Here is a 56123-nt window from a genome sequence, read left to right on the forward strand (position 1 = left end):
AACGTGCGAACGCGGTTTCGGTCACGCGGATACGTGCATGCGGGGGACACCGCCCCGGGGAATGCGCTCCCCGCGCGCGGGGTTCCATCACGAGAGCCGAGTGAAAAGGGGAGCCTCATGGCGTCCACCGACAGCACGCGTGGCCACACCGTCACGGCGGTGCCCGGTACGCAGCACGTGACGGTCGAGATCGACGGACAGGTGGTGGCCGACACCCGGCGTCCGCTGCTCGTCCACGAGACCGGCCTGCCGGTCCGCTACTACATTCCGCCGGAGGACGTCGACCTGGCGCGGTTCCGGCCGACCGACACCCACACCACCTGCCCGTTCAAGGGCCTGGCCTCGTACTGGTCGTTCGGCGACCACACCGACGTGGCCTGGGCCTACCCGGAGCCGATCGCCACGGTGCCGGAGATCAAGGACCACCTGTCCTTCTACGACACGATCGCCGAGATCAAGGTCGCGGACGGCGTCTGACCGCCCGGCCACCGGCGCCCTCCGACGGGGCGGCGCCGGCCCGCGGCCGGCGCGGGCAGTGGCCGTGGCGGTGCGTGACTGCGCGCCACGGACCGTGATGCATCGCCCCACCAGGCACGAGTGTTCGTTTTGGGGCGCGCGGCGGGCTCCGGGGAGCAATGATGGTCACATGGCGAATCCGACCATCCTCACCGTCGACGACGACCCGGCAGTCTCCCGGGCGGTGGCCCGCGACATTCGCCGCCGGTACGGGGACCGGTACCGTGTGGTGCGCGCGACCTCCGGCGACGAGGCGCTGAGCGCGCTGCGCGAGATCAAGCTGCGCGGCGAGCAGCTGGCCGTCATGCTGGCGGACTACCGCATGCCGCAGATGAACGGCGTCGAGTTCCTCGAGGCCGCGATGGACCTGTTCCCGCTGGCGCGGCGCGTACTGCTGACCGCCTACGCGGACACCGCGGCGGCCATCGACGCGATCAACATCATCGATCTGGACCACTACTTGCTCAAGCCGTGGAGCCCGCCGGAGGAGAACCTCTATCCGGTGATCGACACGCTGCTCGAATCCTGGCTCTCCACCCCCGACCCGACCGCCAGCGAGACCCGGGTCGTCGGGCACCGCTGGTCCGCGCCGTCGTTCAAGGTGCGCGACTTCCTCACCCGCAACCTGGTGCCCTACCGCTGGCTGCCCTCGGAGGACCCGGAAGCCGTCCAGCTGCTCACCGCCGCGGGACTCACCCCGGACGACGTGCCGCTGGTGGTCACCGACGACGGTTCGACGCTGGTGCGGCCGAGCGAGGCCGAACTCGCCGCGCACGTCGGCCTCAGCACCACACCGTCCGCCGACTTCTACGACCTGGTGGTGGTCGGCGGCGGCCCGGCCGGCCTCGGTGCCGCCGTGTACGGCGCCTCCGAGGGCCTGCGCACGGTGCTCGTGGAGCGCAGGGCGACGGGCGGGCAGGCCGGCCAGAGCAGCCGGATCGAGAACTACCTGGGCTTCCCGGACGGTGTCTCCGGCGCCCAGCTCACCGACCGGGCGCGCCGGCAGGCGCTGAAGTTCGGCGCGGAGATCCTGAGCACCCGCGAGGTGACGGGACTGGAGGCGGCGGGTGCCGGACGGGTGCTGTCCTTCGGGGACGGCTCGGCGATCACGGCGCACACCGTGGTGCTCGCCACCGGCGTGGCGTACCGCAGGCTGGACGCGCCGGGGCTCGCCGAGTTCACCGGCGCCGGCGTCTTCTACGGCTCGGCCATGACCGAGGCCATGAACTGCGCCGGCCAGGACGTCTACATCGTGGGCGGCGCCAACTCGGCGGGGCAGGCCGCCGTGTACTTCTCGCGCAACGCCCACCGTGTGCACCTGCTGATCCGCGGTGCCGACCTGGGCCGTTCGATGTCGCGCTACCTGATCGACCAGATCGCCGCGATCGACACCATCGACGTGCACCCCTGCACCGAGGTGGTCGGCGGCAAGGGCGGCGACCACCTGGAGCAGCTGCTGCTGCGGGACGCGAAGACGGGCGCGGTGACGACCGTGGACGCGGAGTGGCTGTTCGTCTTCATCGGCGCGGAGCCGCGCACGGACTGGCTTGAAGGTGTCGTGGAGCGCGACGCACGCGGCTTTGTCCTGACCGGCCCCGATCTGCTCACCGGCGGGCGGCGGCCGGGCCGCTGGCCGCTCCCCCGCGACCCGTACCACCTGGAGGCCAGCGTGCCCGGGGTCTTCGCGGCGGGCGACGTCCGCGCGGAGTCCGTCAAGCGGGTGGCGTCGGCCGTGGGCGAGGGCGCGATGGCCGTATCGCTCGTGCACCGTTACCTGGAGGCGCAGTGACCACCACGCCGGACCGGCTCGGACCGGAGCAGCTGAAGACCCTGTTCCTTTTCGAGGCGCTCGGGGACAAGCAACTGGCCTGGCTCGCCGAACAGGGCTGTGTGGAGCGGACACCCGGCGGCAGCGACGTCTACTGCGAGGGCGAGCCCGCCACCTGCTTCTACATCCTGCTGAGCGGCACCGTGGCGATGACCAGGCTGCTCCACGGCGACCAGGTGGAGGTCAACCGCACCGACCAGCGCGGGGTGTACGCGGGCGCGACGCAGGCGTACCTCGGCGACCGGGTGGAGCAGGTCTACCCCAACTCCCTGCGGGCGATCACCGACTGCGAGTTCTTCGTGGTCCCGGCGGGCGAGTTCGCCGGGGCGATGCACCGGTGGTTCCCGATGGCGGTGCACCTGCTGGAGGGGCTGTTCTTCGGCGTACGCCAGCAGAACACGATCATGGGCGAACGCGAGCGGCTGCTGGCGCTCGGCTCCCTCTCCGCGGGCCTGACGCACGAGCTGAACAACCCGGCCGCGGCCGCGGTACGGGCGACCTCCGCACTGCGCGACCGGGTCGCCGGCATGCGGCACAAGCTCGCCCTCATCGCGGACGGCCGGCTCGACACCCGGCAGCTGCACGAACTGGTCGAGCTCCAGGACGCCGCGATCAAGCGCCTCGCCTCAGCACCGGAACTGTCGGCGCTGCAGGCCTCGGACGCGGAGGACGAGCTGACGGACTGGCTCGAGGACCACGGCGTCAACGGCTCCTGGGAGCTCGCGCCGACGCTGATCGCGGGCGGCGTGGACGTGGAGTGGCTCGGCACCGTGGTGGAGACCGTCGGCGAGGACCGCCTGGAGGCGTCCGTGCGCTGGCTGTCGTACACCCTCGACACCGAACTGCTCATGGGCGAGATCGACGACGCCGTCACCCGGATCTCCGGGCTGGTCGGCGCCGCGAAGCAGTACTCGCAGCTGGACCGCGCGCCGCAGCAGACCGTGGACGTGCACGCGCTGCTGGACGCGACGCTGACGATGCTCCACGCGAAGATCCCCGGCGGGGTGCAGGTGGTCAAGGAGTACGACCGCACGCTGCCGCAGATCCAGGCCTACGGCGCGGAGCTCAACCAGGTGTGGACCAACCTGATCGTCAACTCCCTGGACGCGATGGCCGGTTCGGGCACCCTCAGCATCCGCACCCAGTGGGACGGCACGGAACGGCTGCTGGTCGAGATCGGCGACACCGGAGCGGGCATCCCCGACGAGATCCGGCCACGGATCTTCGAGCCGTTCTTCACCACGAAGCCGGTCGGCGAGGGCACGGGGCTCGGCCTCGACATCTCCTACCGCATCGTGGTCAACAAGCACCACGGCGACATCCGCGTCGAGTCCACCCCGGGCGACACACGCTTCACCGTGTGCCTGCCGGTCGCCCTGAGCCACCCGGGCGACGCCTCGGTCCCGGACTGAACCGGCAAACCGTCAGCCGAGCGACTTCCGCGACTTCCCGAAGCCGGCGGTGGGCAGCTGCTGGTCCGCGGCGCTCTTGAGCGACCGCAGGGCCAGCAGCAGCACCCCGATGTCGTCGATGAGGATCGGGTCGGGCAGCAGGTCCACCGGGCACACCAGGTAGATCAGCGCCGCCCAGAAGGCCAGCTTGCCCGAGCGCGGGACGTCGGCGCTGCGCAGCAGGTGCCTGACCCGTGCCATCTTCACCACCAGCACCACGGCGACCGCGAGCATGATCGCGACCGCCACCCCCGCGATGACCAGCACTGTCGTGGACCAATCACCCATGGCTGCCTCCCTCGTTCGCGTCTACCCCTGACGGGTGCGCAGAAACGGTACCCGACCCGGCACGAAAGGCCGTCCACCGCATGATCGCTTCACACCGGATCGCCGCCACCACCGATATCCGCGACCGCCGGCTCGCCGGCCTCGCGCTCAATCCCGCGGCCCCCGAGGACGTGCTGCTGCGTCTGCTGTCCGACGGGCCGACGGTGGCGCGCCTGACACTGAGTGAAGGCCGGCCGCTGCCGGACGCCGTCGTCGAGGCGGTGATCACGCACCCGGACCGATCGGTGCGCGGCCGCTTCGCCTGCAATCCCCATGTCGACCCGGGACTGCGCCTGCGGCTGATCGACGACCCGGAGTGGACGGTACGGGCCCTGCTCAGCGACGGACCCGCACTGCCCTTGCACATTGCCCCCGCGCCGCTGCCGGACTGGGCCGTCCTCCACATGATCCGCACCTACGGGGACGAGCTCCAGGGCGGGTTGGGGTTCACCCGCCAGGTGTCCACCGGCTTCATGTGGTCGGCGCTCTCCCACCCGGACCCCAAGGTGCGGCTCATGGGCATCAGCTGGCGCGGCGTACCGGACGACGTGAGGGAGGCGCTGTTCGCGGATCCCGACGAGAAGGTCCGGAAGCGGGCCCGCGACTGGGTGCGCGACGAGGACCCGCAGTGGGTGGAGCAGCAGTTGCCGGCACACAGCTGCCACGGCCGCACCGACGGACTCCTGAACGGCGCCCTCAGCCGGAAAGTCATCGAGAACGTGCTCACCGCGCCGGCCGCCGAGGACGAACGCGCCATGATCGCGAGCAACCCCACCCTTCCCGCGGACGTGGTGGCGCTGCTCTCCGCCGATCCGGACGCCGAGGTCCGCCGGGAGATCGCCGGGCACCCCCGGCTCTCGCAGGAGGGTCGCCGGGCGCTCGGAGCGGATCCCGACCCGCTGGTGCGGCGGTGCACCGCCCACCGCCGCGACCTGGAACCCGACGAACTGCGGGCGCTGGCTGCCGACCCCGATCCCCGCGTGCGGCTCGCCGCGTCCATGCACCCCGCGCTGACCGACGCCGAACGGGCCGCCATCGACTACGAGGTCCCCATGGACGAGCCGTTCGTCCCGGGGATCCCGTCACGGGTGCCCGGTGACCCGGGCGAGTTGCGGCGCGACGCCCTGTCCGGCCATCCGATGCTGCGCCGCCGGGCCGCCCGGGACCGCTTCCTGCCGCCCGACCTGGTCGCGCGCCTCGCCGCCGACGCCGACCTCGGCGTCCGTGTCCTGCTCGCGCAGAACCACCCGGAGGCACCGGCGGCGCTGCTGCTGCGCAGCTTCCTGGAGTACACCGGTCGTAAGCGCGAACACCTGCTGCTCCGGGCGGACTTCCCCTCCGCCGGGCTGGCCCGGTACGCCGGCGACGAGGACCCGGCGGTGCGGGCGCTGGCCTGCCGGGACCCGGAGACCGCCGCGGAGACCGTGGACAAACTCACCCGCGACCCCGATCCGCGGGTCCGGGCCGCCGCGGCGGCCCACCCGAAGCTGCCTCCCGCCCGGCTGGCGGAGCTCCTCGACGACGAGGAACTGGCCCATCACGCCGCGGCGAACCCGGCGCTGGACCCCGTCGTCATGCGTCGACTCGTGGCGTCCGCTGCCGGATGAAGGGGGTCAGCCGGTCGTAGGCGGCGCGCAGTTCGGCGCGGGTGTACGCGTCCCGGACGGCGATGAGGGCGCCGTGGGAGGCGGAGTGGTCGACCGTGAAGCGGTCGTGCCAGCCGCCGCCCGAGGCGATGATCACGGGGGCGTCGACGCCGTCGAACTGGTCGGCGGTGATGTCGACACGCAGGCCGTTCTTCTCGATCCACGCATGGGAGGCGCCGTTCTCCCAGGCGCTGACGTACCTCCACACGCCCATCCCGTTCTGGTGGAGGTACTCGCCGAGAAGGACCGACGCGTCACCGCAGGAGCCGTGGGGGAAGCGCTCCAGGGAGACCAGGCCGGGGTCGGGGCAGTCCAGGATCGCCTGACGGAGCCCCAGGGCGAGTGTGCGGAGTTCGGACACGCGCGGAGTGTAACGCGTGAAGATCATTAGTACGAGAGGTGGCGCGGGGGCATCCGCCGCCGGAGACCGGCCGGTTGGCCGGGGCCGCAGTCAACTCAGCGGGCCCCGGGTCGTCAAGAGTTCACGGCAGGATTGGTACGCGGACGTTCCGGCGGGCCGGGAGGCCCCCTTCGTGTTCAACAAACGAAGGAAACGAACTCCTCGCAGGTCACGGACCGTTCCGAGCTCTCAACCCTTGAACGACTGTTGACCCGCCGGAAACAGTTCCTGTCGGAGCTCTTGACCGCGACTTCTCTCACGTCTTAACTCACGCCCTGAATTAAGTTGTGCGGCCGAGACAGGAGTTCCGATGAGACCCCACGTCAATGACGCCCACCGCAGACACTTAGGGCTGATAGCCCTGCTGTCCGTCCTGCTGGCCCTGATCGCCGTCCCCGCCGGACCGCTCGCCAAGGCCCACGCCGCGGCCTGCGGAACCGCCAACGTCGCCCAGGGCAGGACCGCCACCGCCTCCTCCACCGAGAACGCCGGCACGGCCGCGTCCAACGCGGTCGACGGAAATGCCGGCACCCGCTGGTCCAGCGCCTTCAGCGACCCGCAGTGGCTCCAGGTCGACCTCGGCAGTTCGCAGACGCTCTGCGAGGTCGTGCTCACCTGGGAGGCCGCCTACGCCAGCGCCTACCAGATCCAGATCTCGTCCAACGGCACCGACTGGAGCACCGTCGCCTCCACCACGACCGGCGCCGGCGGCACCGAGACCCGCGCCGTCAGCGGCACCGGCCGCTACGTGCGCATGAACGGCACGGCCCGGCACACCCAGTACGGCTACTCGCTCTGGGAGTTCGCCGTGCACACCACCGACGGCGGCACCGGCCCGATCCAGGGCGGCGGCGACCTCGGCCCCAACGTCCTGGTCTTCAGCCCCTCGACCACGGGCATCCAGGCCAAGCTGGACCAGATCTTCCAGCAGCAGGAGGCGGCGCAGTTCGGCACCGGCCGCTACGCGCTGCTGTTCAAGCCCGGCACGTACAACAACATCAACGCCAACATCGGCTTCTACACCTCGATCGCCGGGCTCGGCCTCTCCCCCGACGACACGACCTTCAACGGCGACGTGACCGTGGACGCCGGCTGGTTCAACGGCAACGCCACCCAGAACTTCTGGCGCTCGGCGGAGAACCTCGCCCTCAACCCCGTGAACGGCACCGACCGCTGGGCCGTCGCCCAGGCCGCGCCCTTCCGCCGCATGCACGTCAAGGGCGGCCTCAACCTCGCGCCCAACGGCTACGGCTGGGCCAGCGGCGGCTACATCGCCGACAGCAAGATCGACGGCACCGTGGGCCCGTACTCGCAGCAGCAGTGGTACACCCGCGACAGCTCGGTCGGCGGCTGGACCAACGGCGTGTGGAACATGGTCTTCTCCGGCGTCCAGGGCGCTCCCGCGCAGAGCTTCCCCAACCCGCCGTACACCACGCTCGACACCACCCCTGTCTCCCGTGAGAAGCCCTTCCTCTACCTCGACGGCAACGACTACAAGGTCTTCGTCCCGGCCAAGCGCACCAACGCGCGCGGCACGACCTGGGGCGCCGGCGCGCCGCAGGGCTCCTCGATCCCGCTGAGCCAGTTCTACGTCGTCAAGCCCGGCGCCACGGCCGCGACCATCAACGCCGCGCTCGCCCAGGGCCTCAACCTGCTGTTCACGCCCGGCATCTACCACGTCGACCAGACCATCAACGTCAACCGTGCCGACACCGTCGTGTTCGGCCTCGGCCTCGCGACGATCGTCCCGGACAACGGCGTCACCGCGATGAAGGTCGCCGACGTCGACGGGGTGAAGCTGGCCGGCTTCCTCATCGACGCGGGCACGGTCAACTCGCCGGTGCTGCTCCAGGTCGGCCCGCAGGGCGCGGCCGCCGACCACTCCGCCAACCCGACCACCGTGCAGGACGTCTTCATCCGGATCGGCGGCGCCGGCCCGGGCAAGGCGACCACCAGCATGGAGGTCAACAGCGACGACACCATCATCGACCACACCTGGATCTGGCGCGCCGACCACGGGGCCGGCGTGGGCTGGGACACCAACGCCGCCGACTACGGCCTGCGCGTGAACGGCGACGACGTGCTCGCCACCGGCCTGTTCGTCGAGCACTTCAAGAAGTACGACGTCCAGTGGAGCGGCCAGAACGGCAGGACGATCTTCTACCAGAACGAGATCGCCTACGACGCCCCCAACCAGGCCGCCATCCAGAACGGCGCCACAAAGGGCTGGGCCGCCTACAAGGTGGACGACTCCGTCACCACGCACGAGGCCTGGGGCGTGGGCAGCTACTGCAACTTCACCACCGATCCGACGATCCGCATGGACCACGGCTTCGAGGTCCCGGTGAAGCCGGGGGTCAAGATGCACGACGTCCTGGTGGTGTCGCTCGGCGGCATGGGCCAGTACGACCATGTCATCAACAGCACCGGCAGCGCGACATCGGGGACCTCGACCGTCCCGTCGAATGTGGTCTCGTTCCCCTGACCCGCACATGAGGCACGCCTGAGCCACACGAAGGGGTGCCCCGCCCGCCGGCGGGGCACCCCGTCCGTCTCAGTTGGCCGGCCGGGGCCGGGAGTGCAGGACCTCCCCCGCGGCGACCGCCGCCGCCATCGCCAGCCCGGCCGCCGGCACCGCCCAGGTACCGCAGAACGTGGCGGCCAGCACCAGCACGGCGCAGACCGGGAGCACCGCGTGCTCGGCGACGCCGCGCTTGGCCCGCCGGGAATGGATGAGCCAGACCATCAGCAGGAAGAGCGCGGTCGGCAGCGTCACCGCGGACGCGGCGGCCGTCTGCGAGATGTGCGCCTTGTGCACGGCCTGCTCGACCACCACCTCGATCCCCGCTCCGATGGCGGCGGCCGACCCGAAGACGACGTAGTGGCCGTAGCCCCACACGAACGACTGGACGCCGGTGGTCAGGTGCTGGTGGACGGGTACGGCGAAGTAGAGCCAGTAGGCGGTGAAGACGATGAGCAGTCCGCCGAAGGCGATGGGCAGCAGCTCGCCGAGCGCGGAGGTCTCGTCCAGTGCGGACTGCACGGCCACCGTGGCGGCGGCGACGGACTCGCCGAGCACGATGATGGTGAACAGCCCGTAGCGCTCGGCGATGTGGTGCGGGTGCCACGTGGTGCGCTCCGACCGCTCCGCCAGGACGGGCACCGCCAGTTCCGCGGCGGCAAGGATCACGAAACCCCAGGTGAACACGGTCCCGGGCACCAGCAGCAGCGCGACCCAGCCCACCTGGACGGCCACCAGACCGGCGACGTAGCGCAGCGCCGTCTGCCGCGCGGTCCCGGTCTGGTTGCGCGCCGCGCGCAGCCACTGGAAGGCGAGTGCGACACGCATGATGACGTAGCCGGCCACGGCGACGGTGAAGTCGTTGGCGTCGAAGGCGCGGGGGACCCCGGCCGCCAGCACGAGGACGCCGGTGATCTGGACGAATGTGGCGATGCGGTAGGGCACGTCGTCGGTGTCGAACGCCGAGGCGAACCAGGTGAAGTTCAGCCACGCCAGCCAGATCGCGAAGAAGACCAGGCAGTAGCCGAGGACCCCGTGCCCGGGACGGCCCTCGGCGACCGCGTGCACCAGCCGTACCCCGGCCTGGGCGACCGCCACCACGAAGCAGAGGTCGAACAGCAACTCCAGCGGGGTGGCGACCCGGTGCGGCTCGCGCGGGTCGCGGGCCGTCATCCGCACCAGCGGACGGAATCGGCGGTTCGGCGGCGCGTGATCGTGATCGGTCATCCGCGCATCGTAGGACGCCCGCCGCGGCCCGCGCACGGCCGTGCCCGCGCCCCGGCGGGGGCGCGGGCACCGAGGGGGGACGGCGTCAGCGGGCGGAACCCTCCTGGAGCATTCCGGCGCGCAGTCGCGCGATGGTCCGGGACAGCAGGCGGGAGACGTGCATCTGGGTGCAGCCCATGATCTCGCCGATCTGGGCCTGCGTCAGCTCCTCCACGTACCTCAGGTGGAGCAGTCGCCGGTCGCGTTCGCTCAGCTCGGTCATCAGCGGGGCCAGGGAGCGCAGATCCTCTATCAGTTCCATGCCCGGATCGGGCGCGCCGATGAAGTCGGCGAGCACGGTCTCGCCGTCGCCGTCGTCGTCCGTGGTCAGCGCCGCGTCGAGGGAGGAGGCGGTGTAGCCGTTGGACGCGACCTGCGCCTCGACGACCTCCTGCTCGCTGAGGTCCATCAGCGCGGCGAGTTCGGCCACCTTCGGGGCCCGGCCGAGGCGGGAGGACAGCTCGTCCCGGGCGCGCGCCAGTTCGACCCGGCGCTCCTGCAGCCGGCGCGGCACGTGCACGGCCCACGTCGTGTCGCGGAAGAAGCGCTTGATCTCCCCGACGATGTAGGGCACGGCGAAGGTGGTGAACTCGACCTCGCGCGAGATGTCGAAGCGGTCGATGGCCTTGATCAGGCCGATGGTGCCGACCTGCACGATGTCGTCCATGTCGTCGCCGCGGTCGCGGAAGCGCCTCGCCGCGAACCGGACCAGCGACATGTTCATCTCAATGAGGGTGTTCCGCGCGTACTGGTGGTCGGGCGTGCCCTCCTCGAGAACCGTCAGCCGGTCGAGGAAGAGCTTCGACATGGCCCGTGCGTCCGAGGGTGCGACACTGCTCGGGTCGCTGATCCGCGGGAGTCCGACCTCGACGGCCTGCTCCACTCCCGACCGGACCACCGTCCTGCTGACGTCCGCGATCACGATGCCTCCTCAACCCCTCGAACGGCGTGTACCCGTGTGCTGCGGTTCGGGTACCCGGTCCGGCGCCGGGCATGCCTCCGGATTTCGGGGTGACGTAAATCTGTGGGCCGGGTCGCGTAGGACCGGCACGTCCGGGCAGACACACAGGGACCAGTGAGGCCTACGGGGTGATCGTACGTGTACAGCCTTCAAACGGATGACGAAGGACAGGTGCCCATCGCCGCACACGGCGGCGGGACCCTTCCCGCGTCCATCGGCGAGGCGCGTGACATGGCCCGTGCCCGCCTGACCGGACTCGATCCCGAACGGGTCGAGGACTGCCTGCTGGTGGTATCCGAACTCGTCACCAACGCGTTCCGCTACGGCGAGGGCGTCGCCGGCTTCGAGGTCCTGCCCGAACCGGACGGCATCCGCGTGTCGGTGGCCGACCACAGTTCGCGGCTGCCCGTCCCGCCGCAGACGGACGGCGGCTTCCTGCCCGGTGGCTACGGCTGGCGCCTGGTGCGCCGGCTGGCACGGGACATCCGCGTGACCCTGCTCGCCCGGGGCGGCAAGGTCATCCAGGTCGTACTGCCGCGCTGAACGCGCGCGCCGCTCCTTCCCGTCCATCCCGCCTCCCCTCCTGAGTGGCTCGCCCGGGACACGTGTGCGTGGACCCACGGATCGCGGATACACGCACCGTAGACACGACAAGGGACCCGAAACAAGGTCAGATCCCCATTCCAGGACCCCCATGGGTCCCCAGGAGGCACACCATGACCACGGGCATCATCATCGGGGCGGTCGTCCTCGTACTCCTGATCGCCGCCGCGGCGCTGTACCTGACGCGCCGCGGGCAGGGGTCCGGACATCTGAGGCGCCGTTTCGGCCCTGAGTACGAACGGGCGCTCGCCCGTCACGACGGCGACACGGCCGCCGCCGACAAGGAGCTGCAAGAACGCGTCGACCGCCACGGGCACCTGACGCAGCGCCCGCTGGAGGCCCGCAGGACCGAGGAGTACCGGGCCGAGTGGGCGGCCCTCCAGGAGCGGTTCGTGGACTCCCCCGCCCAGTCCGTGCGCGAGGCCGCCGGGCTGCTCGACCGGCTGGCCCGGGAGCGCGGCTTCCCGGCGGCCGACTCCGGCGAGCAGATCGACGCGCTGTCGGTGCACCGCCCGCGCCATCTGCAGGCGTACCGCGACCTGCGCGGTGCCGCCGGTCCGGGGCGGCAGGACGGCGAGCGCCCCACGACCGACACCGAGAACCTGCGCGCCCGGCTGCTGGAGGCCCGCGCGCTCTTCGACGACCTCGTCGCGGAGGGCAAGGGGCCCCGGCACACCGCGCGGGCCGACACCCCCGCCGCCGGCGCCGAGTCGGAGACCGAGACCGAGACCGGGAGCAGCGCCTCCCACCGTTCGCATCTGCCCTCCGGGAGTGCCCGATGAAACCCATGAACGAGACCGGTCACGACGACACCACCGAGCCCAGGACCGTCGAGAAGATCGACGTCAAGAGCAATGACGTCACCCCCGGCACGGAACGGACCGGCCGGCGGCCCGAACAGACCTCGCAGACCTCACAGCCCTCACGACCCTCGCAGTCCGGACGGACGAGCGAATCCGGTGCCGCGCGCGGTCCCGTGACACCTGATCGGACCGCCGACCCGCGCGAGTCCGCCGAGCCGGAGCGTGCGGCGCGGGCCCCGCACACCCCGCGGGAGCCGGGTGCCCCCGGGGCGACGGCCGAGGACACCGACAAGCTGCGGCGCCGGCTCCAGCAGGCGGTCGGCGGCTTCGTCGACGAGCCGCGGCACGCGGTGGAGGAGGCCGACCACGTCCTGGAGGAGGCCACCGAACGGCTCGTCCGGGAACTGGAGGCCAAGCGCCACGAACTGCGCACGGGCTGGGACGGCGGCCAGAGCCGCACCGGCACCGACACCGAGAAGCTGCGGCTGGCCCTGCAGGGCTACCGCGAACTGGTGGACCGGGTCCTGCACGTCTGACCCCGCGTCACCCGTCCGGAGGAAAGCCGCCGCGCATCGCGGCGGCTTTCCCCGTGCCCGCGTCCTCCCACACCGTCAGTCGCCCTTGGCGTGCCCGGTCCGGGCCCACAGCGGCAGCCCGTACCAGCAGGCCAGGTACCAGACGGCCACCCCGGCCACGACATAGGGGACATAGGCGCCGTGCGTCGCCACCCGCAGCACGAGCAGCACCGCCGAGGCCATCGTGGCCAGCAGGAGGACGAGCCCGGCGAACGTCAGCCGCGAGGCCCAACGCACGCTCTGCGGCTTGATCCGCCGGCCGGCCACGATCCGGTGGAAGGACACCGGGCCGATCAGCGCCCCCGTCGCCGTCGCACCGAGCACCACGGTGACGATGTAGATGGTGTGGTCCACGACGCCGAGCCGCTGGTAGTGCGGGGTGAAGGCCACGGTGAGCAGGAAGCCGAAGAGGATCTGCACGCCGGTCTGGGCGACCCGGACCTCCTGGATCAGCTCACTCCACATGCGGTCCGCGCGTTCGTCCTCCGTCTCGTGCCGGCCTCGTCCTTCGTGCCCGTCCCCGGTGTCGGCCATCGTTCCCTCCCGGTTCCTCTGCGCGCGGCTTCGAGCGATATGTGCTTAATATGCGTTTCGCTGAGCTATGTAACATCTCATCAGATTGGGACGACCGATGGCGAAGACGTACCTTCTCCGCGGCACCGCCGCCGCCTGCCTGGCGGCCGCGGCACTCGCGTGGCCGGCCTCGGCCGCGGCCGCCACCACCCCGGCCCGCCCGGCGGCGGTCCCCTCCGTCGTGCAGGACGACGGAAACGGCAACGGCAACGGCCGGGATCGGGGTGACGACGACAACCGCTTCGGCAACGACCGGGGCGACTACAACCGCGACGACTTCGGCCGCGACGACGACCGCGGCGACGGACGCGACGGCGGACGTGACGGCGGACGCGGCGACGACCGTGGCGACGGACGTGGCGGACGCGACGACGACCGTGGCGACGGACGCGACGGCGGACGTGACGGCGGACGCGGCGACGACCGCGGTGACGGACGTGGCGGACGCGACGACGACCGTGGCGACGGACGTGGCGGACGCGGCGACGACCGCTGCGACGACGACCGCGGCTACGGTCGCGACGGCGGACGTGACGGCGGACGCGGGGACCGGCGCGGTGGACGTGACGACCGCTGCCGCGACGACCGCGGCGGACGCGGCGACCACGGCCGGCACCACTGCAAGTGCGGCCGGCACCACCACGGCCGGGGCGGCCACGGCGGCCACGGCGGCGGCGGCAACTACGGCGGGGGCGGCGGCGGCAACTTCGGTGGCGGCGGCGGTGGCGGCATCGGAGGGATCGGTGGCGTCGGCGGCGTCGGCGGCTTCCCCGACAAGGACGCCGCGGTCGCCCCGGTCGCGGGGGGCCAGGGGGTCAGCAACCGCTCGCTGTTCGACCCGAGCGTGCTCGACGTGCTCTGAGCCGCTCCGCGGACGACGGTCCGGCCGCCCCCTCGCGGGGCGGCCGGACCGTCGTGCCGTCAGCGGCCCAGCCGCGTCCTGGCGAGCGCCGCGACACCGACGGCCGCCAGGGCGATCTGGAGCAGCCACTCGATCCAGTCGACGCCCTCGGTGTCCGCGACCCCGAGTCCCGCGGCGACCGCGGTGCCGAGGAACGCGGCGACGATCCCCGCAACCATCGTCCACACCAGGCCGATCGCCTGCCGGCCGGGCGCCACCAGACGCCCCAGCACTCCGACGACCAGGCCGATCACGACCGCACTGACGATGCTCGACATCTCCACCCTGCCCCGGCCCGCGTACCCGCGTCCGTATGTGTGTCCGCATCCTCCCGGCTACCCGCGCCCGGAGCGTCCACGCGGGCCGGCCTCCCCGGCACCGGGCCGCGCTGTTTCACCGGCCGGGTACGGGGCAGCCGACGGCTGCCGGGGGACCCCGGTACACAGGCCCGGTTCAGGGAGGTCGGCCATGGGCACGACGGGAGCGGCCGCCGCGGTGCGGCCCGGCAGGGCGGGGCGGCGCGCGATCCGGGCCGGCGCACGTGCGGGACTGACGGCCCGTGGGGTCATCTACGCGCTGACCGGTGTGCTCGCCCTGCGCATCGCCTTCGACGGTTCCTCGCAGCAGGCCGACCGCGGTGGCGCGGTGGCCGAGCTGTCGGCTCAGCCCCTCGGCGGATTCCTGGTCTGGGCCCTGACGGCCGGACTCGCCGGAATGGCCCTGTGGCGGCTGTCGGAGGCCGTCTTCGGGGCGGCCGGGCCGGACGGCGGCAAGGTGTCCAAGCGCGTGCAGTCGGCGGCCCGGGCGGTCTTCTACGGCTTCGTCACCTACTCGGTGGCCACCTTCGCGGTGGACGGGGGGTCGGGCGGTTCCGGCGGCGGGGCCGGGGGGTCGAGCGACCGGACCTCCAAGGACGTCACCGCCGAGGTGCTGGGCTGGCCGATGGGCCGCTGGCTGGTCGGCGCGGCGGGCCTGGTCCTGGTGGGGGCGGGCGGCTGGACCGCCGTCCGGGCGATCATGCGCCGCTTCCGCAAGCACCTGCGCGTCGGCGCCATGTCGCCGCGCACCCGCCGGGTGGTCGAGGTCCTGGGAGTGGGCGGCGGCACCAGCCGCGGGGTGGTGTTCGCCGCCGCGGGCTGCTTCGCCGTGGTGGCCGCGGTGCGCTTCGACCCCGGCCGGGCCAAGGGACTGGACGACACCCTGCGCACGTTCCGTGAGACGCCCGCCGGGCCCTGGCTGCTGGCGGCGGTCGCCGCGGGCCTGGTGCTGTTCGGTCTCTTCTCCGGTGCGATGGCGCGCTGGCGCGAGGTCTGAGGGACGGCCGGGGCACCGGCCGCCGGCCGGTCAGCGCCCCGGCAGCTTCACCACGGTGACGAAGAACTCGTCGATCTGCCGGACGACCTCGATGAACCGCGCGAAGTCGACGGGCTTGGTGACATACGCGTTGGCGTGCAGCTTGTAGCTGCGCACGATGTCCTCCTCCGCCTCGGAGGTGGTGAGGACGACGACCGGGATGTCGCACAGCGAGGCGTCGGCCTTGACATCGGCCAGCACCTCGCGGCCGTCGTAGCGCGGCAGGTTGAGGTCGAGCAGGATCAGGCCCGGCCGGGGGGCGTCCGCGTGCTGCCCGCGGCGGTGCAGGAAGTCCAGCGCCTCCTCGCCGTCCCGCACGACGTGCAGGACGTTGCGGATCTTGTGCTCCTCGAAGGCCTCACGGGTCATCAGCTCGTCGCCCGCGTCGTCCTCGACCAGGAGGACGACGATGGGCTCCGGCTGGGGCGGCACGGTCATGGCGTCATTCCTCCAGTGCGGCGGGCCGCGTGGCGGCGGGCAGGGTGAAGCGGATGCGGGTGCCCTCGCGCGGCGCGGGGTCGAGCCAGATCCGGCCGCCGTGGTGCTCCACGATCTTCTTGGAGAGTGCCAGACCGATGCCGCTGCCGTTGCTCCCGGGCGCCCCCTCGCGCGGGCGCGGCACGACGCCGAAGACCTTCTCGGCGTAGGCGGGCGGTACGCCGATGCCGTTGTCGGTGACGGCGAAGGCGAGCAGGCCGTCCTCGTCCGGCCCGTCGGAGGTGATCGCGATCCGCGGTGCGCGCTCCGGCGAGCGGAAGGCGACGGCGTTGCCGAGCAGGTTCTGCCAGAGCATGGTCAGCAGCGTCGGGTCACCGATCGTGCGGGGCAGGGACGACGGCCGCTCGACCGCGGCACCGCACTCCCCGATCGGTCCGGCGAGGTCGGCCAGCGCCCGGTCCAGCGCCTCGTCCAGGGCGACCACGACATCGCCCTCGTCGGGGCGGCCCGAGCGCGCGAAGGCCAGCAGGTCGCCGAGGAGTACCTGCATCCGCTTGGCGCCGTCGACCGCGTAGGCGATGTACTGCAGCCCGCGCTCGTCGAGGCGGTCGCCGTAGCGCTTCTCCAGCAGCCGGCAGAAGGAGATGACCTTGCGCAGCGGTTCCCGCAGGTCGTGCGAGGCGACATAGGCGAACTGCTGGAGCTCGCTCCCGGCGCCGCGCAGCTGCTCCTCCCGCTGCCGGGCCTGTGCCAGTTCGGCGGCGGCGGACGAGCGGGAGCCCTCCAGTTCGCGCAGTGCCTCGCGCAGCGGGGCGAGCTGCCGCAGCGCCCTGCGGTGCACGAGAAGGGCGAGGCCCGCCGCGGCGAGCAGGAGGACGGCGAGAACGGCCGCGACGGCCCAGTACGGCATGGTGAGTCCGGCCCGCTCGTCGCCCGCGGCGGTGGTGGTGCGCGGCGGGGCGGCAACGGCCTGGTGGCCCACGGCCGGGCCGATCGGGGCCCGTGCGGGCGCCAAGCCGCCGGCGGCGGCCGCGTACCCGGCGGGCCGACCCGCCGCCGCGGCGGGCGAGGGCGGGAGGGCGGTGACACCGGCGACCGCGCCCGCCACCACGACCAGGGCGGCGGGGGCGAGGGCGATCCGTGCGGTACGGGTGGGCCGTGCGGGCCGTGCGCCGGTCATGACGCGGTGTCCCAGTCGAGGCGGACGACCGCGACGTCGTCGTCGAAGCCGCCGTGCCCGGCGGCCAGCGACTCGGCGCGGTCGATCAGGGTGTCGACGAACTCCGGCGCCGCCAGCCCGGCGTGCTCCCTGGCCAGCGTGAGCAGTCCGGTCTCACCGAGCCGCCCGTTGCCGGCCCGGCCCTCGAACAGCCCGTCCGTGAAGAGGGTGAGGGACTGCCCGGGGCGCAGGTCGAGCCGGCCCTCGGGCCAGTTCCCTGCGCCGGGGATCATCCCGAGGGCGGGGCCCCCGGGTGGTTCGGCGTACTCGACGTCGCCCTCCGGTGTGCCGCGCAGCAGGCCGTGGTGGCCGGCCCGCCACACCGACGCGCCGCGGCGGTCCGGGCTGAGGGTGAGCACCGTGGCGGTGGCGAAGATCTCGGGCGCCGCGCGCTCGGCGACCAGCACCTCCTCCAGCAGGGACAGCTGGCGTGCGCCCTGGACGCCGCTGAGGACGAGGGTGCGCCAGGCGATCCGCAGCCCGACACCGAGTGCCGCCTCGTCGGGACCGTGGCCGGACACGTCGCCGATGACGGCGTGGACGACGCCCTCCGCGGTCTCCACGACGTCGAAGAAGTCGCCGCCCAGCAGGGCGTCGACGCGGCCGGGGCGGTAGCGCGCGGTGACGCTGACGTCCTTGGTGCGCAGCATCGGGAGCGGGAGCAGGCCGCGTTCGAGCCGGGCGTTCTCCTCGGCCCGCATCTGGCTGGCGCGCAGGGCGACGGCGGCGCGTTCGGACTGCTTGCGCTCGACGGCGTACCTCAGTGCCCGGCCGAGCAGCTCCGGGTCCACACGCCCCTTGACCAGGTAGTCCTGGGCGCCGGCGGACACCGCCGCGAGTCCCGTGCGCTCCTCGGCCAGGCCGGTGAGCACGACGACCGCGGCCCGCTGGGTGAGGGCCAGGGCCCGGCCGAGGGCGGCCAGCCCCTGGCCGTCCGGGAGGTGCAGGTCCAGCAGGACGCAGTCGGCGGGGCGGGCACCGAGGGCGTCGCCGGCCTCGGCGAGGGAGCGCACCCAGCGCAGGTCGACCGGCACGCCGCTGTCGGCCACCAGTTCCTCGACCAGGAGTGCGTCGCCGGCGTCGTCCTCGACCAGGAGCACGGCGAGCCGCCGGCCCGTGCTGTCACCCGGTCTGGGGATCAACCCCCCAGGCGGAGTCAGGGTGTTGCCTTCCACATCGTCTCCCCACCCCAGCGATGCCCCTTGCGGGGCGATGGGATCGTACGCGAAGGACACCCTGGCGGGGCGGCCTTTGCCACACTGCGGATCATCTTCGATCATTGCCGTTGGGCAACAGTAATACCCTGCAACGGATACACGGGGCGCACCCGGGTCGGGAACAGCCCGTTCAAGAAGTGAGGATGCCGTGCGCGGCTATGCGCTGCGGCTCCGCCCGTCCGTCACGGCCGGGACGGCGGCCAGGCCCGTGGCCGACGCCGCGCTCCGGAAGGCCGCCAGTCCCTCCAGCAGGGCGCGCCGGGCCCGCTCGGGCATCGCGGCGACGACGGTGGCGAGCTCCCGCTCACGGCGTTCGCGCAGTTCGGTGAGGAGCGCCGCCCCGCGGGGCGTGAGCCACAGGCGCACCTCGCGGCGCGAGGTCGGGCTGATGTCCCGGGTGAGGTACCCCACCGCCTGCAGCCGGTCGCAGAGCCGGCTCATCGCGGGCGGCGCGGCGCCCAGCACCTCGCACAGGGTGCGCAGGTTGGCGCCCTCGTTCCCCTCCAGCGCGAACAGCAGGCGCAGCTGCGAGGGCGGGACGGGCGGATCCCCCGCGTCCCGGCCCCGGCCCCAGAGCACCTCCAGCGCCTCGACCATCGACGACGCCTCGGCGACGACGTCCCGGTCGGGCGGGCGGCTCGCGGACAAGGTCATCTCCTGGGCGTCATGTCCTGGGCCCGGAGCGGGCAGGAAACGGATATAGGGGTACACATCACGGCTCCCCTCGGCCCTGCCACCGTAACCGACCCTGCCCTCCTCCCAGAAGGACCCCCGCGAACCGGTGAACACCTCCGCTCTCCACGCCGCCGAGCGCGCCCTGCGCGCCGCCGCTCCCCATGCCCTCGCCGACGCCGTCCGCCGGATCCTGCGGCAGCACTACGGGGCGGGCGCGGTGGACGTCCTGCTGGCCGACTACGGCCAGACCGTGCTGCAGCCGGTGGCTGCCGGGGCCCGCGGCGGCGACGGCCTCGTTCCGATCGCCGGCAGTCCGGCGGGCCGGGCCTTCGGGGCGCAGGAGCCGGTCACCGAGGCCGTCCCCGGCGGTGTGCTGCTCCACCTGCCGGTGAGCGTGCGCGGCGACCGCATCGGAGTGCTGAGCGCCGGGTTCCCGGCGGAGACCGGCCCCGTGGACGCCGGAACCGTCGCGGACCTCGGCGAGATCGCCGAGATGCTGGGCCATCACATCCTGGTCGCCGACCGCGACACCGACCTGTATCTGCGGGCCCGCCGCCGCGACCGGCTCACCCTCGCCGCCGAGATCCAGTGGCAGCTGCTGCCCGGGCACTCGCTGGCCCGCCCGGGGTACTCGCTCGGCGCCCAGCTGGAACCCGCGTACGACATCCACGGCGACAACTTCGACTGGTCGGCGTCGGAGGACGACCTGACGCTCACCGTCACCAACGGCATGGGCCAGGGGATCGAAGCGGCCCTGCTGACCAGTCTCGCCGTCGGCGCGCTGCGCAACGCGCGGCGGGCCGGTGTGCCGCTGGCCGACCAGGCGGCCCTCGCCGACCAGGCGGTCTTCGCCCGGTACCGGGGCGGGAGCTACGTGTCGGTGCTGCTGATGCGCTTCGAGCCGGCCACGGGCACCGTCGACGTGGTCGACGCGGGGTCGCCGCGCGTGTACCGGCTGCGGGACGGGGCCGTGGACACCGTCCCCTTCGAGCCGCAGATGCCGCTCGGCATGTTCGAGGACACCCCGTACGTCGTCCAGCGGTTCGAGGTGCGCTCGGGCGACCGGCTCGTCGTCGTCAGCGACGGGGTGTACGAGACCGCTTCCGCGTCCGGCGAGAGATACGGCGAACAGGCCCTGGCGCGGGCGATGCTGGCCACCCGGCTCGTGCCGCCGGCCGATGTGCCGCGGGCCGTGCTGCGCGAGCTCCCCGGCTACCGGGCGGTGGCCGACGCCGAGGACGACGCACTCGTCCTCTGCCTGGACTGGGACCGGGCCGGGCACGCGGCTCCGTGAAGGGGGCCGTACGCTGCGGCAACGGCCGACGGCGGCACACGCGACCGGTCATACTGGTGTCATGACCAGGGCGGCGAGCGAGAGAGCGAGATCCCGCGCATGACGCAGTCCCGGGCCGCACGCCAGGAGGCGCCCGCAGCGGACGAACCGCGCCTGACGGTCGACGAGTTCGCGGCGCGCGCGGGGACGACCGTCCGCACGGTCCGGTTCTACAGCGCCAAGGGCCTGCTGCCGCCGCCGGAACTCGGCTCGCGCCGCGTCGGTCTCTACGGGCCGGACCATCTCGCGCGGCTCGCGCTCATCGAGGAGTTGCAGCACCAGGGACTGACCCTGGCCGCCATCGGCCGCTACCTCGACCAGCTGCCCGGCGACATCACCCCGCAGGACCTCGCCCTGCACCGGGCGCTGGTCGCCACCTGGATGCCGGACACCGCGGAGGAGGTTCCGCGCGCCCGGCTGGAGCAGCGGGCCGGACGGGAGCTGAGCGGCCACGACCTGGACCGGCTGGCCGCGATGGGGGTACTGCACCCCACCGCGGACCCGGAGGTCCTGCTGGTCAACCCCGCCATGCTGCACCTGGGGGTGCGTCTGCTGGACGTGCCGATCCCGCTGGAGACGGTGCTGGCCACCCGCGAGATCGTGCTGAAGCACGCCCGCGCGGTCGCGCACGAACTGCACCGGCTCTTCCAGCGCGAGGTGTGGCAGCCGTACGTGGCCGGGGAGCCCGACCGGGAGGACCGGGCGCGGATGCGCAGCCTCACCGAGGACCTCCAGCCAATGGTGGTGCAGGCCCTGGTCACCGCCTTCCAGCGGTCGCTGGCGGAGGAACTGCGCGTGACGGCGGCGGGGCTGGACGACGCGGAGAGGTGAGCCTCCGGGGGCGGCGGGCGCCGCCCCCGGAGGTGTGCGGGTCAGCCGTCGGTGAAGGTCTCGCCCCGTTCGGCCTTGCGCACCAGCAGTCCGGGCGCCGCGAAGCGCTCGCCGTACGCGGCCCGCAGCTCCTCGGCACGCGCGAGGAAGCCGGCCGGGCCGCCGGGGTAGCCGTTGATGTATTGGAGAACGCCGCCGGTCCAGGCGGGGAAGCCGATGCCGAGGATGGACCCGATGTTGGCGTCGGCGACGGAGACGAGGACGTTCTCCTCCAGGCAGCGCACCGAGTCCAGCGCCTCGACGAAGAGCATGCGCTCCTTGAGGTCCTCGAAGGGCACCTCCGCCGCCCCGGGCCGGGTGAAGTGCTCGCGCAACCCGGGCCACAGGCCCGTCCGCCTGCCGTCGGCGTACTCGTAGAAGCCGGCTCCGCCGCTGCGTCCGGGACGGCCGAACTCGTCGACCATGCGGTCGATGACGGCGTCGGCGGGGTGCGGCTGCCAGCTGCCGCCGGCCTCCTCCACCGCGCGCCGCGACTCGTCGCGGATCTTCCGGGGCAGGGTGAGCGTCAGCTCGTCCATCAGCGAGAGGACCTTGGCGGGGTAGCCCGCCTGGGCCGCGGCCTGCTCGACGGTGGCGGGGTCGACGCCCTCGCCGACCATCGCGACGCCCTCGTTGATGAAGTGCCCGATGACACGCGAGGTGAAGAAGCCGCGCGAGTCGTTGACGACGATCGGGGTCTTGCGGATCTGCCGCACCAGGTCGAAGGCGCGGGCCAGCGCCTCGTCGCCAGTGCGGCCGCCCTTGATGATCTCCACCAGCGGCATCTTGTCGACCGGTGAGAAGAAGTGCAGGCCGACGAAGTCCTCGCGGCGCTGCACCCCTTCGGCGAGCAGCGTGATCGGCAGCGTGGAGGTGTTGGAGCACAGCAGGGCGTCGGGGGCGACGATGCCCTCGATCTCCTGGAAGACCTTGTGCTTCAGGGCCGGGTCCTCGAAGACCGCCTCGATGACTGCGTCGCAGCCCGCCAGGTCCTGCGGATCGGCGGTGGGCCGGATCAGGGCGAGCAGCGCGTCGCGCTTCTCCTGGGTCGTACGGCCCTTCGCCAGGGCCTTGTCGAGCAGCCCCGCGGAGTACGCCTTGCCGCGCTCGGCGGCCTCGGCGGTGACGTCCTTGAGGACGACCTCGATACCGGCCTTGGCGCAGGAGTAGGCGATGCCCGCGCCCATCATGCCCGCGCCGAGGACGGCGACCTTGGTGACGGTGCGGGACGGGACGTCCTTCGGGCGGCTGGCACCGGAGTTGACGGCCTGCATGTCGAAGAAGAACGCCTGGATCATGTTCTTCGCGATCGGGCCGGTCACCAGCTCGGTGAAGTAGCGGGACTCGATGGTGAAGGCGGTGTCGATGTCGACCTGGGCGCTCTCCACGGCGGTGGCGAGGATGTTGCGCTGGGCCGGGTAGGGCGCGCCCGCGAGCTGCTTGCGCAGGTTGGCCGGGAAGGCGGGCAGGTTGGCGGCGAGGGCGGGGGTGCTGGGGGTGCCGCCGGGGATGCGGTAGCCCTTGGTGTCCCAGGGCTGCGCCGACTCGGGGTGCGCGTCGATGAAGGCGCGCGCCTTGGCGAGCATGTCCTCGCGGTCGGCGGCCACTTCGTGGACCAGGCCGTTCTCCAGGGCGCGCTTCGGGTCGTACTGGGTGCCCTGGAGCAGCACCTTGAGGAGCGCGTCGGTGATGCCGAGCAGCCGGACGGTGCGGACGACGCCGCCACCGCCGGGGAGCAGGCCGAGCGTCGCCTCGGGCAGGCCGATCTTCGAGCCGGGCGCGTCGAGCGCGACCCGGTGGTGGCAGGCGAGCGCGATCTCGTAACCGCCGCCGAGCGCGGCGCCGTTGACGGCGGCGACGACCGGCTTGCCGAGGGTCTCGATGCGGCGCAGGTCGCGCTTGATCGCCATGCCGGCCTCGAAGATCTGCGGCGCGTCCTCGGGCCCGGCCTTGATCATGTCCTTGAGGTCGCCGCCCGCGAAGAAGGTCTTCTTGGCGGAGGTGACGACGACGCCGCGGACGCTGTCGCGCTCCGCCTCCAGGCGGTCGGCGACGGCCCGCAGGGACTCCCTGAAGGCCTGGTTCATGGTATTCGCGGACTGGTTCGGGTCGTCGAGGACGAGGGTGACGACGCCGGTCTCGTCCTGCTCCCAGCGGATGGTGGTGTTCGTCGGAAGAGCGGTCATGTTCGGTCGGCTCCGTTGCGGGGTGCGGGACAGGAGGTCAGAGGCGTTCGACGACGGTGGCGATGCCCATGCCGCCGCCGACGCACAGCGTGGCGAGTCCGTACCGCTGGTCGCGGCGCTCCAGTTCGTCGATCAGGGTGCCCAGGATCATGGCGCCGGTGGCGCCGAGGGGGTGGCCGAGCGCGATGGCGCCGCCGTTGACGTTGACCTTGTCGTGGCTCAGGCCCATCTCCCGCATGAAGCGCAGGACGACGGCGGCGAAGGCCTCGTTGATCTCCACGAGGTCGATGTCGTCGATGGTGAGCCCGGCCTTGGCGAGCGCCTTGCGGCTGGCGGGGGCGGGGCCGGTGAGCATGATGGTGGGGTCGGAGCCGGAGACCGCGGCGGAGAGGATCCGGGCGCGCGGGGTCAGCCCGTAGCGCTCGCCGGTCTCGCGGTTGCCGATGGCGACCAGGGCCGCGCCGTCGACGATGCCGGAGGAGTTGCCCGCGTGGTGGACGTGGTCGATCTTCTCGACCCAGTGGTACTTCTGCAGGGCGACGGCGTCAAAGCCGCCCGCCTCGCCGATCGTGGCGAAGGAGGGCTTGAGGCCGGCCAGGCTCTCCGCGGTGGTGCCGGGGCGGATGTGCTCGTCGCGGTCGAGGACGACCAGCCCGTTGCGGTCCAGGACGGGGACGACGGACCGGTCAAAGCGGCCCTCCTTCCACGCCTCGACGGCGCGGGCCTGGGACTCGGCGGCGTAGGTGTCCACGTCGTGGCGGCTGAGGCCTTCGAGGGTGGCGATGAGGTCGGCGCCGACGCCCTGGGGGACGAAACCGGTGGTCCAGCTGGTCATCGGGTCCATGGCCCAGGCGCCGCCGTCGGAGCCCATGGGGACGCGGGACATGGACTCCACGCCGCCGGCCAGCACCAGGTCCTCCCAGCCGGATCGGATCTTGGCGGCGGCCATGTTCACGGCCTCCAGGCCGGAGGCGCAGAACCGGTTCTCCTGGACACCGGCCACCGTCTCGGGCAGACCGGCGGCGATCGCCGCGGTCTTGGCGATGTCGGAGCCCTGGTCACCGAGCGGGGTCACGACGCCGAGGACGACGTCGTCGATCGCGGCCGGGTCGAGACCGGGCAGGCGGCGCCGCAGCTCGTCGATGAGCCCGGTGACCAGGTCGACGGGCTTGGTGCCGTGCAGGGAGCCGTTGGCCTTGCCGCGCCCGCGCGGGGTGCGGATGGCCTCGTAGACGTAGGCGTCGGTGCTCAACGTCGGATGCCTTTCGGTGAGGGTGGTGGGGGGCCGGGCGGGTCGGTGCCCGGCGTGCGCGCCCGCGGGTTCGTGCGGGTCAGTCCAGCAGCGAACGGCCGATGATCTCCTTCATGATCTCCGTGGTGCCTCCGTAGATGGTCTGGACACGGCCGTCGGTGAATGCCCTCGCCACCGGGAACTCGGTCATGTAGCCGTAGCCCCCGTGCAGTTGGAGGCAGCGGTCGGCGACCCGCTTCTGCAGTTCCGTCGCCCACCACTTGGCCATCGAGGCGTGCACGGCGTCGAGCCGGCCGGCGGCGTGCTCGGTCACGCAGCGGTCCGTGAACGCCCGGGTGACCGCGCACTCGGTCGCCATCTCGGCTATCTCGAAGCGGATGTGCTGGTGCCGGGCGAGCGGGCGGCCGAAGGCCTCGCGCTCCTTGACGTACCGGGTGGTGATCTCCAGCAGGTGCTCGGCGGCGGCCGCCGCGGCGACGGCGATGCCCAGGCGCTCCTGCGCGAGGTTCGCCATCAGGTGGAAGAACGCCTGGTTCTCCGCGCCGAGCAGGTTCTCCTTCGGCACGCGCACGTCGGTGAAGAAGAGCTCGGCGGTGTCCTGCGCCTTCTGCCCGATCTTGTCGAGGTTGCGCCCGCGCTCGAAGCCGGGCATGCCGCGTTCGACGACCAGCAGGCTCAGGCCCCGCGCCCCGCCCTCGGGCGTGGTGCGGGCGACCACCACGACCAGGTCGGCGAGGATTCCGTTGGAGATGAAGGTCTTCGCGCCGTTCAGGACCCAGTGGTCGCCCGCGTCCACCGCGGTCGTGCGGATGCCCTGGAGGTCCGAGCCGGCGCCCGGCTCGGTCATGGCGATGGCGGTGATCAGCTCACCGCTGCAGAACCCGGGCAGCCAGCGGCGCTTCTGCTCCTCGGTGGCGAGCCCCGTCAGATACGGGCCGACGACGTCGTTGTGCAGGCCGAGGGCCAGGCCGTGCGCCCCGGCACGGGCGAACTCCTCGGCCAGGACGACCGCGTAACGGAAGTCGTCGGTGCCCCCGCCGCCGTACTCCTCGGGCACGGCGATGCCCAGCAGCCCCTGGCGACCGGCCGCGAGCCATGCCTCGCGGTCGACGATGCCCGCCTTCTCCCACCGCTCGTGGTGCGGCAGGACCTCCTTGGCGAGGAACGTCCGCACCGTCGCCCCGAACGCCTCGTGCTCGGCCGAGAAGAGCTCGCGCTGCATGCTGCCCGCCTTCCGGGAGGGACGTCGTGGTCGGTCAGGAGTCAGGGCCGGGCGGGCCGGGCGGCCTCGGTGGCCAGCGCCGGGACGTCCCAGTCGCGGGCGACCTCGGCGGTGTGGGCGCCGGGCCGGGCCGGCGGCCGGCGCAGACTCGCGGGGGTGGCGGAGAAACGGGGGGCCGGGGCGGGCTGGGTGACGCCGCCGGTCGTGACAAAGGTGGCGCGGGCGGCCAGGTGCGGATGCTCGGCCGCCTCGTACAACGACAGTACCGGCGCGACACACGCGTCGCTGCCCTCGAACAGCTCGGTCCACTCCTTGCGGGTGCGCGTGGCGAAGCGCTCCGCGATCAGCGACCGCAGTTCGTCCCAGCGCGCGAGGTCGCCGCGGTCGGGCGCGTCGCCGGGCAGCCCCAGCAGCCGGGCGAACTCGGCGTAGAAGGCGGGCTCCAGGGCGCCGACCGTCATCCAGGCGCCGTCGGCGGTCCCGTAGACCGCGTAGTACGGGCAGCCGCCGTCCAGCAGGTTGGCCGCACGGCGGTCCTGCCAGGCGCCCGCGGAGAGCATGCCCCAGATCATCGCGCCCAGGTGGGCGGCGCCGTCCACGATGGCGGCGTCCACGACCTGGCCCGCCCCCGTGGCGCGGGCGTGGTGGAGCGCGGCCAGCACGCCGGTCACCAGGTAGAGGGAGCCCCCGGCGTAGTCGCCGAGCAGATTGGCGGGGACGGCGGGCGGGCCTCCCGCGGGGCCGATCATGCCGAGGGTGCCCGCGGTGGCGATGTAACCGATGTCGTGTCCCGCGCTCGCGGCCAGCGGCCCGTCCTGGCCCCAGCCGGTCATCCGGCCGTAGACGAGGCGGGGGTTGCGGGCGTGGCAGTCGGCCGGGCCGACGCCCAGGCGCTCGGCGACGCCGGGGCGGTTGCCCTCCAGCAGGATGTCGGCCCGTTCGGCGAGGCCGAGGACCAGCGCGGCACCGCCCTGGTCCTTGAGATCGATCACGACCGAGCGCTTGTTGCGATTGGTGAGGTCGTGGTCCGGGTCGACGCCGAGGCGGGCGCCGCCGGGCCGGTCCACGCGGACGACGTCGGCGCCCAGGTCGGCGAGGAGCATCGCGGCGAAGGGGGCCGGTCCGATCCCGGCGAGTTCCACGACGCGCACCCCGGCGAGCGGGCCGCCCGCGTCCGGTCCGGGTGGACCCATGCGTCCCTCGGCCATCGTTCCTCCGGCCTCGTCGACGGGACATGACAGTAATGGTGTAACACTGATGATGCTATGGAGACCCGGAGCGGGTGACAAGGGGTGACGGACGTGGCACGGCCGGATGACGACGTACGGGTGAAGGACCTCTGGCGGGAGCTGGGGCTGCCGGGGATCGTCGACGTGCACACGCACTTCATGCCGGAGCGTGTGCTGGACAAGGTGTGGGCCTATTTCGACGGCGTGGGGCCGCTGACGGGGCGGCCGTGGCCCATCGCGTACCGGGAGGACGAGGAGGAGCGCGTCGCCGCGCTGCGCTCGTTCGGCGTCCGCGCCTTCACCTCGATGCTCTACCCGCACAAGCCCGCCATGGCCGCCTGGCTCAACGCCTGGGCGGCGGACTTCGCGGCGCGCACGCCGGACTGCCTGCACACCGCGACCTTCTTCCCCGAACCGGAAGCGGCGGACTACGTGCGGCAGGCGCTGGAATCGGGCGCCCGCGTCTTCAAGTGCCACGTCCAGGTGGGCGGCTTCGACCCCAACGACCCGCTGCTCGACGACGTGTGGGGGCTGCTCGCCGAGACCGGTGTCCCCGTCGTCACGCACTGCGGGTCCGGCCCGGTGCCCGGCCGCCACACCGGCCCCGAGCCGGTCGCCCGGCTGCTGGCCCGGCACCGGCGGCTGCGCCTGGTCGTCGCCCACATGGGCATGCCCGAGTACGGGGACTTCCTCGCCCTGGCAGCCCGTCACACCGGCGTGCACCTCGACACGACGATGGCCTTCACCGACTTCGCCGAGGCCGACGCCCCGTTCCCGGCCGCGCTGCGCGGGCAGCTGGCGGACCTCGGCGACCGCGTGCTGTTCGGCAGCGACTTCCCCAACATCCCGTACTCCTACCTGGAGGCGGTGGAGGCGATCACCCGGCTGGGCCTCGGCGACAACTGGGGCCGGGGCGTCCTCCACGACAACGCGGCCCGCCTGTTCGCCCTCGACTGAGCGCCCTCCGGGCGCCCTGACCACGGGGGCGGCGTGGGGGGCGGGCCCGGCGATCCCCGTGCCTCCGGGTGGCCAGAAGGTGCCCGCAAGGGCGGATGACGTGTGCGGCGATCCACCCGCCGCACAGCCTCACGGCCCGTCAGGCGGGCGGAATGCGGGACACCCCGCATGCGCCGCCCCGGGCGGCCTCGGGTCCCGGGGCCACTATTGCAGCGCCGCGTTAATTCGTTGAGGGGTCGGTGAAGGGCTGCGGGGGCCAAGTGCGGGCAGCCGTTGCGGTGGCAGGCGGCATGTTGTGCTCGTTGCCATCGTGGTTCGACGCACACGTAGATGGTGCTGCATCGCCTTCGCCGGGCGTTTCGGCACGCAGAGCGCACTGCTCCGCAAGCCGGCTCCTGTCGCGATCACCGCCTGCCCGATCGCATTCCTGACCTGGTGGTAAGCCGTGATGGCGGGAGGTTGAAGTTGGTCAGCGTCGGGGGCGCCGGATTTTCCTGTCGTCGAGGCTCGTGGCGGTGCCACGCAGTGTGCTGCGGCGGATTCCGCGGTTGGCCAGGTCGGCGGCTGCTCTGTCGCAGGCCCGCTGGACTGCGGCGGCGTCATCGGCGTCGGCGGGTTGCCGGACGACGCAGCGGTAGGTGGAATTGCGTGGCGGCAGCTCGGAGATGAGGGTTCCTTCGTCGGTCAACGTGGCGTTGAGGAGGTTGTGTTCGGCGGCGTTCCCGGTGAGTGCTGCACTCGGGCTTTGTCGAGGTCGGCAAACGTGCCGCGGACAATGCCGCGGCAGGTACGGTCACTCATGGGGCGAGGGTCTCCCTTCGAGGAGGGCGGGTTCGGCTGTCGGGTGTGCGTGGTTCTCGGCGAGCAGGGTGGCCAGTCCGTCGAGGAGGCGTTCGAGGCCGAAGGCGAAGCGGTCGTCCATGGACGGGGCGGTGAGGTCGCCAGCCAGGGCGACGAGGTTCGGGAAGGTCGTTTCCGGCAGTCCGCGCAGTCGGTCGGCCGCCGCCTGGGCGACTTCGGAACGGCTGGCGCCCTCGGTCTCGGATGCGGAGATGGGTGACTGTTCCTGGAGCACGAACCCTTGGACGAAGGCACCGAGAAGGTAGTTGGCCAGGGCGGCGTCGGCGTCGGTGAATCCGGCTTCACGTAGCCGGTCCAATTGCTCTTCCATGAGACGCAGCAGGTTCGGGCCGAGTGCGAGCCGCCCTGCGACGACCTTGGCGGAGTCGCGTTTGGCCAGCAGGTGCCGTCGGTAACGCAGCGAGTACTCGCGGAGCTGCTCCCGCCAGTCGCCCTGTCTGGGGGGCGCCTCGGCATCAGCCATGAGCTCGTCGGTGAGTAGGTCCAGTAGCTGTTCCTTGTTGCGGACGTGCCAGTACAGGGAGGCTGCCTTCACTCCCAGTTCGGCGGCGACCTTGCGCATCGACAGCCCGCTGATGCCTTCACGTTCCAGCACTCGCAGGGCTGCCGCCGCGAGGGTCTGGCGGGTCAGCCCCGGCTGTGCAGCGCCCTCGGCTGCGCTGTCCCGTGCCATCGGCCACCTCCGTCGAAGAAATCCGGCTTGCAATCTAACACCGTTAGGGGCAGGCTTTCGATTCCGATCGGCAAACTAACACCGTTAGGGTCTGTGATGGAGGAGTTCACCTCCCGGCGCAAGGGGCTCGTGCTTGCCACCTTGTGCGCCACGATGTTCATGGCGATGCTCGACAACGTCATCGTCAACAACGCCCTGCCCCGCATCGGGCAACAGCTGCACGCCGGTGTCAGCGGACTGCAGTGGGTGGTCGAGGGCTACAGCCTCGTCTACGCCGCAATCCTGCTCACCGGCGGCACACTCGGCGACCGGTACGGCCGCAAACTGATCTTTCTCACCGGACTGGCGCTGTTCACGGCAGGATCAGCGGCCGCGGCACTGTCCGGGGCAGTCGGCCCACTGATCGCCGCACGGATGCTGCAGGGACTCGGCGCGGCACTGCTCACTCCGGGCAGCCTGTCGATTCTGCGGCACGTCTTCACCGACGAAAAGGAACGGGCCCGGGCGGTCGGGCTCTGGTCCGGCGTCTCCGCCCTGGGCCTGGCGATCGGCCCGGTCCTGGGCGGGCCGATGGTGGATGCGTTCGGATGGGCCAGTGTGTTCTGGATCAACGTCCCGATCGGAGTGGCAGGGCTGCTGCTCGCCGCCCGAGCGCTGCCGGAGTTCGCAGGCAGGGCCAGGCGAGTGGACCTTCCGGGCCAACTGCTCTCGGTCCTCGGCTTCGGCGCCCTGGTCTACGTACTCATCGAAGGACCGGGCCGCGGCTGGACCGACACCCGTGTCCTGACCCTCGCAACAGTGGCGACAGCAGCCCTGCTGGCCTTCGTCGCGGTAGAACTCCGCACCACCGACCCCATGCTCGACCTGTACTTTTTCCGTGACCCGGTGCTCAGCGGAGCCGGGGTGACCGGATTCGTGATCAGCTTCGGCATGTTCGGGGCGTCGTTCTTCTTGCCGTTGCTCATGCAGGACGTGATGGGATGGGCGCCGTCGAGCGCGGGCCTGGCAGGGCTGCCCATGACCGCGATGATCGTCGTCGCCGCGCCGCTGTCCGGCACACTCACCGCGCGCTGCGGCCCCCGGATTCCGCTGGTGACCGGCCTGACCCTGTGCGCGGCAGCTCTCGCCGGCCTCTCGCTCTACGGTCAGCACGCCCGCTACCTGGAGTATCTGTGGGTGTTGCTCGCCATGGGAATCGGCATGGGGATGACCTTCACACCGGTGTCCGTCACCGTCATGAAACGCGTCCCGCTCGCCCAGGCCGGTATGGCCTCTGCGATCCTCAACATGCTGCGTGAGATCGGCGGCGTCGTCGGCGTCGCCGCCCTGGGAGCCGTTCTCACCAGCCGTCTGGCCGCCACGCTGACCGGATCGCTCGACCGGCTCGGCGTTCCCCCCGAAGCCCGCCAGGGCATCGCAGACTCGGCCGCCGGCACCGGTGCAGACACAACCCAGATCCTGCCCGCACCCGTCCACGACGCCGTGAACGCCGCCTTCGTCGAAGGGCTCCATCTGGCACTGCGTTGCGGCGGCGCGGCCATGGCCACCGCAGCTGTGCTCGTGGCCGTCCTCCTCCGCTCGACACCGAGCCAGGTCACCGAGCCCGCCGACGAACCGGTACAGCGAGACGAACCGGCTTATCGGTAAGAGGAGGACAAGCGGGGGGATGCGGCGGGCGACGGCGGTGGTCGTGATGCTGGACGAGGCCACTCGCAGGCGGTTGGAGCGGACCGTCGCGTCCGCATCCGGGCAGGTCCGGCAGGTACTACGGGCCAGGATCGTGCTGATCGCGGCGGACGGACCGACGAACAGCCAGATCGCTGTTGCCCGCGCCACCAGCCCGAACACAGTCTGATCATCAACATGCACGGACACGTCGTTCCAGGCGTCCCGAAACAACACCCGACCAGCTTGACCGAACGCATGAGGCCCCCGCACGGCGGAGAGCCGCACATGCCCGGGGCCGGGGCGGGATCCGCTCCGGGCGGCGCGCGTGCCCCGGACGACACGTTCGGGCGGTGCGGCGCGCGGGCGGGGGTCGGGCGGCGCACGATGGGGTGGCCCGATCCTCAGGCCGTCCCCGGGAGCCCAGCGCGATGACGCCCCGCACGCCCCGTCCGCACTGGCTGTTCGGCGACCAGTTGGGGCCGCATTTCCTCGACCCCGCGGGCGGTGGGCCCGATCCCGGGGCGCCCGTGGTGATGATCGAGGCGCGCTCGGTCCTGGCGCGCCGCCGCTTCCACCGGGCCAAGGCCCACCTGGTGCTCTCGGCGATGCGCCACCGCGCCGCGGAACTCGGCGACCGGGTCCACTACGTGCGGGCCGGGACCTACGCCGAGGGACTGCGCAAGGCGGTCGGCAAGGGCCCGGTGACCGTCTGCCGTCCGACCTCGCGCGCCGCGCTCGGCCTGGTGACCACGCTGGACGGGGTCGAGGTGCTGCCCGACCGCGGCTTCCTTGTGCCGGCGGCCGACTTCGCCGAGTGGGTGGACGGCAGGGAGGGCGGGCGGCTGCGGCTGGAGGACTTCTACCGCTGGGTGCGCCGCTCGCACGACCTGCTCATGGACGGCGACCAGCCGGTCGGCGGCCGCTGGAACCTCGACCACGACAACCGCGAGCCCCCGCCGCGGGACCGCCGCGGCGCCACGCTCGGCGCCCCGGAGCCGTGGCTGCCCGACGAGGACGCCGTCGACGAGGAGGTGCGGCACGACCTGGACCGCTGGGAACGCGACGGCCTGGTCCGCTTCGTCGGCCGCGACGGGCCGCGGCGCTTCGCCGCCACCCGCCGGGAGGCGCTCGCCGCGCTGCGCCGGTTCACCACCCACCGGCTGCCGGACTTCGGCCGCCACGAGGACGCGATGCTGGCCGGCGATCCGGTCATGAGCCACAGCCTGCTCTCGGCGCCGCTCAATCTGGGCCTGATCCATCCCGCCGAGTGCCTGGACCGGGCCGAACGGGCGCTGCGGTCCGGAAAGGCGCCGCTGAACAGCGTGGAGGGCTTCGTCCGGCAGATCGCCGGCTGGCGGGAGTACGTCTGGCACCTGTACTGGCACTTCGGCCCCGACTACCGGCACCGCAACGCGCTGCGCCACCGCACCCCGCTGCCGGACTGGTTCCTCGACCTGGACGCGGACGCGGTGCGGGCCCGCTGCCTGGCGACGGTGCTGGCCCAGGTCCGGGACACCGGCTGGACCCACCACATCCCGCGGCTGATGGTGCTGGGCAGCCACGCACTGCAGCGCGGCTGGGACCCGGAGCAGCTCACCGACTGGTTCCACCGCTGCTTCGTCGACGGCTACGACTGGGTCATGGCCCCGAATGTGACCGGCATGTCGCAGTTCGCTGACGGCGGCCTGATGACGACCAAGCCGTACACCTCCGGCGGCGCGTACATCCACCGCATGAGCGACCTGTGCGACGGCTGCGTCTACCGCCCGACGGAGCGGACCGGGGAGCGGGCCTGCCCGTACACCACCGGCTACTGGTCCTTCCTGCACCGGCACCGCGCCCGGCTGGCGTCAAACCACCGCACCGCGCGGGCAGTTCAGGGACTGGACCGGCTCGGCGACCTCCCCGACGTGCTGGCGCGGGAGGCCGGGCGCGGCGACGGACCTCCGTAACGGGCCCCGTGACGGACGTCGCACGGGGCGCACCCGTGACGGTGCGCAACCTTCGCCGCGCAGCGGGTACGCGAAGGGGGATGCGGCACGCCGCCCTCTACCCACCAGAGTCGAATTGTCACGGAGAGTAGCGAACTCAATGCACTCCAGGCACGTATAGTTACCTGCGTCACACCGGTAACAGGGAACGGTTAGGACTCCTGAGCGAGTCTCATACGTAGAGCCGCAGTTGGGCGCAGGGCCCGGAACCCGCCCGGCCCGGAGTGACAGTGAGGAGAAGCCATGCGACCGTTCGCGCTGATTCATGCCCGGCCGGCTACACCGGAAACGTTCACACCCAACTACACCTACGACTCCGCGCTTCAGCTGAACGTCCTGCCCGACGGACGTCCCGTCATCAGCGACCAGGGCCTGCTGCTGGCCACCGGCGCCACCGTCTCCACCGCGGGGTCCAAGACGCACTTCGACGACTGACCGCGCCTGCCCACCCGCTGCCCATGACCGTCCTGATCCTCACCTCCCCCGAGGACGTGACAGCCGACCTGGTGGTCGCCGCGCTGCACGACCTCGGGGCTCCTGTCGTGCGCCTGGACCCCGCCGAACTCCCCGGCGAGGTCTCCATGTCGGCCGAGTACGTCCGCGGCGACGTGCACGGCTACCTGTCCGTCCAGGAGCGCATGGTCAGCATGGGCAGCGTGCGCTCCATCTGGATCCGCAGGCCGGGCACCCCCGGCTCCGGCGCCGTCGAGCAGTCCGAGTGGCTGTCGGCGGAGGCCGGGCGGGCGCTGTACGGGGCCCTGCGCTGCGTGCCGGCGCGATGGATGAACCATCCCTCCGCCGCGGAGCAGGCCCGTTACAAGCCCTGGCAGTTGTTCACCGCCCACCACGCGGGGTTCGCGGTGCCGGCGACGCTGATCACCACGTTCCCGCAGGCGGCACGGGAGTTCGCCGAGCAGCATCCGCAACTGGTGGTCAAGTCCGTCTCCGGTACGCACCCGGGCAATCCGCCGATGGCCCTGCCGACCACCCTGGTCGCCCCCGACGCCGACTTCTCCGCGGTCGCGGCGGGCCCGACCCTGCTCCAGGAGTACATCCGCAAGGCCGCGGACATCCGGCTGACCTGCGTGGGGGGCCGGCTGTTCACCGCCCGCAAGAAGTCCGGCCCCGATCAGGTCGACGGGCGCTTCGGCAGTCCGGACGACGCGCGGTGGGAGCCCGTCACGGCCCCCGCCCGGATCGCGCGCGCCGTGCGCGCGTACATGGACACCGCCGGACTGGCGTACGGGGCCTTCGACTTCGCCGAGGACGAGGACGGCACCTGGTGGTTCCTGGAGTGCAACCAGGGCGGCCAGTTCGGCTTCGTGGAGCTGGCGACCGGGCTGCCCATAACGGACGCGATAGCGGGCTGGCTGGCACCCGACCCGGGCTGACGTATCGTCAGCACGCGGGGTCAGGACTCCCGGATGCCCCAGGGCGAGCCGTAGCCCGTCAGCAGGTCCAGGAAGGGCCGCGGCGCGAACGCCTCGGGCCCGAGCACCCCGGTGCCGGTCCAGGCGCCGGAGGCCATCAACTCCAGTGCCACCACGGGATTGACGGCCGTCTGCCAGACGACGGCCTGGGAGCCGTACTCGCGCATCGACCACTGGTTGTCGACCACGTGGTACAGGTACACCTCGCGCGCCCGGCCGTCCTTCGTCCCGGTCACCCAGGTCCCGGCGCACGTCTTGCCGTGCATGCGCTCGCCGAGCGTGGCGGGGTCGGGCAGGCAGGCGGCCACGACGTCCCGCGGGCTGACCCGGACCGGACCGCCGTCCCGGCCGGCGACCGTGACCGCCCCCGTACGGTCGAGTCCCAGCTGGTGGAGCGTTTTGAGGGTGCCGATGAACTCCTCCCCCAGCCCGTACTTGAAGGTCACCCGCCGCGCGTCGACCCAGCGCGGCATCAGCAGCACCTCCTCGTGCTCGACGTTGACGCAGCTGACGGGGCCGATGCCCTCGGGGAAGTCGAAGACCTCCGGCTCGCTGAAGGGGGCCGTGGTGAACCAGCCGCGGTCCTCCTCGTAGACCACCGGGGGGTTCAGGCACTCCTCGATCGTGGTCCAGATGCTGAACGAGGGCGCGAAGTCGTAGCCGTCGACGGTGAGGTTCGCGCCGTCGCGCACCCCGAGTTCGTCGATGGTGTCGAAGAGCTCGTCGGCCGCGTAGCGGGCGAAGACGTCCGACAGCCCGGGCTCGACGCCCATGCCGACCAGCGCCAGCCGTCCCGCCCTCTCCCACTCGGCGGCCCGCTCGAACTGCGCGTCGCCGAGCTTGACCCCGCACTCCTCGTACGGGCGCTCCGGATGCGGCCGGGACAGCGACATCGCCATGTCGAGGTAGTCGGCGCCCGCGGCGAGCGCCGCGCGGAACAGCGGCATCACGAAGCGTGGGTCGGTGGCGTTGAGCAGCACGTCGCAGCGGTGGGCGGTGAGCAGCGCCGTGACGGCGGCCTCGTCGGACGCGTCGACCCGCGCGGCGGTGAACCGGCGGTCGCCGGCGGTCGACACGGTGGCGACGGCGGCCTCCGCGCGCGCCGGGTCGTGATCGGCGACCACCATCGCCTCGAAGAACTCCCGCCGGGCCGCGATCCGCGTGATCGCGGTGCCCACGCCGCCGGCTCCCACAAGCAGTACCCGCATGGCTGTCCAGTCTCCGTTTCCGAGGCGGTGCCGCCTCTGGCAGGGGTGCCCCGTTGAGTCCGATGCACCCGATGCACCCGATGCCCTGATCGAACGCCCTGCCCGTTCCTACGGTCAATGGCGTTGGCATAAGCTCGGCTCAGCGTCCGGGAAGCGTGCGAGGGAGGCGGCCGTGCCGAAGAGACCGGTGTCCGAGGCGGAGCGCAGGCGCCGCCGCCCGACCCGCGGCGGAGCCGTCCTGTCGCACCGGCTGATCCTGGACACGGCGCTGCGCATGCTGCACGAGCACGGCAGCGCGGGGCTGACCGTGCGGCGGCTCGGCATGGCTCTCGGCGCGGACCCCAGCGCCCTGTACCGCTACTTCCGCGGCATGGACGACCTGATCCTGGCCATCGCGGACGACCTCATGGGCCGCGCCGCCGACGGCTGGCAGGGCACCGGTGCCTGGCGCGACGACCTGCGCGACCTGGGCCTGCGGGTCCACGCCGCCTATCTGGCGCATCCGCAGGCGGCCGTGCTGACCGCGGGCCGCGTCTCCGGCCGCCCCCATGAGACCGCCGCGGACGAGACCATCCTCGGCATCCTGCGCACGGCCGGGTTCCCCGATCCCGACGCGGTCGCGGTCTACCAGGCGTTCATCGACCAGGCCCTGGCCTTCGCCGCCCTCGACGCGGCCACCCTCGCCCTCCCCGCGGCGGCCCGCGAGGCAGATCACGCCGTGTGGGGCGCCACCTACGCCCGGCTCCCCGCCCGCACCCACCCGCACATCGCCGCCACGGCGGGCCTGCTGGTGGCGCGCATGAACCGCAGCGCCTACCCCACCGCGCTGGAGATGTTCCTCGACAGCGCCGAGGGCCGTCTGACGCGGGCGCGCGGCGCCGCGGCACCGGTACCGCCGGACCGCCGCCCCTAGGCCGAGGCGGGGCCCGCGCGGGACTCACGGCCGGTTCACATCGCCTTTGCATACTGGAAGGTCCGGGAAGGCCGACGAAAGAGGATCGCCGCGTGCGCGTGCTGGTGGTGGAGGACGAGGAGCTGCTCGCGGAGGCGATAGCGGAGGGGCTGCGGCAGGAGGCGTTCGCGGTGGACGTGGTCCACGACGGCGAGGCGGCGCTGGAGCGGCTGGGGGTCAACGAGTACGACGTGATGGTGCTCGACCGCGACCTGCCGCGGCTGCACGGGGACGAGGTCTGCCGGCGCACGGCCGCCTCCGGTGCGGACGTACGGATGCTGATGCTGACGGTGTCGACGACGGTCGCCGAGCGCGTCGCGGGGCTCAGCCTCGGAGCGGACGACTACCTGGCCAAGCCGTTCGCCTTCGCCGAGCTCGTGGCCCGGATCAGGGCGCTGGGCCGGCGGGTCCGCCCGGCGGCGCCGCCTGTGCTGGAGCGGGCCGGCATCCGGCTGGACCCGCATCTGCGGGAGACCTACCGGGACGGGCGGTACGTGGCGCTGTCGCGGAAGGAGTTCGCGGTACTGGAGGAGCTGCTGCGGGCGCAGGGCGGCCCGGTGTCGGCCGAGGACCTGCTGGAGCGGGTCTGGGACGAGAACATCGACCCCTTCACGACCATCGTGCGCGTCACGATCCGCGGCCTGCGCCGCAAGCTCGGCGAACCGGGCGTCGTGGAGACCGTCACGGGAGTGGGGTACCGGATCCGTTGAGCACCGCACCCGGCCGCACCGCACCCGGCCGCACCGCACCCGGCCGCACCGCACCCGGCCCCCCGACCGGCCGCTCCTGGCGCGGCAGCCTGCGCGTCCAGCTCACCCTGGTCTTCGGTCTGCTGTTCTTCGTGGCCGGCGGCGCCGTGCTGGCGGGGTCCTTGATCCTGGTCCGCCACAGCATGCGCTTCAGCCTGGACCTCGCCTTCAGCCCGAAGGTCTTCCCGGGGTCGGAGGTGACGAAGACGATCATCGTGGAGTCGATGCAGTCGAACCTGCTCGCCAAGGGCGGGCTGACGGTGCTGGCGGTCGGGCTGCTGGCGACGACCGCGGGCTGGCTGGCCGCGGGCCGGCTGCTGCGGCCGCTCAACCAGATCACGTCCACCGCCGAGCGCATCGCCGGCCGGACCCTGCACCGCAGGATCGCCCTGGACCTGCCCTCGGGCGAGGTGAAGCGGCTGGCCGACTCCTTCGACCGGATGCTGGACCGCCTGGACGGCGCCTTCGCGGGGCAGGAGCGCTTCATCGCCAATGCGGCCCACGAGCTGAAGACCCCGCTGGTGATCAACCGCACCCTGGTCGAGGTGGCGATGAACCGCCCCGGCGCCACTGAGGAACTGGTGCGGCTCGGCGAGAACCTGCTCGCCGTCAACGCCCGTCACGAGCGGCTCATCGACGCCCTGCTCACCCTGGCCCGCGCCGAGGACGCGCTCACCGACCGGGTGCCGCTGGACCTCGCGGACGTCGGCCGCACGGTGCTGGCCGCGACCGCGGCCGAGGCCGAACGGGCCGGTGTGCGGCTGGAGTCCGGCCTCGGCCCGGCGCCCGTGGTCGGCGACCCCATCCTGCTGGAACAGCTGGTGCGCAATCTCGTCGAGAACGCCGTCCGCTACAACGAGCGCGGCGGCCTCGTACGGATCACCTCCACCGATCTGCCGGGCGGCCCCCGGATCGTCGTCGGCAACACGGGTGCCGTGATCTCCGCGCACGAGATCCCGGTGCTCTTCGAGCCGTTCCGCAGGCTCTCCGACCGGGTCGGCTCCGCGCGCGGCAACGGCCTCGGCCTGTCGATCGTACGGGCCGTGGCGCAGGCGCACGGCGGCGATGTGACCGCCGAACCGCGCGCGGGCGGCGGCCTGACGGTGACCGTCGCCCTGCCCGCCCAGCATCCTCGCGGCGGTGTGAGGAGGGCGTGAGCCCCGGCGCTCACCGCCGTTTCACCTGCCGGCGTGTGGAGTTGGCGCATGAAACCCAGTGCGAGCAGTGAGCGACGAACACCGGGGACCGTACGCCGTGTCGCGGTCCGGCGGCTGGCCGCGGGGGCGGTGTGCGCGGCCGGCCTGGCGCTCGCCGTGGCGCAGCAGCCGGTGCGCGAGTGGGCGGTGGCCCTGGCGTCGGGGCACGGGAGCTCCTCGTCCCTGGACGGCGCCGCGTCGGCCCGCGTCCCGCAGCACGGCGACGGCAGGTTCACCGCCGCCCCCGCCGGGACGGGGAGCATCGGGCACGGCACCTGGCGGCTGCGCTACGCGGTGGAGGTCGAGGACGGCACGGGCTACACCGCCGCGTCCGTGGCCCGCGAGGTCGACCGGATCCTCGGCGACCGGCGCGGCTGGACCGCCGAGGGCATCGTCTTCCGGCGCGTGGCCGGACCGCCGTACGACTTCGTGGTCAAGCTGGCCACTCCGGACACCACCGACCGCCTGTGCGGCTCGTACGGCCTGGACACCGGCGGGGAGGTCAACTGCAGCGGCGGCAAGGACGTCGTGGTGAATCTCAGGCGCTGGGTGCTGCTCAGCCCGTTCTACGAACACCGGACGGCCGACTACCACGCGCTGATCATCAACCACGAGGTCGGCCACCGCCTCGGGCACGGCCACCAGGACTGCCCGGGGCCGGGCCGGCCCGCACCGGCGATGATGCAGCAGATCAAGGGGCTGCACGGCTGCGTGCCGAACGCCTGGCCGTACGACACCAAGGGCCGGCCGATCTCGGGCCCGGCGGCCCCGTGAGCGGGCAACTGGTGCAGGTGCTGCGGGCGATGCCGCTGTTCTGGCCGGGGGCGCTGCTGTCGTCGGTGGCCGCGGGTGTGTGCGCCCCCCGGGTGGCGCCGCGGCTGGGCACGGGGCCCGTCACCGCCTTCTGCCTGGTGCTGGCGCTGGGCGGCATCGCCGTGACCACGCTGCTGGCGGACATCACGACGGACCCGAACGCCATGCGGCGGTTCGGGGCGGGGACCTTCGCGACCGACTGGACCCCGCCGGGCCCGGCCGACCTCGCGGGGTTCAATCAGCGCAGCCTCAATGTGCTGCTGTTCGCGCCGCTGGGGCTGGCCGTCGCCCGGACCCGTCCGGCGCGGCGGGCCGTCGGCCTGGCGGCGGCGGCCGCCGTGCTGCCCTTCGTGATCGAGGCCGTGCAGTACGAGGTCGTGTGGCTGATGCGGGCCGCCGACGCCCAGGACATCGTCGACAACCTCTGCGGCCTGCTCGCCGGCGTGCTCGCCGGCACGGTCACCCGTCCCCTCGTCCGCAGGACCTCCCGCCTTCCCGCCCCGCCCGACGCGGCCGCCGACCCCGCAGCCTCGCACGGCGAGTTCCCGTCGAGGGCGTGACACAGGACACGTACGAAACGGTTTCGTTTCGCTGAGCACTCCCCTAGGCTCAGACGAGTACGAAACCGTTTCGTTTAGATCGGTGGGACCCCATGTCCGAAGCCGCCGTGGAGCGCCGCTCCCGCCTCACCCCCGAGCGGGAGGCGGAGCTGTACACCAGCACGCTCGACCTGCTCCGCGAGGTCGGCTACGAGGCCCTCACCATGGACTCGCTCGCCACGCGCTCGCGCTGCAGCAAGGCGACCCTCTACCGCCAGTGGGGCGGCAAGGCCGAACTCGTGGCCAGGGCGCTGCGGCACCAGAAGCCGGTGCACGCCGCCGACATCGACACCGGGAGCCTGCGCGGCGACTTCCACGCGATGCTCACCGTGGAGGACGACAGCCGGCTGGCGCGCGACTTCGCGCTCATGCGCGGACTCGCGATGGCGATGCACGCCAACCCCGACCTGCTGCGCGCCTTCCGTGAACTGATGGTCGAACCCGAGCGCAGAGGCCTGGACGTCGTCCTGCGGAGGGCCGTCGACCGCGGCGAGGTCCGCGCCGACAACCCCGCGCTCGGCTACCTGATGCACATGCTCGTGGGCGCCTTCGTCACCCGCGCCGTGATCGAGGACCGCCCCCCGACGGTGGCCTACCTGACCTCCTACCTGGACGCGGTGATCCTGCCCGTGCTCGGCGTCGGCCCCGCGGACGACGGCCCGCCCGCCGGCTGACCCGCCGCACCCGCATCCCCCCGCCCCCCTTCCACGACCCGACCGGGAGTACGTCCTCGTGGCCACTTTCCTCTACCGCATCGGCAGACTCGCCTACCGGCGACGGCACTTCGCCGTCCTGATCTGGGTGGCGCTGCTCGCGCTCGCGGGCGTCAGCGCCGCCAACGCGCCCTCGGCCGGGAGTTCGTCGTTCTCCGTGCCCGGGACGGAGTCCCAGAAGGCGTTCGACCTGCTGGACCAGCGCTTCCCCGGGTCCAGTTCCGACGGGGCGACCGCCCGCGTGGTCTTCAAGGCCCCCGCCGGCGGCAGGATGACCGACCCGGCGAACAAGAAGGCAGTCGCGGCGACCGTCGCGGAACTGCGCCGCGGCTCCGAAGTGGCCTCCGTGGACAACCCGTTCACCGCCAAGGCGGTCAGCAAGGACCGCACGACCGCCTACGCCCGGGTCGCCTACGACGTCCCCGGCATGCAGTTGAAGGACTCCTCGCGCGAGGCGCTGGAGAAGGCGGCCGAACACGCCCGCGCGGACGGGCTGACCGTCGAGATCGGCGGTGACGCGCTCCAGGCCGCACCCGAGACGGGGGCCACGGAGGTGATCGGCATCGCGATCGCCGCCGTCGTCCTCGTGATCACCTTCGGCTCGCTGGTCTCCGCCGGCCTGCCGCTGCTCACCGCCCTCGTCGGCGTCGGCATCGGCGTCAGCTCGATCACGGCGCTGGCGAGCGCGCTCGACCTGGGCTCCACCACCTCCACGCTCGCGATGATGATCGGCCTCGCGGTCGGGATCGACTACGCGCTGTTCATCGTCTCCCGCTACCGCGCCGAACTCGCCGAGGGCCGCGAGGGCGAGGAGGCCGTGGGCCGGGCCGTCGGCACGGCGGGCTCCGCCGTGGTCTTCGCCGGCCTGACCGTGGTGATCGCGCTCGTCGGCCTCTCCGTGGTGGACATCCCCATGCTGACGAAGATGGGCATCGCCGCCGCGGGCACCGTCGTCATCGCGGTGCTCATCGCGCTCACCCTGATCCCGGCGCTCATCGGCTTCGCCCGGCGGCGCATCCGGCCCGCCGGCGCGCCCGGCGGCCTCGCCCGCCGCCGCGCGAGGACGGCCGAGCAGCACGCCCACCGCAAGACGCGGGACCTGGCCGCGCGGGGCACCGGCCGGCCGAACATGGGCACCCGCTGGGCGCGCTTCGTCGTGCGGCGGCCCGTCGCCGTCCTGCTGCTGTGCACGGCCGCGCTCGGCGCGGTCGCCGTGCCCGCCGCGTCGATCGAACTCGGCCTCGGCGACGACGGGTCCCAGCCCGTCTCCACGACGCAGCGCCGCGCCTACGACCTGCTCTCCGACGGCTTCGGCCCCGGCTTCAACGGCCCGCTGGTCGTCGTCACCGACGCCCGGGGCGCCGCCGACCCGAAGGACGCGGTCAAGGAGGTCGGCACGAGCCTGGAGCGCCTCGACGACGTCGCCACCGTCACCCCGGCCACCTTCAACGAGGCCGGGGACACCGCGGTCATGAACGTGGTGCCGGACTCCAAGCCGAGCAGCACCGAGACCGAGGGGCTGGTCAAGGCCATCCGCGCCACCGGCGACGGGATCACCGCGGACACCGGCGCGCGGATCTCCGTCACCGGCACCACCGCGCTGAACATCGACACCTCGCAGAAGCTCACCGACGCCCTGCTGCCCTATCTGGGCCTCGTCGTCGGACTGGCCTTCCTCCTGCTGATCGTGGTCTTCCGCTCGGTGCTCGTGCCCCTCAAGGCGGCCCTGGGCTTCCTGCTCTCGGTGATGGCCGCCCTCGGCGCCGTCGTCGCGGTCTTCCAGTGGGGCTGGTTCGCCTCGCTGCTCGGGGTCGAGCAGACCGGCCCGATCATGTCGATGATGCCGATCTTCCTGGTGGGCGTGGTCTTCGGCCTGGCCATGGACTACGAGGTGTTCCTGGTGACCCGGATCCGTGAGGCGTACGTCCACGGCGAGCGGCCCGGCCAGGCCGTCGTGACCGGTTTCCGGCACGGCGCCCGGGTGGTCACCGCCGCCGCCGTCATCATGATCGCCGTGTTCGCCGGCTTCATCGGGTCCGGCGAGTCGATGATCAAGTCCATCGGCTTCGGGCTGGCGATCGCGGTCTTCTTCGACGCGTTCATCGTGCGCATGGCCATCGTCCCGGCGGTGCTCGCCCTGCTCGGCCGCCGGGCGTGGTGGCTGCCGAAGTGGCTGGACCGCGTCCTGCCGAACGTCGACGTCGAGGGCGAGGGGCTTCGGACGCCGGCCGCGGACGCCGGCCGGCACCAAGCGCCCGGCCGTGAGGACGAGGACGAGGGCGACCGGCTCCTCCCCGTGCGCGTCTGACCCCTGCTCGCCCGGCGGCGGAGCCCGCGGACCGACGCCCCCGCTGCGACCGCGCGGGGGCGTCAGTAGGTTGGTGGTGCCGGAGTCCGGACGACCACGAAGGGGACCGCACATGGCAGCGGAGGAGGACTCACCGCAGTTCCCGGTGCACGCCGCGGCGCGGGCCCCGGGTCTCGCCGCGCTGGACGAGGCGCTCACCGGCTGCCGCGCCTGCCCGCGCCTGGTGGCCTGGCGCGAGGAGACCGCCCGGGTGCGGCGCCGGGCGTACGCGGACGAGGAGTACTGGGCGCGGCCGGTGCCGGGCCTCGGCCCGGCCGACGCCGCCCTGGCCGTCGTCGGGCTGGCCCCCGCCGCCCACGGCGGCAACCGGACGGGCCGGATGTTCACCGGCGACCGCTCCGGCGACGTGCTGTTCGCCGCCATGCACGCGGAGGGGCTCGCCTCGCAGCCGACGTCCACCGCCCGCGGCGACGGACTGGAGCTGTACGGGGTGCGGGTGACCGCGCCGGTGCACTGCGCGCCGCCCGCCAACAAGCCCACCACGGACGAGCGGCTGACCTGCCGCCCCTGGCTCGTGCGCGAACTGGAGCTGCTGCGGCCCACGTTGCGCGCCGTCGTCGTGCTCGGCGCGTTTGGCTGGCAGGCCCTGCTGCCGGTGCTCGCCGACTCCGGCCGCCGCGTGCCGCGTCCGCTCCCCCGCTTCGGGCACGGCGCGCACGTCGAACTGCCGGGCCCCACCGGCGCGGAACCGCCGCTGCACCTGCTGGGCTGCTACCACGTCAGCCAGCAGAACACCTTCACCGGCCGGCTCACCCCCGCCATGCTCCGCGAGGTGCTGGCCCGCGGCGCCGCGTACGCCGGGCTGCGGCCCGGGGCGTGAGGCCCGCGGCCGTCAGCGCCGCGCGGCGGCGACGATGGCCTCGGCGACAACGGGCATCGAGGCCGGGTGGAGGCCGAGGAAGAGGTTCGGCTCGATCAGTTCCAGCTCCATGACGCGCGGCGCGCCGTCCTCGTCGTCGACCAGGTCGACCCGCGCGTACAGCAGCTCCGACGCTTCCGGAACGGTGGCCAACGCGGCCTCGGCGGTGGCGAGTTCGGCCGCGGTCGGGGTCCACGGTCGCACGCCCGGATGGGCGACCTTGGTCGCGTCGTAAGCCGTTCCGTGGGAGAGGACGGCGTTCTTGGCGACGGCGTGCAGGAAGCGGCCGCCGATGAAGACCAGCGCCCGTTCCCCGGTGGAGTCGATGGCCGGCATGTACGGCTGGACCATCGCGGTCAGGCCCTCCGCGTGCATCCGCGCGATGTGCGCCCGCGCCGCGTCGTCGCTGCCCGGGCGGTAGCGGCCGGCATAGCGAGCGCCCGCGCCGGCGGCCGGTTTGACCACGTACTCGTGGTCGGCGGGGAGGCCGTCCGGCTCGGTCCCCGGCAGCAGATAGCGGGTGGCAACGGTGGGGACGCCGCGTGCGGTCAGCTCGCCGAGGTAGCGCTTGTCGGAGTTCCAGCGGACGACGTCCGCCGGGTTGGCGAGCGTGGTCGCCGCGCCGCAGCGGTCGGCCCACGGCAGGAACTCCGCGGTCCGCCAGGTGTAGTCCCAGGTGGAGCGTATGACCGCCAGGTCGTGCGAGGCCCAGTCCACATCGGGGTCGTCCCAGCGGACGACGACGGCGTCGGCGCCCGCGGCGGCGACCGCGTCCCGCAGGAACGGCAGGTCGCGGTCGGTGCTGGTGCCCTCGCGCGGCGCGCACGTCACCAGCGCGACCCACGGACCGCTCGTACGGGTCGTGCGGCTCGTGCCTGTCGTGCTGGGCGGCACAGGGACTCCTCCGGGTCGGCTGCGTGACCCCGGCAGCGTATCCGGGCCGGGTCGGCACCGGCCGGGGGCCTCCCGCACGGCACAATTGCCGGCATGTCCAAGTCGCGCCCCGGCCGCCGTTCCGCCCCCCGCCCGCACACCCGGCCGGTCCTCCACTCCCCCGGCGCCCCCTGCCCCTGCGGCCTCCCCGCCGGCTACGCCGACTGCTGCGGCCGCTACCACGCGGGCCACGCCGCCGCGCCGACCGCCGAGGCTCTGATGCGCTCCCGGTTCACCGCGTACGCGGTCCACGACGCCGCCTACGTCCTGCGCACCTGGCACCCCGACACCCGCCCCGCGGAGCTCGACCTCGACCCCCACCTGCGCTGGGAGCGGCTGGAGATCCTCGGCACGACCGACGGCAGCGCCTTCCACACCGAGGGCACCGTCACCTTCCGCGCGCACTACGCGCTGCGCGGCGAGCGCGACGCCATGGAGGAGCAGAGCCGCTTCGTCCGCCACGACGGGGCCTGGGTGTACGTCGCGCCGCTGCCCTGAGCGCCGGCAGGGTCCCCGCCGGGCACCGCGGGCACCCGCACCACGGTCCGCCAGTGGGCGGGCAGCAGCGCGGCCCGGTCACCCGGCTGGGCGCCGGGCTCGTCCCGGAGGGGGCCGGCACGGGGTCAGGGCCGCGCGACGTCCACGCCCGGCGCGGCGCCCCGTGCCACTCCGTGCGGCGTCAGCGCGAGCACCCCCGCGCCTCGCACGGGGGTCTACGGCGTCAGGGTGAGAGGGGTGGGGCCGAACGTGGCGGCGATGTCGGGCGCCATGCCGAAGGCGGCCCGCTTCCACTCCTGTTCGTCCTCGTCGCTCTCCTCGGCGGCGTCCCACTCCGGCGACAGGCCCAGTTCCACCCGGCGGGCCCGCTCGTAGGGCAGCGGATCCCCGAGGGTCAGCAGTTCGTCCTCGCCCTCGCCCGTCTCGCAGTAGCGCCGGACGACATCGCCGCCCTCGGCCACCAGCCACGCCGATCCGTCGTTCCGGGCGCCGTAGTAGTAGGCCTGGGCCCGGCCGTAGTGGGCGCTGAGCATCGTGCAGGTCCGCAGGACTTCCTCGCTGCGCTCCTCGTCGCAGGGGTTGCACCAGTCGCCGACGATCAGGGTCCAACCGTCGAGCTCGGGGGACACATAGACCCGCGTGGCGAAGGCCGCGTCCTCGCCGACCCCGCCGTGGGTGTCGGAATCGAGCACGTTGACAGCGTCGGCAAAGGTCACCGGGCTGGGGTGGACAAGGCCGAGAAGCTCCATGAGCCCGGACTGGTCGCCGGTGGGTACGGCCATCCAGTAGTTCCAGCACGTCGTCAACGGCCTCGGGACGTCCCCCTCGTTCGCATCCACGTGTACACCCTCGCAGGCCGCCGTGCCGCTCCGGAACCGGGGTACGGGCACTTCCCAGGGAGCGGCGTACACGGCATCCTGCCGCGGGGGCCGCCGGACGAGGGGGGTGGGGTGCGTGCGTCGGGGGTGGGTGCTCGGCGGGCTGGCGCTGACGTCGGGGCTGGTGTCGGCACTGCTGGCAGTGGCCGTCAATGTGGCGACCGGCGGCGTGCTGCCGCCCGGTCTGCGATGGCTCGCGCCCTGGTCCTGGCCGCTGGTCGGGGTGGGCACGCTGGCCGCGGCGGGGCTCGCCGTGTGGCAGCAGCGCCTCCAGACGGCGGAGGCCGCGCCGGCGGACCCGTCTCCGCGCCGACCCGTTCCCGGGCAACTTCCGCCGCTGGTGGCCGATTTCACGGGCCGGGAGGCCGATCTGGCCGCGCTGCGGACGGCCGTCGCGGGCGGCGCCCGTGTCGTCGCCGTCGCGGGTGCGCCGGGTGTCGGCAAGTCGACATTGGCGAACCGGCTGGCCCATGAGCTGCGACAGGACTACCCGGACGGCCAGTTGTACGTGAACCTCGGCGCCGGCCGCGGCGACCCGATGCCGCCGGAGACGGCGCTCGCCCGCTTCCTCGGGGCACTCGGCGACGACGATCCGGACCGGGTCGGCGACACCGACACCCTGGCGGCCCGTTACCGGAGCCTGATGGCCGACCGGAGGGTGCTGGTCGTCCTCGACGACGCCCGGGACGCCGACCAGGTACGCCCGCTGCTGCCCGCCGGCGCCCGCTGCCTGACGATCGTGACGAGCCGTCCGCTGCCCGCCGACCTGCCGGAGGCCGCCGCGCACGAGCTGGCCGCGCTCGGCACCGACGACGCGCTCGACCTGCTGGCCCGGGTCAGCGGGACGGGCGGTGCCGCCGCGGACCCGGAGGCGGCTGCCTCGGTGGTCAGGGCCTGCGAGGGCCTGCCGCTCGCGATCCGGCTGGCGGGCGCCAAGGCCGCCCGCTCCCGGCTCGGCATCGCCGAACTCGCGCGGCGGCTGGAGGACGAACGGTCCCGGCTGGACGAACTGCGCTTCCGCAACTGGGCGGTGCGCGCCACCCTCGCCACCGCCTACGAGGACCTGGCCGCCGGGGACCGGCGCCTGCTGCGGCGGCTCGGGGGCTTCCCGGGCGGCGACTTCGGGCCCGGGGCGGCGGCAGCGGCGGCCGGCGCGGCGGGCCGCGTCGGCGACGGCGTCGACCGCCTGGTGGACGCGCAACTCGTGGAGTCCGTCGGCGGCGGCCGGCACCGCCTGCACGACCTGACCCGGCTGTTCGCGAAGGAACGCCTGGCGGAGGAGGAGCCGGGCGAGCCGGAACGCGTCAGCGAACGCCTCCTTGACTGGTACGCGGCCGCCGCCCGCGGCAACCCGCCCGGCTGGATCGCCGACGAGGCCCCCAACATCGCGGCGGTCGCCCGGCAGGGGGCCGCCCACGGCGCGTGGGAGCGGGTGTTCCGGCTGGCCGACGCGGCGGACCACGGCTGGCACCTCCAGCACTACCACGCACAGCGGCTGCGGGTCTGGCTCGCCGCCGCGGAGGCCGCCGAGGCGCTCGGCGACCGCCGCGGGCAGTCGCGGGCCGCCCTGACCGTGGGATCCATCCACGCCGCGGACGGCGACCTGGACCGGGCCGCCCCGCTGCTGCTCGACGCGGTGGAACTCGCCGAGGCGGCAGGCGACGACGCGGGCGAGGCACGGGCCCGCCTCCACCTCGGGGACGTCCTGCGCCAGAGCGGCCGCCACAGCGGCGCCCAGGCACACCTGCGCCGGGCGCTGGAGCTCTGGCGGACGCTGGGGCGGACCGCGGAGGAGGCCGACACATGGGGCAAGCTGGCGACGCTCCACCTCGTCATGGGCGAGTTCGGGGAGGCCGCAGACGACGCGGAGCAGGCGCTCGCCCTCGTGGCCGACGACGCAGCCTCCCCCTCCGACCGGGCCCACCTGCGGGGGCTGGCCGGGGCGGCCTACCTGCGGCTGGGACGGTTCACGGAGTCCCGGGCGGCGACCGAGGAGGCCGTGGCGGCGCACCGCCGCGCCGGAAACCGGCTGAGCGAGGCGTACGCCCTGGGCGGTCTGGCCGCGCTGGCACTTGAGGAGGGCGACCACGAGGCGGCACTCGGCGCCCACCGCGCAGCGCTGCGGCTGTTCGAGCGGCTCGGCACCGTCCCGGGCATCGCGGGTACGCACGGCGCCATCGGCGACCTGCTGCTCCTGCGCGGCGACGTCCCGGGGGCCAGGCGCGAACTGGAGGCGGCCGTCGGCCTGTTGAAGGACCTGGGGCACCCGGTGGCCGAGGGCACGATGCGGCTCAGGCTCGCCGCGGCCCTGGCGACGGCCTCCGACGTCCCCGCCGCGGCCGAGCAGCAGCACCTCGCGGAGTCCCTGCTCGCCGGCACAAGCACCGGCCCGGAACTCCACGCCCTCAGAACCCGCCTCACCGCCCTCGGCCTGCCGTCCCAGGAAGCCTGAACCGCTCCGCGGCCCCCACGGCAGCGGCGCCAGGCGCGCCCACGAAGCGGTGGACTCCTCACACGTCAGAGCCTTGAAGGGGCCATCAAGACGGCACGGAGGCTTGCTGAAGACGGTCCCGCCGATACGCGGCGAGCGGGGCCGGCCGCAGCGTAGCCCCGATGTCGTTCTCGCAGACCGCGGCTACGACCCGCGACAGTGCCGTCGCCTGGTTCGCGGCCTCGGCATCCAGCCATGGACCGCTCGGCGCAACACCGGGCTCCGTCCCAGGGATTCATCCGCGATGACATCCATGAGGCCCTCCTCAGTCCCGGATGACCGTTGATCTGCCGGCGGAGGCTTCCCTCACTCCGGCGACAGGTGGTCATCCCAAACGCGAAGCACGTCGGCAAGCAGAAGGCGGTGGGTTTCGATCCAGTTGGCCGGCAGGTCGATCGGGACCCGTACCGTTGCCATCGAGACGAGGACGTCTTCAACTACCACCTCGGGGCAGTCGCGTTCGCCGTTGAGGTCGATGAAGACCGAGGGGCCGCGCTGGACGTGCAGCCAGGCGATGTCTTCGCCGGACTCAAGCCGCGTGAGCGCCTCGCCCCAGGACGTCAGCCGCGACCGCCACAACGAGAGATCCACCCGCCCACTGACGAATGGCGTGTCGACGACGATCTCTGCCGCCAGCCCTCCATGCACACCCTGCAAAGGGCCCAGCACCGTGATGCGGACACTGTTGCCCTCGTCATCACGCAACAGAGCCAGGTCCAACCCCCCGACCGTCACCACGTCACCTCCTGCAGAGATGAGCCGATCCTGGCTCACGGTCCGCTTGGCCGGCAAGCGAATTCGGTCCGCGTCGATTTCTTTCGCCACGAGTTCGCAGGCCACGATCCGCCTCAGACCGAGCGCAGCCAGTGCCAGGTGTGCTCCCTGCTCGCCGGCGCAAGCACCAGCCCGGAGCATGGGAGTGCCCACCCAGAAGGCCTGAGCCCCCCAAGGCAGCAGCCCCGAGCGGACCGGGCCGCCCGTGCCGCGCGGTCCGCGCGGTCCGCGTGTCAGCGCCGGGCGGATGCCGCAAGGGCACGGGCGCCGCAGTTCGTCCCCGTGCCCCGAAAACCAACGCCAGGCACGAGGAACAGAACTGCCGGACCTCCGGACCGTCAGCGGGCGCCGCGGAGGCGCTCCATGTCGCGGCGGTCGCGCTTGGTGGGGCGGCCGGTGCCGCGGTCGCGGACCACGGGGGCCGGCACCTCCTCCGGGGTGGGCGGCGGCGGGCTGTTGTCGACGAAGCACTCGGCGGCCACCGCCGCACCGACACGCTTGCGGACCAGCCGGGACACGACGACGACCCGCTCCCGCCCGGCGCCGCGCAGCCGTACCTCGTCGCCCGGGCGGACGGCCTGCGCCGGCTTCACGCGCTCGCCGTTGACGCGCACGTGACCGGCCCGGCACGCCGTGGCGGCCATGGAGCGCGTCTTCGTGAGCCGGACGGACCAGATCCAGGCGTCGACCCGCACCGGGCCCTCGTCGTCAGCCATGGTCCGACCCTAGCGCGCCCGCTGCACGGAACGCGGCGTCCGGTATGCGCCCTTGACGGAAGGCCCCGCCGTACACAGGATCTGCACAGGCATGTACGCGTCAAGAATTGCTCAAGAACGTCCCATCACCGCACGACTCCATCCCCCCACACACCGGAGTGACCTGTGCCCGCAATCAGACTCGTCGCGGCCGGCGCCGCCGGCGCCTTGGCCGCGGTCCTGCTGACCGCCTCCGCCACGCCCGTCGCGGCACGGCCCGCCCTCGCCGCCGCGCCGGACATCCCGGTCGCCAACGTCAAGGCGCACCTCAGCCAGCTGCAGTCGATCGCCACCGCCAACGGCGGCAACCGCGCGCACGGCCGGACCGGCTACCGGGCCTCCGTCGACTACGTGAAGGCCAAGCTGGACGCGGCCGGCTACACCACCGCGCTCCAGCAGTTCACGTCCGGCGGTGCCACCGGCTGGAACCTCATAGCGGACTGGCCCGGCGGCGACACCAACCACGTGATCATGGCCGGCTCGCACCTCGACTCGGTGACCGCCGGTCCCGGGATCAACGACAACGGCTCCGGTTCGGCCGCCGTCCTGGAGACCGCCCTCGCGGTCGCACGCGAGAACCTGCAGCCCACGAAGCATCTGCGGTTCGGATGGTGGGGAGCGGAGGAACTCGGCCTGATCGGCTCCAAGGCGTACGTCAACAGCCTGTCCACCGCGGACCGCGGCAGGATCGACGGCTATCTCAACTTCGACATGATCGCCTCGCCGAACCCCGGCTACTTCGTGTACGACGACAACACCGCGCTGGAGAAGGTCTTCAAGGACTGGTTCGCCGCCAAGGGGATCGCGACCGAGATCGAGACCGAGGGCGACGGCCGCTCCGACCACGCGCCCTTCAAGAACGCGGGCGTGCCCGTCGGCGGCCTGTTCAGCGGCGCCGACTACATCAAGACGGCGGCGCAGGCGCAGAAGTGGGGCGGCACCTCGGGTCAGGCCTTCGACCGCTGCTACCACGCCTCCTGCGACACGGCGTCCAACATCAACGACACCGCGCTCGACAACAACACCGACGCCATCGCCAACGCGGTCTGGACGCTCTCCACCGCCGCGGCTCCCCCGCCGGGCACCGTGTTCGAGAACACCGCCGACATCACCGTCCCCGACGCGGGCGCGGCCGTGGAGTCCCCCGTCACCGTCAGCGGCATCTCCGGCAACGCGCCCACCGCCCTCGCCGTGGGTGTCGACATCCGGCACACCTGGCGCGGCGACCTCGTCGTCGACCTGGTCGCCCCGGACGGCACCGCGTACCGGCTGAAGAACTCCAGCAGCAGCGACTCCGCCGACAACGTCATCGCGACGTACACCGTCAACGCGTCCGCCGAAGTGGCGGCCGGCACCTGGAAGCTCCGTGTCCGCGACGTGGCGGCCCAGGACACGGGCTACATCAACAGCTGGAAGCTGACCTTCTGACCTGCTCACGCACGGTGCGCGGGGCCGGCCCGGTCGCCGGCCGGCCCCGCGAGCCGGCCCAGCGAAAAATTTGCACGCGCCGACTATCGGCGGCCCGACTTACCATGGAGCCATGACCGCCACCACGGACTCCGCACCCACCCGGCTCGCGCAGAGCTGGTGCGCCCTGTCAGTGCTCCACAACCGGATCGAGGCGCACGTCGAGCGCGCGCTCGAGGCCGGGCACGGGCTGAGCGTGCGCGAGTTCTCCCTGCTCGACGTCCTCAGCCGGCAGCACGCGGGCGAAGGCGGCCATCTGCGGATGGCGCAGGTGGCCGAGGCCGTGGTGCTCAGCCAGAGCGCCACCACGCGGCTGGTGACGCGACTGGAGGACCGCGGCCTGCTCACGCGCTACCTGTGCGCGACCGACCGCCGCGGCATCTACACCGATGTCGGCGAGGCCGGTCTCGCCCTGCTCGCGCAGGCCCGCCCGACCCACGACGAGGCGCTGCGCCAGGCGCTCGCCGACGCCGCCGCGGAGCCGGAACTCGCGCCCCTGGTCGAGGCGCTGGAGTCGCTCGACTGCGGCGCGTGACACCGGCCCGCCCGCTGCGGACCGGCGGGCGCCGACCTACGCTGAGAGGGGCGCGGACCGCGGTCGCCCGCGGCGCCGCGCCGCAACGGGGCATCCCGCGAGAGGAGAATCGCCGATGACCACGCACCACTCCGACTCCCACCACGCCTCCCAGGTCGACGTCCTGCTCACCGACTGCGCCAAGCAGGACGCGGGAGCCGTACTGGGCGCGCTGGAAGCCGCCTTCCCCACGCGACCCGGCGAGAGCCTCACCGAGGCAGTGGAGCCACGCCCCGGCGCCAAGCACCCGACCGTGTGGGCGGCCTCCGTCGACACGCGCAGCCACGGCCACGAGCTGGGGCCGGTCCACCTCGACGGCCCGCTCACCGCCGACCTGTCCGGCGGCCCGCGGCACGTCCGCGAGGTGAAGAAGGTCCTCGGCGACTGCTTCGAACTGGAGGAGCAGGGCAGCGTCTCCGGTGACCAGGAGGTCGAACTCCGCGTCCGCCTGACGGAGATGCCCCACCGCTGAGCCGCCCGTGCCGGAGAGCCCCCGGAGCCATCGCTCCGGGGGCTCTCTCACGCCACGAACAGGCCGGTGCCCTCGGTCTCCGCCCCGCCGCCGTCGCGTACGGCCTGCTCGGCGGCGGCCAGCCGCTCGACGGCGTCGCGGGCCACGCTGCCTCCCACCGTGAACGGCAGCCGGATGTAGGACTCGAAGGCCCCGTCGATACCGAAGCGCGGACCGGACGGGACGCGGACGCCCAGGCGCTCGCCCGCCATCGCAAGGCGAGAGCCGGAGACCTCCCCGGTGCGCACCCACATGGTCATCCCGCCGGAGGGCACGGCGAACTCCCAGTCGGGCAGCCGGTCCCGCAGGGCGGCGACCAGGTCGTCGCGGTGCGAGCGGGCACGTTCGCGCCGGGCGGCGACGGCGTCGTCCCAGACCTCGTTGCGCAGCAGCCAGGCGACCGCGAGCTGGTCCACGACGGGCGAGCCGAGGTCCAGGTAGGCGCGGGCACTGACCAGCCGGCGCACCACGTCGGGCGTGGCACGGACCCAGCCGATGCGCAGGCCCGCCCAGATCGCCTTGCTGGCCGAGCCGACGGTGACGACCGTGCCGCCGCGGTCGAAGGCGGCCAGCGGCCGCGGCGCGGGCCCCCCGCCGGCGTCCAGGGTCAGCTCGGCCATGGTCTCGTCGGCGATCAGCACGGTCCCCGCCGCGCGCGCCGCCTCGACCAGCGCGCGGCGCTGCTCGTCGGGGACGAGGGTGCCGGTCGGGTTGTGGAAGTCGGGCATGACGTACGCCATGCGCGGCGCCGCGTCGCGCAGGACGCGCTTCCAGTGGTCGAGGTCCCAGCCCGCGAGCCCTTCGCGCAGGGCGACCGGGACCAGCCGCGAGCCGCTCTCTCTCAGCAGTTCCAGGACGTTGGCGTAGCTGGGGGACTCGACGGCCACCCGCTCGCCGGGGGCGACCAGCCGCCGGACGGCGGCGGCGATCGCCCCCATGGCACCGGTGGTGACCATGATCTGCTCGGGGAGGGTGGGGATGCCGCGCGCGGTGTAGCGCTCGGCGATGGCCTCCCGCAGTACGGGCAGCCCGGCGGGGAAGTCGCCGTGGGTGGCGGAGTAGGAGGGCAGGTCCGCCAGCGCACCGCCGACCGCGCGGGACAGCCACGGCTCGGGGGCGGGCAGGGCGGCGCAGCCGAGGTCGATGACGGTGCCGGCGGCGTCCGGCGGCAGCGGCTCCAGGCCGCGCGTGGGCAGGGCGTGCCCTTCGGGGACCGCGGTCCAGGTGCCGGCGCCGCGCCGGGAGCGCGCGAAGCCCTCGGCGCGCAGCGCCTCGTACGCCGCGGCGACCGTCGTCCGGCTGATCGTGAGGGCGAGGGCCAGTTCGCGTTCGGCGGGGAGCCGGGCGGCGACGGGGACGCGGCCCTCCAGCACCAGGACCCGGATGCCGTCGGCGAGGCCCCGGTAGGCCGGGACGCGGCGTCCCGTGGAGCGCTGCGGGCGGGGTTCGAGCAGCCGGGCGAGATGCGTGACACCCACGGTTGCGGTCCACTGCGACATGGTTACCGGTCCACCTTCCGCACATTGGCCATGGAATACGACCACGACCATGCCACACACTCTCACCTACGTCGCCATCACGGCCAGAGGGGGGTCCTGTGGAGGGCCAATCACACAACGGTGCACGCACAGCCCGCAGGCTGGTGCACCTCTACGCGGGACTGACCCTGTACGGCGCGAGCGCCGCCCTCCAAGTGCGCGCCGCGCTCGGTCTGGACCCCTGGGACGTGCTGCACCAGGGCATCGCGAAGCACACCGGCATCAGCATCGGCCTGGTGTCGGTGGCCGTCGGCGCGCTCGTCCTGCTGCTGTGGTGGCCGCTGCGCCAGCGGCCGGGCCTGGGCACGGTCTCCAACGTCTTCGTCGTCGGCCTGTCGATGGACGCGACACTGAGCCTGCTCCCCCAGCAGCACTCCCTCGGCATCCGCATCCCGCTCCTGGTGGCGGGCATCGTGCTGGGCGGCGTGGCGACGGGCCTGTACATCACCGCCGGCTACGGGCCGGGGCCCCGCGACGGCCTGATGACCGGGCTGCACCGGCGCACCGGCCGCTCGATCCGGCTGGTGCGCACCGGGATCGAGGTGACGGTGCTGGCGGTGGGCTTCGTCCTGGGCGGCAGCGTCGGTGTCGGCACAGTGCTGTACGCCCTGTCCATCGGCCCGCTGGCCCAGTTCTTCCTGCGCGTCCTCGCGTTCCCGCCGCCCCCGGCGGAACCGCGGCCGGCGGTCGTGGCCCGGGGAGGGCAGCCGGTGGCGGAACCCACCGGGGGACACGCGATACTGCACGAGTGACTGCAACGAGCCACCCGTACCTCGACAGCCCGGCACCGATCGCCTTCGCCCACCGGGGCGGTGACGCCGACGGCCTGGAGAACACCATGGCCGCCTTCCGGACCGCCGTCGACGGCGGCTACCGCTACCTGGAGACGGACGTCCACCTGACGTCCGACGGGGTGCTGGTGGCCTTCCACGACAGCTCCCTGGACCGGGTCACCGACCGGCGCGGGCGGATCGCCGAGCTGACCTGGGCCGAGGTCCACGAGGCCCGCGTGGCGGGCAAGGAGCCGGTCCCGCTCTTCGAGGACCTGCTGGAGGCCTTCCCCGACGCCCGCTGGAACGTCGACGCCAAGGTCGACGAGGCCGTGGCGCCCCTGATCGAGACGATCCGGCGCGCGGACGCCTGGGACCGGGTGTGCGTGGGCTCCTTCTCCGAGGCACGGCTCGTGCGGGCGCGCGCGCTGGGCGGTTCACGCATGGCCAGTTCCCTGGGCACCCGCGGCGTGGCGGAACTCCGGCTGCTGTCGGTCGGCGGCCGGGTCGCCGAGCGCTTCCTGCTCGACAA

The 56123-nt window shown here is 73.0% G+C and carries 54 protein-coding genes and 1 pseudogene (1 of these 55 cut by a window edge); 33 read left to right on the forward strand and 22 right to left on the reverse strand.

Annotated elements, in window-relative coordinates; all coding sequences use genetic code 11:
- The first annotated feature begins 117 nt into the window (after positions 1–117).
- The 3 genes from ACIP64_RS15550 to ACIP64_RS15560 all read left to right on the forward strand — a co-directional run bounded on the left by ACIP64_RS15550 (position 118) and on the right by ACIP64_RS15560 (position 3756).
- Positions 118–477 carry a DUF427 domain-containing protein gene (locus ACIP64_RS15550; protein WP_401586146.1) on the forward strand — a complete coding sequence of 120 codons (360 nt, stop codon included), beginning with the start codon at positions 118–120 and terminating at the stop codon, positions 475–477.
- A gap of 169 nt (positions 478–646) precedes the next feature.
- Complete coding sequence (locus ACIP64_RS15555; RefSeq protein ID WP_401586148.1) at positions 647–2305, forward strand: FAD-dependent oxidoreductase; 1659 nt, start codon at positions 647–649, stop codon at positions 2303–2305.
- A complete protein-coding gene (locus ACIP64_RS15560; RefSeq protein ID WP_401586150.1) occupies positions 2302–3756 on the forward strand; it encodes an ATP-binding protein in 1455 nt (484 codons plus the stop codon). Before ACIP64_RS15555 ends, ACIP64_RS15560 begins: the two co-directional genes overlap by 4 nt.
- 12 nt (positions 3757–3768) lie before the next feature.
- Here ACIP64_RS15560 and ACIP64_RS15565 read toward each other — a convergent pair whose 3' ends face one another.
- The gene (locus tag ACIP64_RS15565; RefSeq protein WP_401586152.1) at positions 3769–4083 is read right to left on the reverse strand and encodes a YkvA family protein; all 315 of its coding nucleotides are present in this window, start codon (positions 4081–4083) and stop codon (positions 3769–3771) included.
- Positions 4084–4163: 80 nt separating this feature from the next.
- On the opposite strand from ACIP64_RS15565, the gene ACIP64_RS15570 reads away from it, so the two are divergent.
- Complete coding sequence (locus tag ACIP64_RS15570; protein ID WP_401586155.1) at positions 4164–5729, forward strand: hypothetical protein; 1566 nt, start codon at positions 4164–4166, stop codon at positions 5727–5729.
- Here the strand turns inward: ACIP64_RS15570 and ACIP64_RS15575 are convergent.
- A complete protein-coding gene (locus ACIP64_RS15575) occupies positions 5695–6129 on the reverse strand; it encodes a hypothetical protein (RefSeq protein WP_401586157.1) in 435 nt (144 codons plus the stop codon). The two genes, ACIP64_RS15570 and ACIP64_RS15575, sit on opposite strands and share 35 nt — an antisense overlap.
- A gap of 349 nt (positions 6130–6478) precedes the next feature.
- On the opposite strand from ACIP64_RS15575, the gene ACIP64_RS15580 reads away from it, so the two are divergent.
- A complete protein-coding gene (locus ACIP64_RS15580; RefSeq protein ID WP_401586159.1) occupies positions 6479–8653 on the forward strand; it encodes a discoidin domain-containing protein in 2175 nt (724 codons plus the stop codon).
- A 69-nt stretch (positions 8654–8722) separates the two neighbouring features.
- On the opposite strand, the gene ACIP64_RS15585 is transcribed toward ACIP64_RS15580, so the two are convergent.
- Together ACIP64_RS15585 and ACIP64_RS15590 are read right to left on the reverse strand one after the other, a co-directional pair.
- Positions 8723–9916, reverse strand: coding sequence for a low temperature requirement protein A (locus ACIP64_RS15585; RefSeq protein ID WP_401586161.1), 1194 nt, complete (start codon positions 9914–9916; stop codon positions 8723–8725).
- Positions 9917–10001: 85 nt separating this feature from the next.
- Positions 10002–10874 carry a SigB/SigF/SigG family RNA polymerase sigma factor gene (locus ACIP64_RS15590; protein WP_401586516.1) on the reverse strand — a complete coding sequence of 291 codons (873 nt, stop codon included), beginning with the start codon at positions 10872–10874 and terminating at the stop codon, positions 10002–10004.
- Positions 10875–11087: 213 nt separating this feature from the next.
- On the opposite strand from ACIP64_RS15590, the gene ACIP64_RS15595 reads away from it, so the two are divergent.
- From ACIP64_RS15595 to ACIP64_RS15605, 3 genes are all read left to right on the forward strand, one after another.
- Entirely contained in the window at positions 11088–11459 is a 372-nt protein-coding gene (locus tag ACIP64_RS15595) for an ATP-binding protein (RefSeq protein WP_401586163.1), read from the forward strand.
- Between the two features lie 173 nt (positions 11460–11632).
- A complete protein-coding gene (locus tag ACIP64_RS15600; protein ID WP_401586164.1) occupies positions 11633–12301 on the forward strand; it encodes a hypothetical protein in 669 nt (222 codons plus the stop codon).
- Entirely contained in the window at positions 12298–12858 is a 561-nt protein-coding gene (locus ACIP64_RS15605; protein WP_401586165.1) for a hypothetical protein, read from the forward strand. The genes ACIP64_RS15600 and ACIP64_RS15605 overlap by 4 nt, the downstream gene beginning before the upstream one ends.
- Positions 12859–12933: 75 nt before the next feature.
- Here the strand turns inward: ACIP64_RS15605 and ACIP64_RS15610 are convergent, their stop codons facing one another.
- The gene (locus ACIP64_RS15610) at positions 12934–13431 is read right to left on the reverse strand and encodes a DUF6328 family protein (RefSeq protein WP_401586167.1); all 498 of its coding nucleotides are present in this window, start codon (positions 13429–13431) and stop codon (positions 12934–12936) included.
- A 97-nt stretch (positions 13432–13528) separates the two neighbouring features.
- On the opposite strand from ACIP64_RS15610, the gene ACIP64_RS15615 reads away from it, so the two are divergent.
- Complete coding sequence (locus ACIP64_RS15615; protein WP_401586169.1) at positions 13529–14332, forward strand: hypothetical protein; 804 nt, start codon at positions 13529–13531, stop codon at positions 14330–14332.
- Positions 14333–14391: 59 nt separating this feature from the next.
- On the opposite strand, the gene ACIP64_RS15620 is transcribed toward ACIP64_RS15615, so the two are convergent.
- Positions 14392–14655, reverse strand: a complete 264-nt coding sequence (locus tag ACIP64_RS15620) for a GlsB/YeaQ/YmgE family stress response membrane protein (protein WP_401586171.1) — start codon at positions 14653–14655, stop codon at positions 14392–14394.
- Between the two features lie 184 nt (positions 14656–14839).
- On the opposite strand from ACIP64_RS15620, the gene ACIP64_RS15625 reads away from it, so the two are divergent.
- Complete coding sequence (locus tag ACIP64_RS15625) at positions 14840–15685, forward strand: DUF1206 domain-containing protein (RefSeq protein ID WP_401586173.1); 846 nt, start codon at positions 14840–14842, stop codon at positions 15683–15685.
- Between the two features lie 30 nt (positions 15686–15715).
- On the opposite strand, the gene ACIP64_RS15630 is transcribed toward ACIP64_RS15625, so the two are convergent.
- The 4 genes from ACIP64_RS15630 to ACIP64_RS15645 all read right to left on the reverse strand — a co-directional run bounded on the left by ACIP64_RS15630 (position 15716) and on the right by ACIP64_RS15645 (position 19252).
- The gene (locus tag ACIP64_RS15630) at positions 15716–16162 is read right to left on the reverse strand and encodes a response regulator (RefSeq protein ID WP_401586176.1); all 447 of its coding nucleotides are present in this window, start codon (positions 16160–16162) and stop codon (positions 15716–15718) included.
- 4 nt (positions 16163–16166) lie between these two features.
- Complete coding sequence (locus ACIP64_RS15635) at positions 16167–17342, reverse strand: ATP-binding protein (protein WP_401586179.1); 1176 nt, start codon at positions 17340–17342, stop codon at positions 16167–16169.
- Positions 17339–18523 (reverse strand): PP2C family protein-serine/threonine phosphatase, encoded by a 1185-nt coding sequence (locus ACIP64_RS15640; RefSeq protein ID WP_401586182.1) that lies wholly within the window; start codon positions 18521–18523, stop codon positions 17339–17341. Before ACIP64_RS15640 ends, ACIP64_RS15635 begins: the two co-directional genes overlap by 4 nt.
- Positions 18524–18754: 231 nt before the next feature.
- Positions 18755–19252, reverse strand: a complete 498-nt coding sequence (locus tag ACIP64_RS15645; protein ID WP_401586185.1) for a MarR family winged helix-turn-helix transcriptional regulator — start codon at positions 19250–19252, stop codon at positions 18755–18757.
- A gap of 127 nt (positions 19253–19379) precedes the next feature.
- Here ACIP64_RS15645 and ACIP64_RS15650 point away from each other — a divergent pair, with 127 nt between their 5' ends.
- Positions 19380–20567, forward strand: coding sequence for a PP2C family protein-serine/threonine phosphatase (locus ACIP64_RS15650; RefSeq protein WP_401586188.1), 1188 nt, complete (start codon positions 19380–19382; stop codon positions 20565–20567).
- Positions 20568–20666: 99 nt separating this feature from the next.
- Positions 20667–21437 (forward strand): MerR family transcriptional regulator, encoded by a 771-nt coding sequence (locus ACIP64_RS15655; RefSeq protein ID WP_401586191.1) that lies wholly within the window; start codon positions 20667–20669, stop codon positions 21435–21437.
- Positions 21438–21478: 41 nt separating this feature from the next.
- On the opposite strand, the gene ACIP64_RS15660 is transcribed toward ACIP64_RS15655, so the two are convergent.
- From ACIP64_RS15660 to ACIP64_RS15675, 4 genes are all read right to left on the reverse strand, one after another.
- Positions 21479–23662: a 3-hydroxyacyl-CoA dehydrogenase NAD-binding domain-containing protein gene (locus tag ACIP64_RS15660; RefSeq protein WP_401586194.1), complete on the reverse strand. Its 2184-nt coding sequence runs from the start codon at positions 23660–23662 to the stop codon at positions 21479–21481.
- A 37-nt stretch (positions 23663–23699) separates the two neighbouring features.
- Complete coding sequence (locus ACIP64_RS15665; RefSeq protein WP_401586197.1) at positions 23700–24914, reverse strand: acetyl-CoA C-acetyltransferase; 1215 nt, start codon at positions 24912–24914, stop codon at positions 23700–23702.
- A 79-nt stretch (positions 24915–24993) separates the two neighbouring features.
- Positions 24994–26136 carry an acyl-CoA dehydrogenase family protein gene (locus ACIP64_RS15670; protein WP_401586200.1) on the reverse strand — a complete coding sequence of 381 codons (1143 nt, stop codon included), beginning with the start codon at positions 26134–26136 and terminating at the stop codon, positions 24994–24996.
- A gap of 41 nt (positions 26137–26177) precedes the next feature.
- On the reverse strand, positions 26178–27329 hold the full coding sequence (locus ACIP64_RS15675; protein WP_401586202.1) for a CaiB/BaiF CoA transferase family protein: 1152 nt from the start codon (positions 27327–27329) through the stop codon (positions 26178–26180).
- Between the two features lie 108 nt (positions 27330–27437).
- Here ACIP64_RS15675 and ACIP64_RS15680 point away from each other — a divergent pair, with 108 nt between their 5' ends.
- Complete coding sequence (locus ACIP64_RS15680) at positions 27438–28322, forward strand: amidohydrolase family protein (RefSeq protein WP_401586205.1); 885 nt, start codon at positions 27438–27440, stop codon at positions 28320–28322.
- A 469-nt stretch (positions 28323–28791) separates the two neighbouring features.
- Here ACIP64_RS15680 and ACIP64_RS15685 read toward each other — a convergent pair whose 3' ends face one another.
- Together ACIP64_RS15685 and ACIP64_RS15690 are read right to left on the reverse strand one after the other, a co-directional pair.
- Positions 28792–29109 carry a DUF6204 family protein gene (locus tag ACIP64_RS15685; RefSeq protein ID WP_401586518.1) on the reverse strand — a complete coding sequence of 106 codons (318 nt, stop codon included), beginning with the start codon at positions 29107–29109 and terminating at the stop codon, positions 28792–28794.
- A gap of 6 nt (positions 29110–29115) precedes the next feature.
- Positions 29116–29856, reverse strand: a complete 741-nt coding sequence (locus ACIP64_RS15690; RefSeq protein WP_401586207.1) for a TetR/AcrR family transcriptional regulator — start codon at positions 29854–29856, stop codon at positions 29116–29118.
- Between the two features lie 96 nt (positions 29857–29952).
- Between ACIP64_RS15690 and ACIP64_RS15695 the strand changes: the two genes are divergently transcribed.
- The 4 genes from ACIP64_RS15695 (at position 29953) to tgmB (ending at position 34906) form a co-directional block, all read left to right on the forward strand.
- Positions 29953–31503, forward strand: coding sequence for an MFS transporter (locus tag ACIP64_RS15695; RefSeq protein WP_401586210.1), 1551 nt, complete (start codon positions 29953–29955; stop codon positions 31501–31503).
- A gap of 449 nt (positions 31504–31952) precedes the next feature.
- Positions 31953–33476 (forward strand): cryptochrome/photolyase family protein, encoded by a 1524-nt coding sequence (locus ACIP64_RS15700; RefSeq protein WP_401586212.1) that lies wholly within the window; start codon positions 31953–31955, stop codon positions 33474–33476.
- A gap of 282 nt (positions 33477–33758) precedes the next feature.
- Positions 33759–33950, forward strand: a complete 192-nt coding sequence (gene tgmA, locus ACIP64_RS15705; protein WP_360910595.1) for a putative ATP-grasp-modified RiPP — start codon at positions 33759–33761, stop codon at positions 33948–33950.
- 23 nt (positions 33951–33973) lie between these two features.
- Positions 33974–34906, forward strand: coding sequence for an ATP-grasp ribosomal peptide maturase (gene tgmB, locus ACIP64_RS15710; protein ID WP_401586215.1), 933 nt, complete (start codon positions 33974–33976; stop codon positions 34904–34906).
- Between the two features lie 20 nt (positions 34907–34926).
- Here tgmB and ACIP64_RS15715 read toward each other — a convergent pair whose 3' ends face one another.
- Entirely contained in the window at positions 34927–36153 is a 1227-nt protein-coding gene (locus ACIP64_RS15715) for a saccharopine dehydrogenase family protein (RefSeq protein WP_401586218.1), read from the reverse strand.
- A gap of 172 nt (positions 36154–36325) precedes the next feature.
- Here ACIP64_RS15715 and ACIP64_RS15720 point away from each other — a divergent pair, with 172 nt between their 5' ends.
- The 8 genes from ACIP64_RS15720 to ACIP64_RS15755 all read left to right on the forward strand — a co-directional run bounded on the left by ACIP64_RS15720 (position 36326) and on the right by ACIP64_RS15755 (position 44363).
- Complete coding sequence (locus ACIP64_RS15720) at positions 36326–37066, forward strand: TetR/AcrR family transcriptional regulator (protein WP_401586221.1); 741 nt, start codon at positions 36326–36328, stop codon at positions 37064–37066.
- A gap of 92 nt (positions 37067–37158) precedes the next feature.
- Positions 37159–37815 (forward strand): response regulator transcription factor, encoded by a 657-nt coding sequence (locus tag ACIP64_RS15725; protein ID WP_401586224.1) that lies wholly within the window; start codon positions 37159–37161, stop codon positions 37813–37815.
- The gene (locus tag ACIP64_RS15730) at positions 37812–39011 is read left to right on the forward strand and encodes a sensor histidine kinase (protein ID WP_401586227.1); all 1200 of its coding nucleotides are present in this window, start codon (positions 37812–37814) and stop codon (positions 39009–39011) included. Before ACIP64_RS15725 ends, ACIP64_RS15730 begins: the two co-directional genes overlap by 4 nt.
- Positions 39012–39059: 48 nt before the next feature.
- Positions 39060–39824, forward strand: coding sequence for a DUF3152 domain-containing protein (locus ACIP64_RS15735; RefSeq protein WP_401586229.1), 765 nt, complete (start codon positions 39060–39062; stop codon positions 39822–39824).
- On the forward strand, positions 39821–40423 hold the full coding sequence (locus ACIP64_RS15740) for a hypothetical protein (protein ID WP_401586231.1): 603 nt from the start codon (positions 39821–39823) through the stop codon (positions 40421–40423). The genes ACIP64_RS15735 and ACIP64_RS15740 overlap by 4 nt, the downstream gene beginning before the upstream one ends.
- Before the next feature lie 92 nt (positions 40424–40515).
- On the forward strand, positions 40516–41136 hold the full coding sequence (locus ACIP64_RS15745; protein WP_401586234.1) for a TetR/AcrR family transcriptional regulator: 621 nt from the start codon (positions 40516–40518) through the stop codon (positions 41134–41136).
- A 58-nt stretch (positions 41137–41194) separates the two neighbouring features.
- Positions 41195–43483 carry an MMPL family transporter gene (locus ACIP64_RS15750; RefSeq protein WP_401586237.1) on the forward strand — a complete coding sequence of 763 codons (2289 nt, stop codon included), beginning with the start codon at positions 41195–41197 and terminating at the stop codon, positions 43481–43483.
- A 112-nt stretch (positions 43484–43595) separates the two neighbouring features.
- Positions 43596–44363, forward strand: a complete 768-nt coding sequence (locus ACIP64_RS15755; protein ID WP_401586239.1) for a uracil-DNA glycosylase — start codon at positions 43596–43598, stop codon at positions 44361–44363.
- Positions 44364–44375: 12 nt separating this feature from the next.
- On the opposite strand, the gene ACIP64_RS15760 is transcribed toward ACIP64_RS15755, so the two are convergent.
- Positions 44376–45296 carry a hypothetical protein gene (locus ACIP64_RS15760; RefSeq protein ID WP_401586241.1) on the reverse strand — a complete coding sequence of 307 codons (921 nt, stop codon included), beginning with the start codon at positions 45294–45296 and terminating at the stop codon, positions 44376–44378.
- 93 nt (positions 45297–45389) lie between these two features.
- On the opposite strand from ACIP64_RS15760, the gene ACIP64_RS15765 reads away from it, so the two are divergent.
- Positions 45390–45833 (forward strand): YchJ family metal-binding protein, encoded by a 444-nt coding sequence (locus tag ACIP64_RS15765; RefSeq protein WP_360910571.1) that lies wholly within the window; start codon positions 45390–45392, stop codon positions 45831–45833.
- A gap of 215 nt (positions 45834–46048) precedes the next feature.
- On the opposite strand, the gene ACIP64_RS15770 is transcribed toward ACIP64_RS15765, so the two are convergent.
- The gene (locus ACIP64_RS15770; RefSeq protein ID WP_401586244.1) at positions 46049–46672 is read right to left on the reverse strand and encodes a hypothetical protein; all 624 of its coding nucleotides are present in this window, start codon (positions 46670–46672) and stop codon (positions 46049–46051) included.
- A gap of 115 nt (positions 46673–46787) precedes the next feature.
- On the opposite strand from ACIP64_RS15770, the gene ACIP64_RS15775 reads away from it, so the two are divergent.
- The gene (locus ACIP64_RS15775; RefSeq protein ID WP_401586247.1) at positions 46788–49163 is read left to right on the forward strand and encodes an ATP-binding protein; all 2376 of its coding nucleotides are present in this window, start codon (positions 46788–46790) and stop codon (positions 49161–49163) included.
- Between the two features lie 46 nt (positions 49164–49209).
- A pseudogene (locus tag ACIP64_RS15780) lies at positions 49210–49413 on the forward strand (IS5/IS1182 family transposase); the annotation flags it as partial.
- Positions 49414–49508: 95 nt separating this feature from the next.
- Here ACIP64_RS15780 and ACIP64_RS15785 read toward each other — a convergent pair.
- Together ACIP64_RS15785 and ACIP64_RS15790 are read right to left on the reverse strand one after the other, a co-directional pair.
- Positions 49509–50042, reverse strand: coding sequence for a DUF5959 family protein (locus ACIP64_RS15785; protein ID WP_401586249.1), 534 nt, complete (start codon positions 50040–50042; stop codon positions 49509–49511).
- Between the two features lie 272 nt (positions 50043–50314).
- Complete coding sequence (locus ACIP64_RS15790) at positions 50315–50692, reverse strand: RNA-binding S4 domain-containing protein (RefSeq protein ID WP_401586252.1); 378 nt, start codon at positions 50690–50692, stop codon at positions 50315–50317.
- Between the two features lie 165 nt (positions 50693–50857).
- Between ACIP64_RS15790 and ACIP64_RS15795 the strand changes: the two genes are divergently transcribed.
- The 3 genes from ACIP64_RS15795 to ACIP64_RS15805 all read left to right on the forward strand — a co-directional run bounded on the left by ACIP64_RS15795 (position 50858) and on the right by ACIP64_RS15805 (position 53244).
- Complete coding sequence (locus ACIP64_RS15795) at positions 50858–52159, forward strand: M28 family metallopeptidase (RefSeq protein ID WP_401586255.1); 1302 nt, start codon at positions 50858–50860, stop codon at positions 52157–52159.
- 112 nt (positions 52160–52271) lie between these two features.
- Positions 52272–52733 carry a MarR family winged helix-turn-helix transcriptional regulator gene (locus tag ACIP64_RS15800; RefSeq protein WP_401586257.1) on the forward strand — a complete coding sequence of 154 codons (462 nt, stop codon included), beginning with the start codon at positions 52272–52274 and terminating at the stop codon, positions 52731–52733.
- Between the two features lie 115 nt (positions 52734–52848).
- The gene (locus ACIP64_RS15805; RefSeq protein ID WP_401586259.1) at positions 52849–53244 is read left to right on the forward strand and encodes a hypothetical protein; all 396 of its coding nucleotides are present in this window, start codon (positions 52849–52851) and stop codon (positions 53242–53244) included.
- A 47-nt stretch (positions 53245–53291) separates the two neighbouring features.
- On the opposite strand, the gene ACIP64_RS15810 is transcribed toward ACIP64_RS15805, so the two are convergent.
- On the reverse strand, positions 53292–54782 hold the full coding sequence (locus ACIP64_RS15810; RefSeq protein WP_401586261.1) for a PLP-dependent aminotransferase family protein: 1491 nt from the start codon (positions 54780–54782) through the stop codon (positions 53292–53294).
- Between the two features lie 98 nt (positions 54783–54880).
- Here ACIP64_RS15810 and ACIP64_RS15815 point away from each other — a divergent pair, with 98 nt between their 5' ends.
- Positions 54881–55573 (forward strand): YitT family protein, encoded by a 693-nt coding sequence (locus tag ACIP64_RS15815; protein WP_401586264.1) that lies wholly within the window; start codon positions 54881–54883, stop codon positions 55571–55573.
- On the forward strand, positions 55570–56123 hold the 5' portion of the coding sequence (locus ACIP64_RS15820) for a glycerophosphodiester phosphodiesterase (protein ID WP_401586267.1). It continues 238 nt past the right edge of the window; 554 of the gene's 792 nt are visible here — the first part of the coding sequence; its start codon is at positions 55570–55572; its stop codon lies off the right edge, out of view. Before ACIP64_RS15815 ends, ACIP64_RS15820 begins: the two co-directional genes overlap by 4 nt.

It is taken from the genome of Streptomyces sp. NPDC088733 (assembly GCF_044751185.1).
Lineage (GTDB): Bacteria > Actinomycetota > Actinomycetes > Streptomycetales > Streptomycetaceae > Actinacidiphila.

What these genes read in the sequence shown, in the direction of transcription:
- ACIP64_RS15675 (WP_401586202.1), bottom strand. Translation starts at nt 27,329, where the DNA reads ATGGGTCCACCCGGACCGGACGCGGGCGGCCCGCTCGCCGGGGTGCGC.
- ACIP64_RS15660 (WP_401586194.1), bottom strand. Translation starts at nt 23,662, where the DNA reads ATGACCGCTCTTCCGACGAACACCACCATCCGCTGGGAGCAGGACGAG.
- ACIP64_RS15670 (WP_401586200.1), bottom strand. Translation starts at nt 26,136, where the DNA reads ATGCAGCGCGAGCTCTTCTCGGCCGAGCACGAGGCGTTCGGGGCGACG.
- ACIP64_RS15700 (WP_401586212.1), top strand. Translation starts at nt 31,953, where the DNA reads ATGACGCCCCGCACGCCCCGTCCGCACTGGCTGTTCGGCGACCAGTTG.
- ACIP64_RS15805 (WP_401586259.1), top strand. Translation starts at nt 52,849, where the DNA reads ATGACCACGCACCACTCCGACTCCCACCACGCCTCCCAGGTCGACGTC.
- ACIP64_RS15745 (WP_401586234.1), top strand. Translation starts at nt 40,516, where the DNA reads ATGTCCGAAGCCGCCGTGGAGCGCCGCTCCCGCCTCACCCCCGAGCGG.
- ACIP64_RS15690 (WP_401586207.1), bottom strand. Translation starts at nt 29,856, where the DNA reads ATGGCACGGGACAGCGCAGCCGAGGGCGCTGCACAGCCGGGGCTGACC.
- ACIP64_RS15615 (WP_401586169.1), top strand. Translation starts at nt 13,529, where the DNA reads ATGGCGAAGACGTACCTTCTCCGCGGCACCGCCGCCGCCTGCCTGGCG.
- ACIP64_RS15600 (WP_401586164.1), top strand. Translation starts at nt 11,633, where the DNA reads ATGACCACGGGCATCATCATCGGGGCGGTCGTCCTCGTACTCCTGATC.
- tgmB (WP_401586215.1), top strand. Translation starts at nt 33,974, where the DNA reads ATGACCGTCCTGATCCTCACCTCCCCCGAGGACGTGACAGCCGACCTG.
- ACIP64_RS15565 (WP_401586152.1), bottom strand. Translation starts at nt 4,083, where the DNA reads ATGGGTGATTGGTCCACGACAGTGCTGGTCATCGCGGGGGTGGCGGTC.
- tgmA (WP_360910595.1), top strand. Translation starts at nt 33,759, where the DNA reads ATGCGACCGTTCGCGCTGATTCATGCCCGGCCGGCTACACCGGAAACG.
- ACIP64_RS15610 (WP_401586167.1), bottom strand. Translation starts at nt 13,431, where the DNA reads ATGGCCGACACCGGGGACGGGCACGAAGGACGAGGCCGGCACGAGACG.
- ACIP64_RS15655 (WP_401586191.1), top strand. Translation starts at nt 20,667, where the DNA reads ATGACGCAGTCCCGGGCCGCACGCCAGGAGGCGCCCGCAGCGGACGAA.
- ACIP64_RS15800 (WP_401586257.1), top strand. Translation starts at nt 52,272, where the DNA reads ATGACCGCCACCACGGACTCCGCACCCACCCGGCTCGCGCAGAGCTGG.
- ACIP64_RS15695 (WP_401586210.1), top strand. Translation starts at nt 29,953, where the DNA reads ATGGAGGAGTTCACCTCCCGGCGCAAGGGGCTCGTGCTTGCCACCTTG.
- ACIP64_RS15555 (WP_401586148.1), top strand. Translation starts at nt 647, where the DNA reads ATGGCGAATCCGACCATCCTCACCGTCGACGACGACCCGGCAGTCTCC.
- ACIP64_RS15790 (WP_401586252.1), bottom strand. Translation starts at nt 50,692, where the DNA reads ATGGCTGACGACGAGGGCCCGGTGCGGGTCGACGCCTGGATCTGGTCC.
- ACIP64_RS15715 (WP_401586218.1), bottom strand. Translation starts at nt 36,153, where the DNA reads ATGCGGGTACTGCTTGTGGGAGCCGGCGGCGTGGGCACCGCGATCACG.
- ACIP64_RS15755 (WP_401586239.1), top strand. Translation starts at nt 43,596, where the DNA reads ATGGCAGCGGAGGAGGACTCACCGCAGTTCCCGGTGCACGCCGCGGCG.
- ACIP64_RS15625 (WP_401586173.1), top strand. Translation starts at nt 14,840, where the DNA reads ATGGGCACGACGGGAGCGGCCGCCGCGGTGCGGCCCGGCAGGGCGGGG.
- ACIP64_RS15630 (WP_401586176.1), bottom strand. Translation starts at nt 16,162, where the DNA reads ATGACCGTGCCGCCCCAGCCGGAGCCCATCGTCGTCCTCCTGGTCGAG.
- ACIP64_RS15585 (WP_401586161.1), bottom strand. Translation starts at nt 9,916, where the DNA reads ATGACCGATCACGATCACGCGCCGCCGAACCGCCGATTCCGTCCGCTG.
- ACIP64_RS15645 (WP_401586185.1), bottom strand. Translation starts at nt 19,252, where the DNA reads ATGACCTTGTCCGCGAGCCGCCCGCCCGACCGGGACGTCGTCGCCGAG.
- ACIP64_RS15605 (WP_401586165.1), top strand. Translation starts at nt 12,298, where the DNA reads ATGAAACCCATGAACGAGACCGGTCACGACGACACCACCGAGCCCAGG.
- ACIP64_RS15635 (WP_401586179.1), bottom strand. Translation starts at nt 17,342, where the DNA reads ATGACCGGCGCACGGCCCGCACGGCCCACCCGTACCGCACGGATCGCC.
- ACIP64_RS15570 (WP_401586155.1), top strand. Translation starts at nt 4,164, where the DNA reads ATGATCGCTTCACACCGGATCGCCGCCACCACCGATATCCGCGACCGC.
- ACIP64_RS15735 (WP_401586229.1), top strand. Translation starts at nt 39,060, where the DNA reads ATGAAACCCAGTGCGAGCAGTGAGCGACGAACACCGGGGACCGTACGC.
- ACIP64_RS15810 (WP_401586261.1), bottom strand. Translation starts at nt 54,782, where the DNA reads ATGTCGCAGTGGACCGCAACCGTGGGTGTCACGCATCTCGCCCGGCTG.
- ACIP64_RS15580 (WP_401586159.1), top strand. Translation starts at nt 6,479, where the DNA reads ATGAGACCCCACGTCAATGACGCCCACCGCAGACACTTAGGGCTGATA.
- ACIP64_RS15765 (WP_360910571.1), top strand. Translation starts at nt 45,390, where the DNA reads ATGTCCAAGTCGCGCCCCGGCCGCCGTTCCGCCCCCCGCCCGCACACC.
- ACIP64_RS15550 (WP_401586146.1), top strand. Translation starts at nt 118, where the DNA reads ATGGCGTCCACCGACAGCACGCGTGGCCACACCGTCACGGCGGTGCCC.